The sequence below is a fragment of the Janthinobacterium sp. GW821-FHT03C08 genome (genome assembly GCF_059420905.1).
In genome coordinates this window covers 1-56614 of record NZ_JBWKUP010000008.1, presented here as the reverse complement: position 1 = coordinate 56614, position 56614 = coordinate 1, and the positions used below count along the sequence as shown (strand labels likewise).

The window sequence follows — 56614 nt, the reverse complement described above, 5'->3', positions numbered from 1 at the left end:
CCGCCGATTAACGATAATGATCCTGTCGCATTAATCAGGAGATACATCGCATGGGACATCACCCCAACGTCAGGCGCCGGCTGGTTTGTCGCCGCCCCTCGCGCAGCCCGTGCGATATCACTGCTTTCTGGAATGACAAAACCGATCGGCCATCGGAGCCAGACTCCAAGAGGACAGACATGCTGAATGAACGAGAAATCGAGAGTTGTTACCTGGGGCAATTTATCCCCGTCCATTACCACCACAATATGCTGATGGACCAGAACCGCATGCACGGGTTCAAGTCGGCGATCGATTACGCGGTGAAACCCGGCATGAAAGTGCTGGAGCTGGGCGGCGGCACGGGCGTGCTGTCGTGGTTTGCGGCCGCGCGCGCCGACAAGGTGTGGTGCGTGGAATTCAACCCGGACATGGTGAAGGAAGCGCGCAAGATGCTGGCGCTCAACCCGAACGGCGAGAAGGTCGAAGTGGTCCACGCGGACGCCTTCGAATACCTGCCGCCCGAGCCCGTGGACGTGGTCATCTGCGAAATGATCCATGTGGGCATGCTGCGCGAAAAACAGGTGGAAGTGATCGAATCGTTCAAGCGCCGCTACCTGGCCCGTTTCGGCGGTCCGCTGCCCATCTTCCTGCCCGAGGCCGTCATCATGGCCGTGCAGCCCATGCAGCAGGAATACGATTTCGAAGGCTTTTACGCGCCCATCGTGCAATTCCAGGAAACCACGGCCATCCATCCGGGCGTGCTGGAACTGGCGCCGCCGTCCGTCTACAGCATCATCGACTTCAGCCAGCCGACGGACAGCGTGTTCGGCTTCGACGGCAAGTTCGTCGTCGAGCGCAGCGGCACGCTGAACGCCTTGCGTTTCGTCACCAAGAACATCCTGGCCGTCGTGCCCGAGCGCTCGACCACCATCGACTGGCTGAACCACTACATGTGTTTGCCGCTGGCCGCGCCGGTGGCCGTGAAGGCGGGCGACGTGCTGCAGGTGAGCTTCCAGTACCGCGCCGGCGGCTCGATTCCTTCGCTGGAAGCGTCCATGCGCGCGCAGGTGATCTATGACGTCAGCCTGCAGCCCGTGACGCAGAACGCGGTGTATGCATAAGCATCATTGATGTCAAGGCAACGCCGCAGCGATTTCATCCTGCGGCGTTGGTCCATTCAGGGTATATTTCGTCTTTTACCCACCGGACAGCTTTACTATCATGGAACAGATCGATCAGCGTTACCTCGTGCAACAAAACAAGATCAGCGACGGCGAGACGCGGCCGCCCGTGTTTGCCAAGGTCATGCGCAGCAAGGAAGGCGTGTTTGAAGGCGTGTCCTTCATCAAGTCGAAGGACAAGGCCACCATCATGACCATCGAGGATGCCAACCAGGCCATCAAATGGGCCACCAGCAAGAAGCCGAACGCACACGAGTACGTCACCAAGATCATCTGCGTCGGCCAGTAAGCCGCCGCCAGCCGCCGCTCATTCCCCTTTTCGTACCGTCCATCCCCGCACGCTGCAGTCCGTCGCATGGCCGTTGCCGCCGTGGCGGCCCTTTTATATAGTGTCTTCACGGTAGCGGGGCAAGCACGGCTTGCTCCGCACATTTCATTCAAGGGGGAAGGCGATGCTGGGATTCGTGCTGTGGCTGCTGTTGCTGATGTTGTGCTGGCCGCTGGCCTTGCTGGCCCTCGTGCTGTATCCGCTGGCCTGGCTGCTGTTGCTGCCATTTCGCCTGATCGGCATCGGCGTGGAAGGCGTGTTCGAGTTGCTGCGCGCCATCGTCATGCTGCCGGCCCGCGTGCTGGGCGGCGGCCGGCGCTGACACGGTGCTCGCAGGAAAAAAAATGGCGCCATCGGCGCCATTTCTGTTTGCGTGGGCCGCTTACAGGTCGACCATGAAACCGGCGCCGATCGACTTTTGCGAATAGTTGTAGTCGATCAGGCTCTGGCCATAGCCGGAGAACAGCTGCACGTAGCCTTTCAGGTTGGCCTTCAGGGGGAAAGCCCAGCTGGCCTGCATGGAACCGTGCTTCTTGCTGAAGTTGCGGCGCGCCGTCACGGCATATTCATGGCCCTGGTTGCGGTAGCTCACGCGCAAATCGCCATGGCCCATGTAATCGATGATGTCGATATTGTCATTGTCGACGACGCTGTTGTCGAGGCGGTGCCACACGCGGGCCGCGATGGCCAGGTTGTCCTTTTCCATGCCCAGCTCGGCATACAGGCGGTTCCAGCTGCGCGACAGGGTCGACGTCTGGCCGTTCGACTGGTGCACGAGGCCGAAGTTCAGGTAATTGAATTCCAGGCCGGCGAAATTCTTGTTGATCGGCATGACCAGCATCAGTTCCGGCTGGTAATTGGTCTCGCGGAAGGGGCTCGACGCCTTGCGGTTATACGCCTGCCAGAAACTTTGCTGCGTGTAGCCGAACCACATGTCGATGGGCGTGCCCGCGATGTCTTCCAGCATTTTCATCTTGAAGCTCAGCTGGAAGGTCAGTTCCACGTGCTGGCTCTTGATGCCGGCCGGCGTGAAGTCCTGGAACGGCTCGTCGTTGGACGCGTCGCTGTAATTGGCCAGCAGCAGATAGGTGTCGCGGTGGGGGCGGAAGTTGAACAGGCCCCGTTTCGAGGCGTCATTCAGCTCCCACGACTGCTGGGTGCGCGAAATGGGCGCTTCCGGCGGTGCCGCGCCCGACTGGGCGACGGCGGGAATGGCGGCGTTCACCGCTTCCGGCGTGGCCACGCCAGGCGGGCTGACGGGCGTGATGGGGGCCACTTCCGCGGCTGCGGCCAGGGTGACGGCCGCCGTCGCCGGATCGCCGCCGGCAGCGATGGTGGCTTTTTCCGCTGCCTTGGCCAGGGTGTCGAAGCAGCCGAGGCGGGCGCTGGCATCGCCAAGCACGGCGCAACGCTGCATTTGCTGTTCCAGTTCGCCGGCCATGGCCAGCGCAGGCGAAGCCAGCAGGGAAGAGAGAATTATTTTTTTTAGTCGGATAGTCATAGGCTGTGTGGGCATGTCATTCGGTGCGCACCTGGGCTGCATGCCGGCGGCGTCGCCTTGCACGATAAATCACCGTGCGTCTTGATTTTGATTAATCTTTGTTGAATTAATACATATGAAAGTATAGCGGAATACCAAAATTGTCCCGTTCGTCTGGCGTGCGCGAGACTGTCGGTGTTGCGCGCATGGTAAAAAATGGTTACGCACTGCCGCCCAAATCGATGTCTGCTACACTGGAAAACCGGTGCGGACACTGGCGCGCCGGGCTAGCCATGGAGATTGTGATGACCCGCAAAACACCTATCGAGCGCTACCGCAACATCGGCATCAGCGCCCATATCGACGCCGGCAAGACCACCACCACCGAGCGCATCCTGTTTTATACGGGGGTCAATCACAAGATCGGCGAAGTGCACAACGGCGCCGCCACCATGGACTGGATGGAGCAGGAGCAGGAACGGGGCATCACCATCACCTCGGCCGCCACCACGGCGTTCTGGAAAGGCATGGCCGGCAACTTCCCCGAACACCGCATCAACATCATCGACACGCCAGGCCACGTGGATTTCACGATCGAGGTGGAGCGCTCGATGCGCGTGCTCGACGGCGCCGTGATGGTCTACGATGCCGTCGGCGGCGTGCAGCCGCAATCGGAAACCGTCTGGCGCCAGGCCAACAAATACCATGTGCCGCGCATCGCCTTCATCAACAAGATGGACCGGGTGGGGGCGGATTTCTTGCGCGTGCGCAAGCAGATCGCCGAACGCCTGAAGGGCGTGGCCGTGCCCATCCAGCTGCCCATCGGCGCCGAAGAGCATTTCACGGGCGTCATCGACCTGCTGAAGATGCGCGCCATCACGTGGGACGACGCCAGCCAGGGCGTGCAGTTCAGCTATGGCGAGATTCCCGCCAGCTTGCTGCCGCAGGCGCAGGAATGGCATGAGCACCTGGTCGAGCACGCGGCCGAGGCCACCACCGAGATGACGGAGCGCTACCTGAACGGCGACACGTTCACGGAGGCGGAACTCAAGCAGGCCTTGCGCGCGCGCACCATCCGCAATGAAATCGTGCCCATGCTGTGCGGCAGCGCCTTCAAGAACAAGGGCGTGCAGGCCATGCTCGACGCCGTCATCGAATACCTGCCGTCGCCCATGGAAGTGCCGCCCATCATGGGCCACGACGAACACGACAACGAAGTGGAGCGCCATCCGACGGACGACGAGCACTTTTCCGCGCTGGCCTTCAAGATCATGACGGACCCCTTCGTGGGGCAGCTGACCTTCTTCCGCGTGTACTCGGGCGTGGTGAACTCGGGCGACATGGTCTACAACCCCACCAAGAGCGCGCGCGAGCGGCTGGGGCGCATCCTGCAGATGCATGCGAACGAGCGCAAGGAAATCAAGGAAGTGTATGCGGGCGATATCGCCGCCGCCGTGGGCCTGAAAGCCGTCACCACGGGCGACACCCTGTGCGCGCTCGACCACATCATCGTGCTGGAAAAGATGGTCTTCCCGGAACCCGTGATTTCCCAGGCCGTCGAGCCGAAGACCAAGCCGGACCAGGAAAAGATGGGCATCGCCCTGAACCGCCTGGCACAGGAAGACCCGTCGTTCAGGGTGCATACGGACGAGGAATCGGGCCAGACCATCATGTCGGGCATGGGGGAATTGCACCTGGAAATCCTGGTCGACCGCATGCGCCGCGAATTCGGCGTGGAAGCGAACGTGGGCAAGCCGCAGGTGGCCTACCGCGAAACCATCACGCGCACGGTGGAAGATATCGAGGGCAAGTTCGTCAAGCAGTCGGGCGGACGGGGCCAGTACGGCCACGTGGTGCTGAAACTCGAACCGCTGGAACCGGGCACGGGCTACCAGTTCGTCGACGCCATCAAGGGCGGCGTCGTGCCCCGCGAATTCATCCCGGCCGTCGACAAGGGCATCGTCGAGACGCTCAAATCGGGCGTGCTGGCCGGCTACCCGGTCGTCGACGTGAAGGCGACCCTGACCTTCGGTTCCTACCACGACGTTGATTCCAACGAAAACGCCTTCCGCATGGCCGGCTCCATCGCCTTCAAGGATGGCATGCGCAAAGCGTCGCCCGTGCTGCTGGAGCCGATGATGCAGGTGGAGGCGGAAACGCCGGAAGAATTCATGGGCAACGTCATGGGCGACCTGACGGCCAGGCGCGGCATGGTGCAGGGCGTGGACGATATCCCCGGCGGTTCGGGGCGCATCGTCAAGGCCCTCGTGCCGCTGGCGGAAATGTTCGGTTACTCCACCACCTTGCGCTCATTGACCCAGGGCAGGGCCACCTACACGATGGAGTTCAAGCACTATGCGGCCGTGCCCAAGCATATCCTGGACCAGGTGGCGGCGGCAGGCAAGGCGAAGTAGATCCAATCAAACCCGAATGGCAATTGCCGGGGGCCTACCCTGCAGGGTACGGCCCCAGTCGTCGCAGCTGGGTTTAATGCGCGAGATTCTGCGCAATGATGGCATCGGCCATCTTCTCCGCCTCGTCCACGGGCTGGCTCAGCGCCTTGGTCGTGTAGACGGTGGACGCCACCATCGGCTGGTCCAGCGTTGCCCCTTCGCCATGGCGCGTGTCGACCGTCACCGTCGTCGACAGGCCGATGCGCAGCGGGTGGGTGGCCAGTTCCTTCGGGTCCAGGGTGATGCGCACGGGCACGCGCTGCACCACCTTGATCCAGTTGCCCGTGGCATTTTGCGCCGGCAGCAGCGAAAACGCGCTGCCCGTGCCGGCCGACATGCCCAGCACCTTGCCGTGGTACACGACCTTGCTGCCGTACAAATCCGTCTCGATCGTGGCCGCCTGGCCGACACGGATATTGCGCAATTCGGACTCCTTGAAGTTCGCATCGACCCATAACTGGTCCAGCGGCACGATGGACATCAGGGGCGTGCCTGGGGTCACGTGGGTGCCCAGCTGCACGCTGCGCTTGGCCACGTAGCCGGAGACGGGCGCGACGACGGCATTGCGGCGCACGGCCAGCCACGCCTGCACCACGTCGCCCCGGGCTGCGAGCACGGCCGGGTGGCTGGCGAGGTTCACCCCGGCCACGCCGGCCTTGGCGGACTCGGCCTGGCGCTGCGCCACGGCCAGCGCCGCTTTCGCGTCGTCGACGGCCTGTTTTGCATGGACCAGGTCTTCGCCCGAGATCGTGTGATCGATCGCCAGCGGCGCGCGGCGGGCCAGGTTGCCCTGCGCCGTGGCCAGGGCCAGGCGGCGCTGTTCGATGACGGCGTCGTACTGCGCCACGCCGGCATAGCGTTCGCGCTCCTGGCGCACGACGTTGCCCAGCCGCGCCTGCGCCTGGCGCAGGGCCAGGTCCGCATCGATGCCGTCCAGGGTGATCAGGGGCGCGCCCGCCTTGACCATCTGCGTCTCGTCGGCGCGGATGGCATCGACGTTGCCCGTCACTTGCGCGGACAGGGTGACCAGGTTGCCGCCCACGTAGGCGTTGTCCGTGACTTCTTCCTTGGCCAGCACTAATTGATAATAGGCTGCCCAGGCGGCGCCCGCCACGAGGAAGGCGGCCGTGATGGCGATGAGGACCGTCTTGCGCTTGCCCGGCTGTTCGGCGGAGGAGGTGGTGGCTGTGGTTTCGCTGCTCATGATGTGTTCCGTAATCGATTGTTATTGTTTGGTGGTGTTGGTGCTGGCTGTGGCGGCAAAATCGCTGCTGCCCCGGTAGCCGCCGCCCAGCGCCACGTTCAGGTTGATTTCCGCGTTCTGGCGCTGGTTTTGCAGCTGCATGCCCAGGTCGACCTGGCCGCGCATGGTCATTTCCGCGTTGAGCTGGGTGGCGCGGTCGGCCAGTCCCTGTTTCAGGCGGGCATTCGCGTTGCGCAGCTGCGCTTCGCTGGCGCGCAGGTTGTCCTCCTGCAGGCGCAGCTGGTTTTCCACGCCCTGCACCCTGGCGCCCGCCTGCGCGACGTCGCGCACGACATTGAAGACGTTCTGGTTGTAGTCGGCGATCAGCGCGTTGCGCTCGCTGCGCGCGCCGGCCAGCTGCGCCTGCAGGCGGCCGCTGTCGAACAGGGGGAGCGAGAGCGCCGGGCCGATGAACAGGGTGCGGCTGCCGGACTCGAGCAGCTTGCCCAGCTTTATCGCATCGAGGCCGAACGACGCGCCCAGGTCGATATCGGGGTAGAACGCCGCCTGCGCCGCCTCGATCCTGCTCATGGACGCCTGCACCCGCCAGCGGGCCGCCTGCAAGTCGGGCCGGCGCGCCAGCAATTCCATGCCCAGCTTGCCGGGCAGGGCGTGCGGCAGCGCTTGCGCCTGCTTGGGCTGCAGGTTGGCCAGGGCCGAGGCATCCGCACCGAGCAGGGCGCGCAGGGCTTCGCGCTCCGTGACGATCTGCGTTTCCAGCAGGGCGATCTGCTGCTGCAGCAGGCTCAAACGCGTTTGCGCGGACAAATGGTCGTCGCTCACGCCCAGGCCGTTGGCGATGCGCTTTTCCTTGTCCAGCACCAGTTGCTGCTGCAGGGCGACCAGCGCACGCAGGTTGTCCATGCGGGCCCAGCCGCTTTGCATGCTGAAGTAGTGCCGGGCGACCTCGGCGGCCAGCATCTGCTCCGCCATCGCGTATTCGGCGCGGCGGGCGTTGACTTCACCCAGGCTGGCCGCGATCTGCGCCTTGTGCCGGCCCCACCAGTCCAGGTCGTAATGGGCTTGCACGCCCACGGTGACTTCATTGTAGTAATTGCCGCCGATGGGGGCGGGCAGCAGGCCATTGCCCGAATAGCGCTGGCGGTTGGCATTCGCGCCCAGGTCCACCCGGGGACCGCGCTCCGCATGCTGGGCGTCGAACGCGGACAGGGCCGAGCCGATGCGGGCGTTGGCCACGTCCAGGTTCGGGCTGCCCGACAGGGCCTTGTCGATCAGCTGGTCCAGCTGGCTGTCCTGGAACTGGCGCCACCACTGGGCGGCGGGCCAGCCTTCGCTGGCCAGGTGGATGTCGGCCGCCAGCTGGACGGTGGCCAGGTCTTGCTGCGGCAACTGTTGCGTGTCGGGCGGGATGCTGGCGCAGCCGGCCAGCGCCAGGCTCAGGACCAGGGTGGTAAGCGAGGTTTTCATGTTGTTTTCTTTTAGCATCACGGTTATTCCATGGCCGCGTGGTCGACCACGACGGGCGCATTCTTTTGCGGGGGTTTGATCAGGAGCAAGAGCGGCAGCACGAGGATGGTCAGCCACATCATCAGCCAGAAGTCGTCGAGGTAGGCGATCATCGACGCCTGCCGCGTGATTTCGCCATTCAGCGCCGCCATGCCCGTGCCCGTCCCCAGGTTGTAGACGCTGGCAATGGCGGGGTCGTGCAGGGCCGGGTTGGCGATGGTGATGTGTTCCGTCAGGGACGCATGGGCGATCTGCGTATTGCGCACCAGCAAGGTCTGCACGAGGGCGATGCCGATGCTGCTGCCGATATTGCGCACCAGGCTGTAGATGGCCGTGCCTTCCGCCCGCATCTGCGGCGACAGGGTGGCGAACGTGGCCGCGCTCAGGGGCACGAAGACGAGGCCCAGGCCGATGCCCTGGATGATGCCGTTCCACACGACCGTCTTCGGCACCAGGTCCAGGGTGAAATTGGCCATTTGCCACAGCGAGAACGCGGTAATCGAAAAGCCCGTGCCCAGCAGGATGCGCGTATCGATCTTGCCCGTGAGCCTGCCGACGATCAGCATGGCCAGCATCGTGCCCAGGCCGCTGGGCGCCGTCACCAGGCCGGCGATGGCCGCCGGGTAATTCATCAAGCCTTGCAGCATCGACGGCGTCAGCGCGCGCGTGGCGAACAGCACCATGCCGACGATGAAGATGAACAGCAGGCCGCTCACATAGTTTGAGTTCTTCAGCAGGCGGTAGTCGAGGAAGGACTTGCCGGCCGGGCGCAGGGCCGTGTGGGCGATGAAGTAGCACAAGCTCATGGCCAGCACGATGGCTTCGATCCACGTTTCCGTGGAAGAAAACCAGTCGTTCTGCTCGCCCCGGTCCAGCAGCATCTGCAGCGCGCCGATGGACAGGCTCAGGGTGGCGAAGCCGAACATGTCAAAGCTCATGCGGCGGTTCGGCGGGTCCTTGCGGATGTAGCGCCAGATGCCGTAGAAGGCCATGGCGCCGATGGGGATGTTGATGAAGAAGACCCAGCGCCAGCTGTAGCTGTCCGTCAGCCAGCCGCCCAGGGTCGGCCCCAGGATGGGACCGATCATCACGCCCATGCCCCAGATGGCCATGGCCGAGCCGTGTTTCTCGCGCGGGTTGATGTCGAGCAAGACCGCCTGCGACAGGGGCACGAGGGCCGCGCCGAACACGCCCTGCAGCAGACGGGCGGCGACGATCTCGGACAGGGTGCCCGACAGGCCGCACAGCACGGAAGCGATGGTGAAGCCGGCCACGGAGACGAGGAAGGTGTTTTTCTGACCGTAGCGGTCGCACAGCCAGCCCGTCAGCGGCGTGGCGATGGCGGCGGCGACGATGAAGGAGGTCAGGACCCAGGTGATCTGGTCCTGCGAGGCGGACAGGCTGCCCTGCATGTGGGGCAGGGCGACGTTGGCGATGGTGCCGTCGAGCGCCTGGATGATGGTGGCGAGCATGATGGAAATCGTGATCATGCGCCGGTTCAGGGTCGGGTCCTGTGAAGCGGGCAGCGCCGGTGCGGCGCTGGCTGTGGCCGAACTCATGCGGATTTCTCCGTCGCCGCCTGCAAGGCTTCCAGCAGTTCCGTGGCGGCCCGCAGTTGATCGGGATCTATGCCCTGCAATAGCTCCTTGCGGAAACCGTCCGCTTCCTTGCGCACCGTGTCATACACCTGCAGGCCAGCTTCCGTCAGCACGACGAGTTTCACGCGGCGGTCCGTTTCCGACGGCTGGCGCAGCACGAAGCCCGATTTCACGAGCCGGTCCAGCATCGACACCATGGTGGGGTTTTCCACGCCCAGCTGGTGCGCCAGTTCGCTTTGCGACGGCGGCTGCGGCGACTTGGCGATCATGGCGATGGCCATCCAGCTGGCCTGGCCCAGGTCCAGCTCCTTCAGGCGCCGGTCGATGGCATGGCGCCAGCCGCGCGCCGTCTTGTGGAGCGCGGCGGAAAAGCGCTCTTCGATAGAAATCATAAGGTGAGTCGTCTAATGGTTAGGTGTCGAACTATTATTTTAGCATGCTGTTTTGAAACTCGTACAGGCCTTCCTGTTTGCCGGCCGCACTGGTACATTAGGCGGGTCCACCCACAACAGGAGAACGTATGAGCACAGCGGAACAGAAGCAGGCAGGACAGCACCGGGACGGCAGCGACTTCGTCATCACGCACACCTTCGACGCGCCGCGCGAACTGGTGTTCCAGTCCTGGGTCGAACCGGAGCGCCTGGCCCAGTGGTGGGGTCCCGTGGGCTTCGAATTGAGCGTGCTGGCGCTGGACTTGCGCCCGGGCGGCGTCTTCCACTACGGCATGCGCGCCGACAATGGCTACGAGATGTGGGGCAAGTTCACCTACCAGCAGATCGAGGCGCCGGAAAAGATCGTCTCCATCCTGTCGTTTGCCGACAAGCAGGGCAACCCCGTGCAGCACCCCGTCAGCGCCACCTGGCCTTTGGAATCGTTCAATACCATGACCTTGACGGAGGAAAACGGCAAGACGACGATGACCCTGCGTTCCACGCCGCACAAGGCCAGCGATGAGCAGCATGAGACGTTCAAGCAGGGGTTTGAGTCGATGAAGGAGGGGTTCAAGGCCACGTTCGGCCAGCTGGCGCAGTACTTGGCCCGCGTGCAATAGTTTTTTGGCGGAGCTGCTTGTTTAACAACGGCGGGCCGGAGTCGCGGGCCTGAGAAAATGTCCAGGGCTGCGTTGCTTGGGCTCGCCGTACATGCGTACTGTCTTCGCCCGCGCGCCTTGCCTTGGGCATTTTTCAGGCCCGCTGGGCCCGGGGAGCCTGGGTTGAGGGCCTGGGCCTACTCGTCTCGGCCTTCTTATCTGTGTCTATGTGTGCGAGAGAATATTAATGAGCTTGCCGAAAGGGTCGCGCACGTAGAAGCGCCTGACGCCCCAGGGTTCATCGGCAGGGCCATATTCGATGGCAAAGCCTGCAGCAGACATGCGTGTCCATGCGCCATCCACGTCATCGACTTCGATCGACAGGTCAGGCACGGCCGTGTTCGAGCCGCCTTGCGTCGCGAAGCTCAGCTGAACGTCCATCGTGGCGTGCAAACCATACGTTCTGATCCAGCCATGGTCCATCAGCAGGTCCAGGCCTAATATGTCTTGATAGAAAGACCGGGCCAGTTCCAGATCCGGCGCGGAAAAATTGGCGACTATTCGCTTGACCTGCATATCGTTCCTCCATGCCTTGCCCGGCTTGTCATCTACCGTTTAAAGATCGCGCGCAAGGACGTTATCAAGGGGCCGAACGAAGGCCATACCTGCGTTCCCTTCGCTGGCTGCCAGAATCCTCCTGCCGTGGGATCGGCTGGTGAGCTTTCCGGTGGATCAATTATCAGGTAGAAAATAGGACCGGCGATAGGTATGAGGGTAAACATCAGACATGCAGCACTGACCAGCCAATGATAGCGTTGCGAAAAAATCCGCTTCCAGGCAAAACCTGTCGTCAGCAATGAAATGAGGACCAGAAAAAAAGCGCTGAGATTCATACTTTTCCTTATCGGAAGGCGTGCCTTGCGTAGCACCTCCATGCAGAATATACAACAAGCCGTCAGCGGCCGACCTTTCCCGCTTTCGCGCGGCTATTGTCCGGCAACTAGCTGGTTTCCCGCTCCGCATCGCGTTCGCGGCAGCTCAAGGACGCATAGTGCGCCTTGGGAAGCCTGTTCTTGATCGCCACCTCGCGCAGTTCATGCGCCAGATCAACGTTGTCGGTCAGGGTGCAGTGATTGGCCTGGGCAAACTTTTCCAGGTTTTGCGTGCTGCCTTGCACCTTCACCGTCACACCCAAGCCAGGGCTGACGCAGCAGCCTATGTATCGGGTGATGTACTCCTCTTCGATCAGCACCAGCTCGTGGCCCAGGAAGGGGGCCGGTTTCTGCAGCAGATAGTAGTCGGTGTAGTCGAAGCGCTGGTCGGGCCTTGTGCGCAGCAGGCCCGCCTGCATGTAGGCCTGGATGGCTTTGCCGGACGTGCCCGTGCGTTCGCTCGTGCCGTGCTTGAGCCGCATCGCATGCCTCAAGCCGCTTTCGAGTGAGGCCATATCGGTGGCGAAGGCGAGGGCGGAAGAGGCGGCAAGCAGGGTGAAGACGGCCGCATGTCTCATTGCGACTCCATGCCCAGCATCTGCCGGATCACGGGCAAGATCACCCGCCACGCGTTCGAGCTTGCCGCGATCTCGTCGTAGTGGCTGGCGCCGGGCAGGATCAGCACTTCCGCCTGGTCGCCGGCCAGCTTCGCCCTGGCCGCGTAGTCATGCGCGACGCGGGGCGGGGAGATGGTGTCGAACTCTCCCGTGGCCAGCACGGTGCGGCTGCCGTTGGGCATCAGGTCGGCCGCGTTGGTATCGCTGTAGATGTCGGGACGCTGCGGGCTGGCGCTGCCTGCCAGTTGCGCGATGTCGCGCTCGCAGCTGCTCTTGATCAAGGCTTGCTCGTGGCGCAGGTCGGCCAGGCCGCCCAGGCTCAGGATATTCTTCACCGGCAGGAAGGTGTCGCGGTACAGGGGGCTGGTCTTCGGCAGCTTGTCGCGGCCGGCAATCCATTGCACCAGCTGTCCGCCGGCCGAATGACCCATGGCGACGATGCGGCCCGTGTCGAGCTGGTACTGGCTGGCGTGCTGCTGCAGGCTGCCCAGCGCCGCGTGCATGTCCTCGTAAGTGCCGGGATAGCCGCCGCCTTCCTCGTCCACGCGGCGGTACTCCACATTCCACACGGCAATGCCTTGCGCCACCAGGGCGCCGGCCACGCTGCGCATCTGCCGGATGCCGCCGAACGCCACCGTCCAGCAGCCGCCATGCACCAGCACGACGACGGGGAACGGTCCGCTGCCTTCCGGCCGGAACAGCTGCGCATACTGCGACGGCGCGGCGCCATACGCGATCTGCGCCGTGGGCGCGGGGCCGTCGAGGGCCAGGTAGTCGTCCAGGCTCATGGGAGTGGCGACGGCGCCGTGGGGCAGGGCGAGCAGGGCGGCGGCAATCAGGGAGGACGGCAGGGACATGGTCATGACGGTTTGTGCTTGAGGAAAGAACAATACTCTAGCATAGGCCGGCCCGTCTTTCGGCGCCGGGGTGCCCCGACGTGCCCCTGGCCGTCGCCACCGTCGCGCCGGCGACGTCCGCAGGCAAAACACCGTTCTGTTTTCCGCCATGAAAAGCGTTGCCACATGGTATATTCCGGGCATTAGTTATCCGCTTATCGACACGGTGCACGCAAACAACATCATCACATTGCTGGACGCCGAGCATAGCGCACTGGGAAGTATCGCGGCCGGTGTCGATCTGGCGCATGCCCTGGAACATCTGCTGCTGGCGCTGGAGGCGCAGTCCGATGCGCCCATGCACGCCTGCCTCGTCCTGATCGACGATGCCGACCGCTTTTGCGGCCTGTGCGCGCCGACCCTGCCGCAAGACCTGTGCCTGGCCCTGCGCCATGGCGGCGACCAGTCTTCACCGTTCAGTGCCGCCGCCTTTGCCGGCGCGCCCGTGTATTGCGGCGACATCACGCGCGAGCCGCAATGGAGCGCGGGGCGCAAGGAAGCCGTGCTGCACGGCTACCGCGCCTGCTGGGTCGCTCCCGTGTTCGGTGCCAAAGGCCACATCCTCGGCGTGCTGGGGCTGCTGTTCCAGGCCCCGTGCCATCCCACCCAGCCCGAGATCGACCTGCTGGCGCTGGCCGCGCGCGTGGCCGCCCACGTCATCGAGCGGGCCCAGCTGGAAAAGAGCCTGCACGACAGCCGCGAGCACTTTCACTACGCCGTGGAACTCAACACGCAAGTGCTGTGGACGGCCGACGTCGACGGCAAGCTCGACTACGTGGCGCAGCGCTGGCGCGAATGGACGGGCGGCAGCGGCCTGGGCACGGCCTGGCTGGAAGCCATCCACCCGGACGATATCGCCCATGCGCTTGCCGCCTGGAGCGAATCGGTGGGCAGCGGCCAGCCTTTCGACGCGGAAATGCGCGTGCGGCGCCAGGGCGGGCAGTACCGCTGGGTGCATACACGCGCCTACTGCCGGCAGGACGAATTCGGCAAGCCCCTGAAATGGTATGGCTCGTGCGAGGACATCGACGAGCACTGGCAGGCGCGCAACGCCTTGCTCGACAGCGAGGCGCAGTTCCGCTCGCTGGCCTCGACCATGCCCAACCAGGCCTGGCTGGCGCACGGCAGCGGCGCCACCTACTGGGTCAACGAGCAGGTCTGTGCCTACACGGGCCAGTCCATGAAGTCGCTCGTCTCGAGCGGCTTTCGCCACTGCGTGCATGCGGACGACCTGCTGGCCACGCAGAAAAGCTGGGAACAGGCCGTCGCCACGGCCAGCGCCTACGAATACGAGTTCCGCATGCGCCGCGCCGACGGCCAGTACCGCTGGTTCCTGGCGCGCGCCTTGCCCCTGTTCGACGAGACGGGCAAGGTGCTGCGCTGGGTCGGCACGAATACGGACGTGCAGGAACAGAAGAACGTGCTGGAAAAGATGGCCTACCTGAATTCCTCGCTGGAAGTGGAAATGGCCAACCGCACGGCCGACCGCGACCGCATGTGGCGGCTGTCGACGGACATCATGCTGGTGGCCGATCTGAGCGGCATGATCATCGCCGTCAATCCCGCCTGGACGGGCATCCTGGACCGGCCGGAAATCGAATCGCTGGGCATGGATTTCATCAGCCTCGTGCATCCCGACGACCGCATGGCGGCGCTGAAGGACCTGTCGCGCCTGGCCCATGGCGCGCCCACCCTGCGCATGGAAAACCGCTACCGGCGCCGCGATGGCGGCTACCGCTGGATTTCCTGGACGGCCGTGCCGGCGCAAAAGCTGATCCACGCCATCGGCCGCGATGTCACGGACGAGAAGGAGGCGCGGCTGGCGCTGGTGCGCAGCGAGCAAGCCCTGCTGCAGGCGCAGAAGCTGGAATCGATCGGCAAGCTGACGGGCGGCGTGGCCCACGACTTCAACAACGTGCTGCAAATCATTTCCGGCAACTTGCAGCTGCTGAAACTGACGGTGGCCGACAATCCGCAGGCCGCCAGGCGCCTCGATTCGGCCGCTTCGGCCGTGGAGCGGGGCGCCAAGCTGTCCTCGCAGCTGCTGGCCTTCGCGCGGCGGCAGCCCTTGAAGCCGCTGGTGACGGACCTGGGGCGTTTGCTGCGCCGCATGCACGAGCTGATACGCCGCGCGCTCGGTGAAGATATCTTTGAGGAAACTTTCATCAGCGACGGCCTGTGGCATACGCTCGTCGACCCGAACCAGATGGAAAACGTGCTGCTGAACATGGCCATCAATGCGCGCGACGCGATGGACAAGGGCGGCCGCCTGACGTTCACCTTGAGCAATGTCACGCTCGACGCCGCCTATGCCAGCCTGCATGCCGACGTGCTGGCGGGCCAGTATGTGCTGCTGACCATCACGGACACGGGGCACGGCATGGAGCGCGACGTGATCGACCAGATCTTCGAGCCGTTCTTCACCACCAAGCGCGAGGGCGAGGGCACGGGCCTGGGCCTGTCCATGGCGTACGGCTTCATCCGCCAGAGCGCAGGCCACATCAAGGTGCACAGCGCGCCGGGCGCCGGCACGACCTTCAAGATCTACCTGCCACGTTCGCTGGAAAAGCTGGCGGAACCGCCGCCGGGCCTGTCCGGGCCCGTGCTGGGCGGCGGCGAGACCATTCTCGTGGTGGAAGACGATGCCCCCGTGCAGCACACGGTGGTCGACATGCTGCGCGGCCTGGGCTACGACGTGCTGCATGCGGACGACGGCGCCTCGGCCCTGGCCCTGCTGCGCACGGGCGTGGCCGTCGACCTGCTATTTACGGACGTCGTCATGCCCGGCCCCGTCAGCAGCAAGGAGCTGGCGCAGCAGGCCCGGCTGCTGCTGCCGGAGCTGGCCGTGCTGTACACCTCGGGCTACACGCACAACGCCATCATGCAGGGCGGGCGGCTGGACCCGGGTGTCGAACTGCTGAGCAAGCCCTACCAGCGCGAAGACCTGGCGCGGCGCCTGCGCCACCTGCTGGCCGACCGCCGCCTGGTGGGCGCGCCCGACCCGTCGGGGCGGCGCATCCTGCTGGTGGAAGACAACGACGACGCGCGTGAAATGACCACCGAGATGCTCAACATGCTGGGCCATACCGTGCATGGCGTGGCCAGCGCGGAAGCGGCCATGCCGTTGCTGGCCATGCCGGGCCTGGACGTGCTGGTGACGGACATCAGCCTGCCCACCATGTCCGGCCTGGAACTGGCGCGCCATGCGCGCGAGCACTGGCCGCAGCTGGACGTGGTGTTTGCCTCCGGGCACGACTGGGGCGCCAGCCTGATGCAGGATGCCAGCGCGCGCTTCCTGCGCAAGCCGTTTGGCCTGGAAGAGCTGGCCAAGGCCCTGAAGGCGCGCCAGCCCGACTAGCCGGCGGCGGGACCCGGCGCCAGCAGCGCCTGCTGCAACTGCTCCAGGGTAAATGGTTTCACGAGGAAACGCGCCCGCGGGTCGCTGACGCCGGAATTGGCGGGCGCGTGGCCCGTGGAAAACACCACTTCCAGCTGCGGATGGTCGCGCGCGGCGATGCCGGCCAGTTCCGCGCCCGACATGTGCGGCAGGCTGATATCGGTCAGCAGCAGCTGCAGCCCCGGCGTGCCCAGCAGGGGCAGCGCTTCCTCGGCCGTGCCCACGGCCTGCACCGCGTGCCCCAGCATGGCCAGCAGTTCCGCCGTCATGGCGCGCGCATCGTCATTGTCTTCCACCAGCAGGATGTGGCGCGCGTCCCGGCGCGGGGCCGGCTGCGGCGCCAGCTGTGCGCGGTAGCGGTGCAGCGACGTCACGTGCCGGCCGTTGGCCAGCAGGTGGCGGATGCGCCGCGCCAGGTCTTCGCGCCGGTACGGCTTGCTGAGCAGCTCGACGCCCGGCTCCAGGCGGCCGCCCTGCATCATGGCGTCCTGCGTGTAGCCCGAGGTAAACAGCACGGCCAGCTGCGGCAGCAGCAGCCGGGCCTGGCGCGCCAGTTCCGTGCTGGCGACCTTGCCAGGCATCACCACGTCCGTAAACAGCAGGTCGATGGGCACGCCGCTGCTGACGATGTTGAGCGCGCTTTCACCATCGCTGGCGCGCAGCACGAAATAGCCGAGGCCACGCAGCATGTCGACCACCGTCGTCTGCACCTGCACGTCGTCTTCCACGACGAGGATGGTTTCCTTGCCGCCCAGCACAGGGCCGTCCAGTTGCAGGGGCAGCTCCGTTTCCGCTTCAAGCGAGCGCGGCAGGTAGATGCGGAAGGTGCTGCCGTGGCCGGGCACGCTGTCCACCTTCAGGTGGCCGCCGCTCTGGCGCAGGAAGCCGTAGGCCATGCTCAAGCCCAGGCCCGTGCCTTCGCCTTCCTTCTTCGTCGTGAAGAATGGCTCGAAAATCTTGTCCAGCAGCTCGGCCGGAATGCCCGTGCCCGTGTCCGAGATGGCCAGCTGCACGTAGTCGCCGGGCACCACGTCCGCATGGCGGGCGGCATAGGCGGCATCGAGCACGATATTGCCCAGTTCGATGGTCAGCTGGCCCTGGCCGGCCATGGCGTCGCGCGCATTGATGGCCAGGTTGAGGATGACGTTTTCCAGTTGGTGCGGGTCGACCAGGGCGCGCCAGCTGTCATCGGCCAGCAGCAGCCGCGTCTCGATGGTTTCGCCCGTGGCGCGCCGCAGCAGGTCTTCCGTGGCGCGCAGCAGGTGGGCCAGGTCCGTCACCAGCGGTTTCAGCGGTTGACGCCGCGCAAAGGCCAGCAGCTGGGCCGACAGTTTCGCGCCCCGCTCGACGGCGGCCGTGGAGCTGGCGATGCGCTTGGCGGCCACGGGATCGTCGCCCAGCGTCATCTGCAGCAGCTGCAGGTTGCCTGAGATAATCTGCAATACATTGTTGAAGTCATGCGCCACGCCGCCCGTCAGCTTGCCCAGCGCTTCGAGCTTTTGCGACTGCAGCAGGGCCATCTCGCTGTGGCGCAGGGATTCCTGCATGCGGCGCAAGCTGCTTTCCGCCTCCTTTTCCAGGGTGACGTGGCGGCCCGTGGCGAAGATCAGGTCGCCTTCGGCCGCCGCCACCCAGGACAGCCAGCGATGGCCGCCATCGCGGTGGCGGTAGCGGTTTTCAAAGCTGGGCATGGCTTCCTGGCCCAGCTGGGCCATCTGGGCCAGCGCCTGGCGCGTGGCGGGGGCATCCTCGGGCAGGACGAAGTCATACACGCTGCGGCCCAGCATTTCCTCGGGCAGCCAGCCGAGTACGCTCGTCGCGGCGGGGTTGACGGCGGCAAAGCAGTGGTCGCGGTCGATGGCCAGCATCAGGTCCTGCGCGCTGCGCCACAGCCGTTCGCGTTCGCTGTTGCGCGCCGCCAGGTCCGCTTCCAGCTTCTTTTCCACGGTGATGTCGCGCGCGCTGCAATACACCTTGTCGCCTTCGGGCACGGCCACCCACGACAGCCAGTGCCAGCCGCCCTGCTTGTGGCGGTAGCGGTTCTCGAAGCGCAGCGCGGGCTGGCCCTGCTGGGCCGCGTCCCAGGCCGCATAGGTGCGCGGCAAGTCGTCGGGGTGGATCAGTTCCAGGAAGCGCGTCGTGCGGATTTCCTCTTCCGACCAGCCCAGCGTGGCTTGCCAGGCGGGATTCGAGTGCTCGAAATAGCCGTCCAGGCTGAGCACGCCCAGCAGGTCGGGGCTGACGCTCCAGGTGCGGCCGAATTCGCGCGTGCGTTCGGCCACCTGCCGCTCCATGCTGGCACTGAGCAGGCGCAGCCGCTCTTCCGCCTGGGCCCGCAGGATGGTCGACCAGACCCGCTCCGACACTTGCACGGCCAGTTCGATCTCGTCCGCATGCCACAGGCGCGCGGCGCGGCTGTGCACGACGAACAGGGCCGCCAGCTGGCCGTCCTTGGCGATGGGAATGTTCAGGAAGGCGCGGATGCCCAGCCGCGCAAACGTGGCCAGCGCGGCCGGCATGGCCGTGCGCGGGTCGCTGGCGACGTCGCTGACGGCCAGCGCGTGGCCGCCGGCAAGCGTATCGGCCAGGCCGGCCGCATAGTCGCCGAGGAAATACTCGCCCGCCGCGCCCGGCGCCATGCCATCGCTCCACGCGTGCTGCAGGGTGGGGCAGTGCAGGGTCTGGGCAATGTCGAAACAGGCCACCTGCTGCGCCCCCAGGCGCTGGCCCAGCAGCTGTGCCGACAGGGCGAGGATGTCGCCCGTCTCGTGCAGCCGGCGCAGGCGCCGCTCCAGCTGCAGCAAAAAGGCCACGCCGCTGGTGCCCGTGTTTTTGCCGTGCTCGCTTGCCATGGCGCTCAGCTCCCGGCCAGCGGCAGGGTGACGCTGAACAGGGCGCCGTTGCCGGGCTGGCTTTGCAGGGTGATGGCGCCGCCGTGCGCGTCCACCAGCTGCTTGGTGATGAACAGGCCCAGGCCCAGGCCGCCCGTGCGGTCCTGGTGCATGACGCGCTCGAAGGCGTCGAAGATGCGCTCCTGGTCGCGCGCATTGATGCCGATGCCGTGGTCGCGCACTTCGATGACGGCGCTGTTCTGCGTATGGCCCAGGCTGATTTCCACGGGCTGGCCCTGGCCATAGCGCACGGCATTGCTGATCAGGTTGACGACGATCTGCTCGACGCGGAAGGCGTCCCAGTAGCCATTGATCGGTTCGAAGGCCAGCACTTCGAGCACGCTGCCCGTGGTGGCCGCATATGGCGCCAGGTCGTCGGCCACCCTGCGCACCAGGCTCGTCAGGTCGACGGCTTCGCGGCGGATGGACAGCTTGCCGCTGCTGATGCGCGACACGTCGAGCATGTCGTCGATCAGGCGCACCATGCTGCGGATCTGCCGGCCGTCGCGCGCCACCATCTTGTTCAGCTTGTCCGGCTCGAAGGCGGCCAGGTTGCCCCGCTCGAGGTTGACGGTGCGCATCTGCGTCTCCAGGAACAGGGTATTCAACGGCGTGCGCAGCTCGTGCGCCACCATGGACATGAATTCATCGCGCAGGCGCAGCGAACGCTGCAGCTCGGCCTGGGTGGCGCGCAGCTCCTTGAGCAGCGCTTCCTGCTGCTGGCGGCTGTATTCCAGCGCCTGCACCTGGCGCCGCGTCTCGCTGCGCTGCTGGTGCAGGGCGACGAAGACGTTGACCTTGCTTTGCACGGCATTGATGTCGAGCGGCTTGTGCAGGAAATCGACGGCGCCGCTTTCATAGCCCTGGAAGGCGAAATTCATTTCCTTGCCGGCCGCCGTGACGAAGACGATGGGGATGTGGCGCGTCTTTTCCGTGCCGCGCATCAATTGCGCCAGCTCAAAGCCATCCATTTCCGGCATTTGCACGTCGAGGATGGCCAGCGCGAAATCGTGCTCCAGCAGCAAGGCCAGCGCTTCCTCGCCGGACGAGGCCTGGTAGACGCTGCGGTCGCTCTCGCGGATCAGCGCATTGAGCGCGCGCAAGTTTTCCGGCAAGTCGTCGACGATGAGGAGTTTGGTACTGGTTTCATTGATCATGTTTCATTCCTGGCAAAACCTTGCCGTCCAGCGTAATGGGAAGCGGCGGGCGATGGCGCACGCTTGCGGTAGAGTTTTTCCGGTCCCGGCAACGCTTCGAAGTCGCCGGCCAGGCGCGTAAACTGCACGCTTTCCTTGCTGCCCAACCCCAGGAAACCCCGGTGGCACAGCGAGTCGTGGAACAGCGCCAGGGCCCGTTCCTGCAAGGTTTTATTGAAGTAAATCAGCACGTTACGGCAGCAAATCAATTGGGTTTCGACAAAGACGCTGTCCGTGGCCAGGCTGTGGTCGGCAAAATTGATCCTGGCCAGCAGGCGCGCGTCGAAGCGCGCGGTGGCATGCTCGACCGTGTAGTACGCGTCCAGCCGCTCCAGTCCCCCCGCGGCCCGGTAATTGGCCCCGTATTCGTCCAGCCGGTGCAGCGGATACACGCCGGCCGCCGCCGTGGCCAGCGCCTGCGGATTGATGTCCGTGGCATAGATGCGGCAGCGCTCCAGCAAGCCTTCCTCGTGCAGCATGATGGCCAGCGACAGCGCCTCTTCGCCCGTGCAGCAGCCGGCCACCCAGATGGTGGGCGACGGGTAGGTCTTCAGCACGGGCACGACGTGCTCGCGCAGGGCGAGGAAAAAGGCCGGGTCGCGGAACATTTGCGTGACGGGCACGGTCAAAATCTGCAGCAGTTCGCCAAAGGCGGCCGGGTCGTCCAGCACCATCTGCTGCAGGGCGGCCAGGCTGGCGCAGTGGAAGCGCTCGATGGCGTGGTTCAGGCGGCGCCGCTGCGAGGGCAGGGTGTAGTCGCGGAAATCGTAGCTGTAGCGCTGATAGATGGCTTCCATCAGCGCCTGCAGCTGCGCGTCCGTGTAGCGCGTGGGCATCAGCGACACGCCCCGGCGGTGCGCACCATCACCATCAGATGCGTTCCATCTTCGGCATCCACACGCGCAGCAGCGAATACAGGCGGTCCAGGTCGATCGGCTTGGCCAGGTAATCGGACGCGCCCGCCTGCAGGCATTCTTCCTGGTCATTCTTCATGGCCTTGGCGGTAATCGCAATGATGGGCAGCTTGTTGTAGCGGCCATCGGCGCGGATCAAGCGCGTCGCTTCCAGGCCATCCATGCCCGGCATCATGACATCCATCAACACCAGGTCGATATCGTCCACGCTGTTGAGCTTGCTGATGGCTTCGAAGCCGTTGCGGCCGATTTCCACCACCACGCCTTTCTGTTCCAGCGCATTGGTCAGGGCAAAGATGTTGCGCACGTCATCGTCCACCAGCAGGATCTTGCGCCCTTCGAACACGCGCTCGCGGCTGCGCACCTGCTGCAGCATGCCCTGGCGCTCGCTCGACAGTTCCGATTCCACCTTGTGCAGGAACAGGGTCACTTCGTCGAGCAGGCGCTCGGGCGAGCGGGCGCCCTTGATGATGATGGAGCGCGAATACTTCATCAGGTCCGTCTCTTCCTCGCGGCTCAGGTTGCGCCCCGTGTAGACGATGACGGGCGGGAAGGAGCACAGTTCCTCGTGTTCCATGCGTTCGAGCAACTCGTTGCCCTGGATGTCGGGCAGCTTCAGGTCGATGATCATGCAGTCGAAAATCTGCGTCTTCAGCAATTCCAGCGCCTGTTCGCCCAGCGCCACGGCCGTGATTTCCACGTCGTCGTCGCTGATCAGGTGCACCACGCTTTCGCGCTGGCGTTCGTCGTCCTCGACGAGCAGGATGCGCTTCATCTGCTGCGTGAACTTCGATTCGAGCTTGCGGAACACTTCCTTCAGCTGCTCGCGCGTGCGCGGCTTGGTGGCGTAGCCGATGGCGCCCAGCTGCATGGCTTCCTGCATCTGGTCGTTGCCGGAGACGATGTGCACGGGAATGTGGCGCGTCAGCGGGTTTTCCTTCAATTGCTGCAAGACCAGCAAGCCCGGGCGGTCCGGCAAGCCCATGTCGAGCAGGATGGCGTCGGGCAGGAATTCTTCGGCCAGGCGCAAGCCTTCGTCGGCGCCGTGCGCCACCAGGCAGCGGTACTGCATCTCATGCGCCAGGTCGAACAGGATGCCGGCAAACGACGGCTCGTCCTCGATCACCAGCACGGAGCGCTGGCCGCTCTTGCCCGGCGGCGTGCTGTCGCGGTCATCCTGGAATGTGGGCAGGGGCACGGGCTTGGCGGCGGGCGCCGCCTTCGGTGCGGCGGCCGCGGTTTTGGCGGGCGCTTGCGGCGCGGCGGCGGGCACTGCCGCCGCTTCCACCGCCCGTTCCGGCATGACGGCCGGCAGCACCAGGGTAAACGTGCTGCCCTGGCCGGGCGTGCTGGCCAGCTCGATGCTGCCGCCCAGCAAGGCGGCCAGGTCGCGCGAAATCGACAGGCCCAGGCCCGTGCCGCCGTAGCGGCGGCTGGTCGTGCCATCGGCCTGGTGGAAGGCGTCGAAGACTTTCTGCTGCTGGTCGTCGGCGATGCCGATGCCGGAATCCTGCACCTGGAAGCGCACGTTGCCGGCTACATCCGTATCGACGTGCAGGGCCACCGTGCCCGCATCGGTGAACTTGATGGCGTTCGACAGCAGGTTCTTCAGGATTTGCTCGAGGCGCTGGCGGTCGCTGACGAGCGACGCGGGCGCGTCCGGCGCCACGCTGACGTGGAAGGCCAGTTTCTTTTGCTGCGCCTGCGGGCCGAACAGCATCTTCATGCTGCTCAGCAGTTCATCGAAGGGCACGGCTTCCGGGTTCAGTTCCAGCTTGCCGGCCTCGACCTTGGAAATGTCGAGGATGTCGTTGATGAGGGTCAGTAAATCGTTGCCGGCCGAATAAATGGTTTGCGCAAACGTCACTTGCTCCGGCGTCAGGTTGCCGCTGGTGTTGTCCGATAGCAGCTTGGACAGGATCAGCGAGCTGTTCAGCGGCGTGCGCAGCTCGTGCGACATGTTCGCCAGGAATTCGGACTTGTAGCGGCTGGCCCGCTGCAGTTCTTCCGCGCGCGCTTCCAGCTGCGCGTGCGCCTGGACGATGGCCATGTTCTTCTGGTCCAGCGACAGGGCCTGCACGGCCAGTTGCTCGTTCGACTGTTCCAGCGCCGCCTTCTGCTCTTCCAGGTGGGCTTGCGACTGCTCCAGCACGCGCGACTGCTCGCCCAGTTCTTCATTGGCGGTGCGCAATTCTTCCTGCTGCACTTCCAGTTCTTCATTCAATTGCTGGGTTTCTTCCAGCACGTTTTGCAGGCGCTGGCGGTACAGGGCCGCTTCCAGCGAGGTGCCGATATTGGCCGCAATCAGGTTCAGCCATTCCTTGGCGCGGGCGCTGACGGGATGCGTGAAGCCCAGTTCGATGACGCCGTTGACGAGACCTTCATTATTGACGGGCGCCAAGACCAGTTCCAGCGGCGCGCCGCGGCCCAGGCTCGACGTCACGGTCAGGTAATTCTCGGGCACTTGCTGCACATGCTTGAGGCGCTTTTCGCGCGCCGTCTCGCCCACCAGGCCTTCGCCCAGCTTGAATACCTGTTTTTCCTTCACGCCCTGCTCGTTGAAACCGTACACGGCCGTACGGCGCAGGCTGCCATCCTCGTCGACCACGTACAGGGTGGCGACGGCCACGTCCAGCCGGTGGGCGAGGAAATCGAGCACCTGCCGTCCCAGCTGCGGCAAACCCAGCTGGCCGCTCGTGTGGGCCGCCAGCTCCGTCTGGCCCGTGCGCAGCCACGCCTGCTCCTGCAGAATGTCGTTGTCCTTGCCGCGCTGTTCCAGCGCCTCATTGTAGATGTCGGACAGGCGCAGCAGTTCGCGCCGTCCCAGGTAGGCGAGCAAGCCGGACATGCCCAGGCTGAGGATCAGGAACACCACCACGGCCAGCATGGTACGGCCTTCTGCCGAGTCGGCCCGCTCCTGGCGCAGGCGCTGTTCCATGGACAGGAAGGTGAGGAATTCGCGGCGGATTTCATCGAATTCCAGCTTGCCTTCGCCCTGGCGCACGCGGGCGAGGAATTCCTGGTTGTTGCGGCGCTGGGCGATCACGGCTTCCGCGTATTCCATCCACTGGCCTTGCAGCGCGCGGATGCGGCGCAGGCGGTCCACCTGGATGGGACTGTCGGACACGAGCTCGAGCAGGGTGCTCATTTCCACGGCGATCTTTGCCTTGCCCGATTTATACGGCGCCAAAAACGTTTCATCGCCCGTCAGCAGGTAGCCGCGCATGCCCGTTTCCAGGTCCACCGACAGCTTCATGACTTCATTCGCATTGCCGATGACGCGCTCCGAGTGCTCGACCGAGCGCAGGGCCGAGAGCAGGTAGGCGATCAGGCCGACGAAGACGAGGGCGGTGACGACCCCGATGACCAGCGGCAAGGTGACGTTGCGGGCCAGGATGCGGCGGAAGCTGAAGGAGTCGATCGGGGTCTTGGTATTCATCATGTCCGTGGAGATATGAGCGGGTGAAATAGTTTAACTGAAATGCAATATTTTTGATGCGTCCGCGTGCGGCAGGCGCTAGCATAGCAGGCGGTGAAGGGCGCGCGCCCCTGCGCGCCCTTATCGTTATCAAATGATGGGAGATTTATGCGAAGAACAGTCATCGCCTGCGCGATATGGGCCTGTGTGCTGCCGATGGGCAGCCAGGCTGTCGTGCTGGGCAACCAGCAAAGCCAGGAACTGGTGCAGCGGGGCCTGGCCCTCGTGACCAGCGGGCAACTCCCGCAGGCGCGCGAGCAATTCGAGCTGGCGGCCAAGGCCGACCCGCGCGCCTCGCATCCCGTGGGCGCGTTGGCCTTGCTGTATTACATCGTGTCCGATGCCGGCAGCCTGGACGACAAGCAGCGCCAGGCGGCACGCCAGGCGGCCGCCGAGACGGCGCGCCAGGCGCTGGCCCTCGATGCGCAGGACCCGCTGGCACAGGAGGTGGCGCGCCGGCTCGCTGGCGGCGGCGTGCGCCCCAAATACACGCCGGCGGGCAACGCCATGGAGCTGGTGGTCGCGGGAGAACATTTGTTCAGCAAGAAGGAATACGCCGCCGCCCTGCAAAAGTACGAGCAAGCCATCGCCGCCGATCCCGGCTATGCCGATGCCTGGCTGTTTGCGGGCGATTGCTATTTTGTCCAGCGTCAATGGGAGCCCGCGGCCGAGCACTTCCGCAAGGCGACGCAGATCGATCCGCTGCACGAGCAGGCATGGCGCTACCTGGCCGATGCCCTGCAGGAGCAGGAGAAGTGGCCGGAACTGGAACTGGCCCTGGGCAGCGCCATCGGCGCCCACCCCGACCAGCTGTCGGCCTGGCAGCGCATGGAGCATTTCCAGGCCAGCCACGGGGTGCCCCTCGTGGCCCTGAAATTGCAGCCCAAGGCGGCCGGCAGCATCGATGCGGCGACGGGCCAGGTGCGCGTGAATATCCAGCCCAAGCCGGCGGGGGGCGAGGCCGAGGCCAGCACCATCGACGATGCCTTCTGGATGGCGCTGGCCCTGGGCCAGGCGAGCGCGGCTGTGGCCGTGCAGCGCGGCGACAAGACGGCGTTCCAGGCAGACCTCGACGCGTGGAACGGCGCCTTCCTGGCCCTGGACAAGATGGAAGCGGCCAAGCCGGACCGGCTGCGCGATACAGCCGTGACCACCCTGCGCTCCCTGGCCGCCAAGGGCGCACTGGAGCCGGCGCTGTTGCTGCTGCAGTACAAGGAGGCTTACCGACCCTCCTTGGAAGCGTGGAAGACGGCGCATCCGGGCGGCGTCCGGAAATTCATCAACACCTGGCACCTGATGCCATGATTTGATCTGCATCAAGCGCCCATTCCGGGCGTCGCCTAGCATGTATGCACCGGCATGGCCGGCCAGGGGCAGGGCGCCAGCGTCCGCCGCTGCCGGCCATGTGCTTGTCAGTGTAAATGCCTGCCAGGAGGACAACATGGCCAATCAATTGATACACCGCGACGCGCGCCATCCGCTGGAGCGCTTCGACCCTTTCAGCGACATGGAAGAGTTCATGCATGACTTTTTCGCGCCCGCCCTGCACGCGCGGGACATGGGGCATGGACGCATGCGTGTCGACATTTCCGAAACCGAGCAAGCCTACCAGGTCCAGGCCGAAATTCCTGGCGTCAGCAAGGACGACATCAAGGTGTCCATCGACGGCAACCGGTTCTCCATCAGCGCGGAACGCAAGAACGAGCGAGAGACGCGCGATGCGGGCGGCAAGCTCGTGCGCAGCGAACGCGAATACGGCCAGCAGTACCGCAGCTTCGTGCTACCGCAGGAAGTGGACGATGCTGGCGCCCAGGCGCGTTATGAAAACGGCGTCTTGCTGCTGGACCTGCCGAAAAAAGCAGGCACGGGCGGCAGGCAGCTGGAAATCCGTTGACGGGCCGACCCGGTATTCCGCCGCAGCGATGCCGTCGACGCGCGGGCTGGCGCGATGACACCGGCCGGCTGAAAGCGGTGGCAGGGCGGTGGAACAACGGTGGAATAGCGCTGGCATAAAAAACGCCGGATGAATCCGGCGCTCTTGCGTGCCGCCTTGCGCGGCACGGTCGTGATCAAAGACTGTCACTATATATATGAGTCCTGTCTCTTATATAGACGTTCTGTCTCTATATATTATATGAGTCATCAGTCGCGGATTTCCAGCGCCCGGTTCAGGCTCAGGGCGGCCAGCGAGGCGACGGCCCCCGACAGCAGGTAGAAGCTGACGTAGGCGAGGCCGAAGTTGGCCGACAGGCCCAGCGCCACCAGCGGGGCGAAGCCGGCACCCACCAGCCAGGCCAGGTCGGAGGTCAGGGCCGCGCCCGTGTAGCGGAAGCGGGCCGGGAAGTTGGCCGTCACGGCGCCCGCTGCCTGGCCGTAGGACAGACCCAGCAGGCTGAAGCCCACGAGGATGAACACGTCCTGGCCCGTATTGCCGCCGCCCATCAGGGTCGGCACGAAGGCGCTGAAGATGGCGATCAGCACGGCCAGCACGCCCAGGGTGGTGCGGCGGCCCACCTTGTCGGCCAGCAAGCCGGAAATCACCACGCCGATGGCGGCCAGCACGGCGCCCAGCATCTGGATCTGCAGGAAGTCCGGGGCCGAACGCGTCTGGTAGACGGAAATCCACGACAGGGGGAACACGGTGACGAGGTGGAACAGGGCGTAGCTGGCCAGCGCGGCCAGGGCGCCGATCAGCACGTTGCGGCCCTGGCCGCGGCTCATTTCAAACACGCTCACGGGTTGCAGTTCGCGTTCGTCGAGCAGGCGCGCATATTCATTCGTCGATACCAGGCGCAAGCGGGCAAACAGGGCCACCACGTTGATGGCGAAGGCCACGTAGAACGGATAGCGCCAGCCCCAGTCGAGGAAGTCCTCGTCCGTCAGGGTGGTCAGCATGAACCAGAACAGGCCGGCGGCGATGATGAAGCCGGTGGGCGCGCCCAGCTGGCCCAGCATGGCGTACCAGCCCCGCTTGTTTGCCGGCGCGTTCAGGGCCAGCAGCGACGGCAGGCCATCCCAGGAGCCGCCCAGCGCCACGCCCTGGCCGATGCGCAGCACGGACAGCCAGATGATGGCGGCAAAGCCCAGGTGGGAATAGGTCGGCAGGAAGGCAATGCCGGCCGTCGACACGCCCAGCAGGAAGAGGGCGAACGTCAGCTTGGCGCTGCGGCCCATGCGGCGCTGGATCTCCATGAAGAGCACGGTGCCGAAGGGGCGGGCGATGAAGGCGAACGAGAAGATCAGGAATGCATATAATGTGCCCTCCAGGCGCTCTTCGAAGGGGAAGAAGACGCGCGGAAACACCAGCACCGAGGCGATGGCGTACACAAAGAAGTCAAAATACTCGGAAGCGCGGCCGATGATCACGCCGACGGCGATCTCACCGGGGTCGATATGCGATTCGACCGTGCCGGCCCCGCGTGCGTCGCGCAGGGAATGGGGGGAAAAGTCGGCGGGTACGTCCCCGCTGTGTATGCGCGTGCTGGACATGATGATCGTCTCCAATATAGTTTCGAGTTCGGCCAACGCGTAACATACCCCGGGTGTCTCACGCCCGGAGTAGGACTATTCATGAGGTAGTCGTAGGAATACTCCTCAACTACCGGGTGAAAATCCGAGCAAGGGGTAGGACAAAACGTCCAATTGCCAACGCGCTCCAGTGAGAATACAGTACCATATCTTCATCCCCTGTACTGGACTTTCCTGTATGTTTTCATTAAAAGTTCGTCGCGGACTGCTTCTTTTACCTCTCGCATTGTTGGCTGGTTGCAATACGGTGGTACTGAATCCGTCCGGAGACATCGCAGTTCAGCAAGGCAATCTGATTGTCATCTCGACATTGCTGATGCTGTTGATTATCGTTCCGGTAATCGCCCTGACCCTGCTTTTCGCATGGCGCTATAGAAAAAACAACACCGCGGCCAAATACGAGCCGGACTGGGACCACTCGACTCGCCTCGAGCTGATCATCTGGGGCGCGCCCCTGCTGATCATCATCGTGCTGGGCCTGCTGACCTGGATCAGCACCCACACCCTCGATCCTTATCGTCCGCTGAGCCGTATCGACGCCAACCGCCCGATTCCCGCCAGCCACAAGCCGATGGTCGTCGAAGTCGTGGCGCTGGACTGGAAATGGCTGTTTATTTACCCAGAGCAAGGTATCGCTTCGGTGAATGAACTGTATGCGCCCGTCGATCGTCCGATCCGCTTCAAGATCACCGCGTCGTCCGTCATGAACTCGTTCTTCATCCCCGCACTGGCAGGTCAGATCTACGCCATGCCGGGCATGGAAACGCAGTTGAATGCCGTCATCAACAAGCCGGGCGAATACAAGGGCTTCTCCGCCAACTACAGCGGTGCCGGTTTCTCGGGCATGCGCTTCAAGTTCCATGGCGTCAATGATGCGGACTTCGACAAGTGGGTAGCCACGGCCCGTGCCGGCGGCGGCGCGCTGAACCGCGACGACTACCTGTCGCTGGCGCAGCCGAGCGAACGCGACCCGGTGCGCCACTACAGCGCCGTTCCTAGCGATCTGTACAAGGCAATCCTGAACCGCACCATCGTTTCCGACGCCCTGTGCGTGACGCCGGTCGAGCCATACAAACCGACGGTGGCAAGTAGCCCGGTAGCGGCCGTAACGGCAGTAGTCGCTAGCGATGCAGTAGTTGAAAAGGGCGTTCAAGCCAAGTAACAACTGCATGAATCCCGCAGCGCAGCAAGACGCGCTGCAGATACTGGCGCCGCTTGCCTGGCGCCTCCCTTTTTTCTCTGAGAGTAACAATGCTAGACCATATTGATCTGACGAAGCTTATATTCGGCCGTCTGACTTGGGATGCAATTCCATTTCACGAACCTATCCTGCTGGCGACCTTTGCGATGGTCGCCCTGGGCGGCATCGCACTCGTTGCGGCGCTGACGTATTTCCGCGTCTGGGGTACCCTGTGGCGCGACTGGATCACCAGTATCGACCATAAAAAAATCGGTATCATGTACATGATCCTGGGCCTGATCATGCTGCTGCGCGGCTTTGCCGACGCGCTCATGATGCGTACCCAGCAGGCTATCGCCTTCGGCGACAATGCCGGCTTCCTGCCACCGCATCACTACGACCAGATCTTCACCGCCCACGGCGTGATCATGATCTTCTTCGTCGCGATGCCTTTCGTGACGGGTCTGATGAACTACGTGGTGCCGCTGCAGATCGGCGCGCGCGACGTGGCTTTCCCTTTCCTCAACAACTTCAGCTTTTGGATGACCACCATGGGCGCCGTCCTGGTGATGGCCTCGCTGTTCGTCGGCGAATTCGCCCGCACGGGCTGGCTGGCCTATCCGCCGCTGTCGGGCATCGTCGGCAGTCCGGACGTGGGGGTAGACTATTACATATGGTCCCTGCAGATTGCCGGGGTCGGGACGCTATTGTCCGGTGTCAACCTGATCGCCACCATCGTCAAGATGCGCGCGCCAGGCATGACCTGGATGAAAATGCCAGTCTTCACCTGGACCGCACTGTGCACCAACATCCTGATCGTCGCCGCCTTCCCGGTGCTGACGGCTGTATTGGCCATGCTGTCGCTGGACCGCGTTGCCGGCTTTAACTTCTTCACGACGGAACTGGGCGGCAACGCCATGATGTACGTCAACCTGATCTGGATCTGGGGTCACCCTGAGGTCTACATCCTGATCCTGCCGCTGTTCGGCGTGTTCTCGGAAGTCGTTGCCACCTTCAGCAGCAAGCGCCTGTTCGGCTATGCCTCGATGGTGTACGCCACCTGCGTCATCATGATCCTGTCGTACCTGGTATGGCTGCATCACTTCTTCACCATGGGTTCGGGCGCCAGCGTCAACTCCTTCTTCGGCATCACGACGATGATCATCTCGATCCCGACGGGCGCGAAGATCTTCAACTGGCTGTTTACCATGTACCGCGGCCGTATCCGTTTTGAGCTGCCCATGCTGTGGACGATCGGCTTCATGGTCACCTTCACCATCGGCGGCATGACCGGCGTCTTGCTGGCCGTACCACCGGCGGACTTCGTGCTGCACAACAGCCTGTTCCTGATCGCCCACTTCCATAACGTGATTATCGGCGGCGTGGTCTTCGGTGTGTTTGCTGCAATCAACTACTGGTTCCCGAAAGCCTTCGGCTACAAGCTCGACACGTTCTGGGGCAAATGCTCGTTCTGGTTCTGGTTCGTCGGCTTCTACCTGGCCTTCATGCCGCTGTACGTGCTGGGCCTGATGGGCGTGACCCGTCGTGTCAACCACTTTGAAGATCCATCCCTGCAAATCTGGACCATCATTGCCTGGTTTGGCGCCGTCTCGATCGCGCTGGGCATCGGTTCCCTGCTGATGCAGTTCTACGTGAGTTTCCGCAACCGTCACGCCCTGCGCGACGTCACCGGCGACCCATGGGGCGGCCGTACGCTGGAGTGGGCGACGTCGTCGCCACCGCCAGACTATAATTTCGCCTTCACGCCACAAGTGCATGAACTCGATGCATGGACTGACATGAAGAAACACGGTTACCAGCGTCCGACGTCCGGTTTCACGAAGATCCACATGCCGAAGAACACCTGGGCCGGTTTCGTGATCGCCGCACTGTCCGCAGTGGTCGGCTTTGGCCTGATCTGGCAAATGTGGCTCGTCGCCAGCGTCGGCTTCGTGGTCATGATGGCCGCCATCATCGTCCATACCTTTAACTACAAGCGCGATTACTACATTCCTGCGGAAGAAGTCATCCGTACCGAAGACGCTTATACTAAATTGCTGAGCAGCCATGTCTGATACCCTCGCCCATAACACCGGCGCCGCTGGCGCCGCACCAAGCTCGCGCAGCTACTTCGTGCGCGAGCACCACCCGGAAAACGGCAGCCTGCTGGGTTTCTGGCTCTACCTGATGAGCGATTGCCTGATCTTCGCCTGTCTGTTCGCCACCTATGCGGTGCTGGGCCGCAGCTACGCGGACGGCCCGACGGGCGCCGCGCTGTTCGACCTGCCGCTGGTCGCCGTCAACACGGCCATGCTGCTGCTGTCGTCGATCACGTATGGCTTCGCCATGCTGGCCATGCAGCGCAAGCAATTGCGCAGCACCCTGGTCTGGCTGGCCATCACGGGCCTGTTCGGCCTGGCCTTCCTGTCGCTGGAAATGTATGAATTCATTCATCTGATCCACGAAGGCGCCGGTCCGCAGCGCAGCGCGTTCCTGTCGTCGTTCTTCGCCCTGGTCGGCACCCACGGCTTGCACGTGACGTTCGGCGTGATCTGGCTCGTGACCCTGATGTTCCAGTTGAACAAGCATGGCCTGACCCCGGAAAACGGTCGTCGCATGATGTGCCTGTCGCTGTTCTGGCACTTCCTGGACGTCATCTGGATCGGCGTCTTCACCTTTGTTTACCTGATGGGAGTGCTGCCATGAGCGACCACCACACACACGGCGACAGCCACCACCATGACCAGCACGACCATGGCAGCCTGAAAAGCTATGCCATCGGCTTCATCCTGTCGGTCATCCTGACGGCCATTCCTTTCTGGCTGGTGATGACGAAAGCCATCACCAACTCGGGCACCATGGGCCTCGTCCTGCTGGCGTTCGCGGCGGTGCAAGTGGTGGTACACATGGTGTACTTCCTGCACATGAACACCAAGTCGGAAGGCGGCTGGAACATGATGGCGCTGATCTTCACGATCATGATCGTGGGCATTGCCATGGCCGGTTCCCTGTGGGTCATGTACCACATGAACCACAACATGATGCCGGATCTGATGCCTGAGTACATGCATACGAAAACGGCTCCATGATGAGTAATACGCGCCCAAGCAACACCGGGCGCGCCCCTGGTGCCGCATCGCAAGATGCCGCGCCAGGCCCACGCGGCATGGCCGTGCAGTATTCAAAAATTGCACTGGCCTTGCTGGCGGGGATCTTGTTTGCCGGTTTCTGTGCCCTGGGCACCTGGCAAGTCAAGCGCCTGTTCTGGAAGCTTGACCTGATCGAGCGCGTCGAACAACGCGTACATGCGCCCGCAACGGACGCCCCTGGACCCGCAGCCTGGGCCAGCATTACGCCTCAAACGGATGAATACCGCCACGTGCGACTCTCCGGTACCTATCTCCCCCTATTCAATACCCTGGTGCAGGCAACGACGGCACTGGGCAGCGGCTACTGGCTGGTGACGCCCATGCGCCTGGCCGATGGCAACACCGTGCTCGTCAACCGCGGCTTCGTGCCGAAACGCGCCAGCATCGGCGCCAGCACGCCGCCCGGCATCGTCGAGGTCGACGGCTTGCTGCGCATCAGCGAGACGGGCGGCGGTTTCTTGCGCGAAAACAGTCCTGCCACGCAGCACTGGTATTCGCGCGACGTGGCCGCCATCGGCGCCTCGCACATGCTCACCAACGTGGCGCCATATTTCGTCGACGCGAAAGAAAAATCGGAAACGGCCAGTGACGCCCCCGTCGGCGGCCTGACCGTCGTGTCCTTCCACAACAACCACCTCGTGTATGCCTTGACGTGGTTTGCCCTGGCCCTGATGGTCGCCGGTATCACGTGGTGGATCGTACGCGAGGACAAGCGCCGCCGCGCGCGCAAGGCAGGCTTGCCCCAACAGAACCTTGATCCTTCGCAAGAAAGCGACCATGCCGGGCAGGATTGAGATACTGCCCAACCGCGAGGTACTGGAACGCGGCGCGGTGGCGGCCGAGATGGAACATCCGGCCGGCCACCAGAACATGAAGCTGCTGATCCAGCTGCGCTGGCTGGCCGTCATCGGCCAGATCAGCACCATCTTCGGCGTGGGCGTGGGACTGGGCATCGCCTTGCCCGTGCCCTACATGCTGGAAGTGCTGTCCTGCCTCATCGCCTTCAACCTGGCCAGCCTCTTGCGCTGGCACGAGCGCCAGCCCGTCTCCAACACGGCACTCTTCCTGGCCCTGCTGGTCGACGTCACCGTGCTGACGGCCCAGCTCTATCTGAGCGGCGGCATCACCAATCCGTTTGCCTTCCTGTATTTGTTGCAAGTCATCCTCAGTGCCGTCCTGCTGGAAGTGTGGTCGACGTGGATCATGGTGGCCATTACCAGCCTGTGCCTGGCGGGGCTGGCCCTGCTGCCCGGCCCCTTGATCCTGCCGATCGACCCGGAGCGGGGCTTTTCCAGCCTGTACGTGCAGGGCTTGCTGATCTGTTTTATTTTGAACGCCGCCCTGCTGGTGGTGTTCATCACGCGCATCAACCGCAACCAGCGGGCCGGCGACGCCAAGGTGGCGGATTTGCGCCAGCGCGCGGCGGAAGAGGAGCACATCATCCGCATGGGCCTGCTGGCCTCAGGCGCCGCGCACGAACTGGGCACGCCGCTGGCGACCCTGTCCGTCATCCTCGGCGACTGGCGCCGCATGCCGGAGCTGAGCAAGAATGACGAACTGCTGGAAGAGATCACGGAAATGCAGGCGCAGTTGCAGCGATGCAAGAGCATCGTCAGCGGCATCCTGTTGTCGGCGGGCGAGGCGCGCGGCGAATCGTCCGTGAAAACGACGATCAATACCTTCCTCAACGACCTGGTGGACGAGTGGCGCAGCAGCCGCCCCATCCACGATTTCGAGTACGATAACCGCATCGAGCACGACGTCCCCGTCGTCTTCGATTCGACCCTGAAACAAACCATTTGCAACGTGCTCGACAATGCGCTGGAAGCGTCGCCGGAGTGGCTGCGTTTCGAAGCGACGCGTGAAGCGGATGCCCTGCACCTGGTCATTACCGATGCGGGCCCCGGCTTCGAGCCGTCGATGCTGACGCACCTGGGCAAGCCTTATCAAAGCAGCAAGGGCAAGCCCGGCGGCGGCCTGGGCCTGTTCCTGGTGGTGAATGTCGCGCGTACCTTAGGCGGTACGGTGACGGCGCGCAACCGGGTGCAGGGCGGGGCGGTGGTGCACCTGGCCTTGCCGCTGGCGGCCATCAAACTGGAAAGAGAAAGCGACCCCCATGCAGGATGACCGTCTGTTACTGATCGTGGAAGACGATGCCGCGTTTGCCCGCACCCTGGGCCGCTCGTTCGAGCGGCGCGGCTATCAGGTCATCCTGGCAACGAATTTCGACGAGGCGAGCGCCTTGCTGGAACAGCATTGCCCCGACTATGCCGTCGTCGATTTAAAACTCAACGGCAACACCTCGGGCCTGGCCTGCGTGCAGATGCTGCACCAGCATGACCCGGAGATGCTGATCGTCGTGCTGACGGGCTACGCCAGCATCGGCACGGCCGTCGAAGCCATCAAGCTGGGCGCCTGCCAGTACCTGGCGAAACCGTCCAACACGGACGACATCGAAGCAGCCTTCGGCCACGTGGCCGGCAACGCCGACATCGAACTGACCAACCGCGCCACCAACATCAAGACCCTGGAATGGGAACGCATCCACGAAATGCTGGCCGAGACGGATTTCAATATCTCGGAAACGGCAAGAAGGCTGGGCATGCACCGGCGCACCCTGGCGCGCAAGCTGGAGAAGCAGCGGGTGAAATAGACGCCGCGCCGGCTAGTCGTCGGCGAACGTCAGGTCGAGCACGCTGTCGTCGCTCCAGTCCTGCTCCCGCAGCGGCGGCGTAAACGACGTGCCGCTGAAGGGCACGGGTGCGATTCTGCCGTTGTAGCTGATCGTCGCGGCCGTGATGCGCCGCCCTTCGGAAAAGCTGTAGGTGCCCTTTTGCGAAACGAAATTGCACGGCCCGCCCAATGCGCTCATCGTGGTGCGCATCGCAAACGGCAAGGTTTCCTTGTCGATGGCCCAATGGACCTCGCATGCCAGCCGCAGGTCGCCCAGGCGGCGGATGGTGTCGCTGGTGGCCGCGCTCCTGACGTAGGGTATCCACCTGACCGACCCCGCCTTGCGGTTCAAGGTCAGCTCGGCCTTGTCATACAAGGGACCCTGCTCGACGGGCAAGGTGAAGATATTGCGTTCCCCCAGCGGTATCGCCATGCCTACGTCGTTGCCTTCCAGCCGCAGCGCAATGGCGTGCATGTCGACATCGGCACGGCGCGGCTCCAGGATGAATTTCAACTCGGCGCCAGGCGCCAGCGCGTGCTTTTCCTCGAAGCGTTTGACGCCCTTGAGCATGGCACTGTAGGGTTTCCAGTCCGGATCCCGGATGCCTTTGACATTGACGGACGCGGCCGCATCCTGGCCGGGTTGTTCCGTGGTTTGATCCGGATTGGCGGAAGCTTGCACCACGGCGCCATATAAACACAGCAGAAGACCAGCTTTTTTGATTGCGCGCATATTCATCCTGTTCATTTGAATCTCAAGTCATTGCTTGTCAAGTTAACCTTGGCATGAGTGTAGAAAGAAATGAAGGCGAATGGCTTTTTTTAAGACAGAGTGTCAATTGGGATGAATGGAATGCCGGAAACCGCTGTTTTCCGGATTCGCCATCGGTGAGATGGCTGTCACGGTATTTCCCGAAATGACCAATACCTCGCGCTCATAGACGCCCAGATGGCCATAATGACCTTTGGGACTGAGATAACCGACAATATGCACGCGCGGTTGTTCATACATTGACTTGGGCGGCACCAGGCCCACGTCCCGCCACGCAACGCCGCCGAAGGAGTCAAGCCACCATGCGCCGGCGTCAATGCCAAGGTCAACAGGGGCAGGTTGGAAAGCGCTCTTTTCAAAGCCCCGCGACCAGACGCCATCGCGCTCGACGGCAAGGTAGCCATAGCCTGCCATGATATTGGCGCGTTCGGACGAATGATCGCGCCAATAGCGCTGGCCATTCGTGTAGGCGTCACGCATGGGGGCCGATTGCGTCACGATTCCGCCCGATGGGTGAATCAAACCTTGAAAGAACCATTGCGCGTATTCGGCTGGCGGCGTGGAGGATTGTTTATCTTCCACCTGTGTTTGAGCGAAAGCGCTGGCGTATTCAAGAACGATGGCTGGAATATTGCAGGCGTTCGCCTCGCCGGCAAGGGCAGTTATTAATAGCAGGAGTGTTGCAATAGATCGTCGCATCGCGTTTTATCTTTCCACTGTTAATGCCTATGCAGGTTCCCGCCACTCCATCTTCTGCACCTGGATATGGGGATGGCTTTCCAGCGGCTCCCATTCCGGCAAGAAGACAAAGCCCTGTTTCCGGTAAAACGCGGCCGCGCGGGTGTTTTCCGGCGCCACGTCGAGCACCAGCCGGAGATGGCCGTTATCCACGGCGCACCGCTTGACGGCATCGACCAGCTTGCGCGCCACGGCCAGGCCCCGATATTCGGGATGCACCCACATGGCGATCAGGTGGCACTCGCCATTGGCGCCCACCACTTGCGCGGCCAGGCCGATGGCTTGCTCTCCGTCAAAGGCGAGGAAGAAGGTGCGCTGCGGCGTGCTGATGGCGCGCTCTTGCCAGTCCGCATCGGAAAAGCTTGCCGCGCTGGCATGGCTGGCGCCGAAGGCTGTCGGAGCGTCGAGCAGGGCGGCCAGGCGCGTAGATTTCAGCGCCGGCCAGTCGCCGGCGGTGGTGGGGCGGATGAGTATGGGTTTCAACGCTGCGGCATTCCTTAACTGGTGGGCGCGGCCGTGGACGAGGATATCTTCTTGTACGCTTGTGCAAGCATCGTGACGGTCGCCACGTCGTTCACGCTGCGCGCCTCGATGACTGTTTCGCCCGCAGCAATGGTGACGTCGCCGTTGGCATAGCTGGCGGGAAAGCGCCGCTCGGTGATCTTGTTGGTCAGCACATTGCGTGAGTAGCGCAGCGCCACGAGCCGCTCGCCCTCCTGCTTGATGACGACATAATTGGGCACGGTAGTGCGTTCCAGTTTCCACGTGCCGATGAAGTCTTCGATGGGGGCGGCGCCGGCATGCAGCGCGCAGCAGGCGGCGAGGGCGCCCAGAAGCAGTTTTTTCATGGTGTTGACAGCCTATGCAAGAGTGGCCTGCAGCGCAGGAAAATACGTCCGTCATGCTTGAACGGCATGGCGCTTGTCCATGGGGTAGCGCCAGTCATTTAAGTATTTGGCAATATTAACAGGATCGCCGACGTGTTTGCCGCCGTTCCCGCAAATTTGCTCGGGCCGTGTTGTATGTGCGTCCTGACAGTTCCAGCATTGCCCTGGCCTGGGCGACCACCAGCAAGCCCGCGCGGTAAAAGGCATCGGGCGAGGAGTTGACGTCGTCCACCAGCACGGCCGTGATCCACATGCCGCGGTTTGCCGGATAGTGGGGGAAAGCGTCGTTCATGCCCTCGTGCAAGCCTTGCAGGATGGCCGCCTGGTATTCTGCGGGACATGCCGCCTTCCAATGGATGCCAGCTTGCCGGTTCCCAGGTGGCGAGAAAGGCGGCCTTGTTGACTTGGGTCATGTCGGCCAGTTGTTCCGGCGTGTCTGTCGAGATAATGATCCACCAGCCTGACATGGGCATCCTTTATCTATAGAAAAATGAATCAGCGCGTCATGGCGCGCCGCAGCACGTAACTGAGGCCATCGACGGCCGCCACCATCAGCAGCATGGCGACGATGACGGTGGCGGCGCTGGGCATCTGGAACAGCGACAGATGGTATTTCAGCATCTGCCCCAGGCCGCCCGCGCCGACGACGCCGAGGATGGCGGCGGCGCGGATATTGTTTTCCCAGCGGTACAGGGTGTAGGACATCATTTGCGGGCTGCACTGCGGCAAGGTGGCGTACAAGAAGGCCATGGCGGGGCGGGCGCCATTGATGCGCAAGGTGGCGGCCGGCAAGGGCGGGCAATTTTCGAAGGCGTCGGCAAACAAGCGTCCCAGCACGCCCACCGTGTGCAGGGCCAGCGCCAGGGTGCCGGCGAACGGGCCCAGGCCGGCGGCGATCAGCAGGATCGAGGCCCACACCAGTTCGGGAATTGAGCGCAGCACATTGAGCACGCCCCGCGTGGCGTTGCGCGCCACGTTGCCGAAGCGCCCGCTGGCGGGCAAGGCCAGCAACGCGCCCAGCACGGCGGCAATCACCGTGCCGATGGCGGACATGGCCAGCGTTTCAAACGTGGCCACGCCCACCTTCATGAGGAAGGCTGGCGCCAGCTCGGGCGGGGCGAAGCCGTGCAGGAAGTCGCGCGTGGTGCGCAGCGCGTCCGCACTGAAGAACTCGTCCCATTTCAGGGGCAGGGTGGCGAAGCTGGCGATGACGAGCAGCAATAAACCGGCCAGCAAGGCCCAGGTCGACCAGCGCACTGGCGCAGGGACGGGCAACATCGGTTCCGTCTTCATGCCAGCCTCCGGCGCAGCATGGCGGACACGGCATCGGCGCCCGCCACCAGCAGCACGAAGACCATCAGCATGGTGGCCAGTTCATTGCCTGCCATCATCTTCATGGATTCATCCATGCGCTGCCCCAGGCCGCCCGCGCCGACAAAGCCCATGACGACGGAGCCGCGGATTGCGCATTCCCAGCGGTAGATCGTGTAGGACACGAGTTCGGCGGCCGATTCGGGCAAGGCGCCGTACAGCAGGGCCTTGAGGCGGCCGCTGCCGTTGTGCAGCAGGGCGTTGCAGGCGGCCGCGTCCGACGATTCGAGAATTTCCGCGTAGACCTTGCCCAGCATGCCGCAATACGTGAGGGCGATGGCGATCACGCCTGCCGTCGGGCCCAGTCCCACGATGCGCACGAGCAGCAATGCCCACACCAGTTCCGGCACGCTGCGCAGCAGCACCAGCAGCGCACGGACGGCGTGGCGCACGGCGGCGGCCAGCGGCGATACCTGGCCGGAACCGATGCGCGAAATCGACAATCGTTCCGTCACCAGCAAGGTCAATGGGATGGCGCCCAGCATGGCCAGCGCCATGCCGGCCGTGGCCATGGCGATGGTTTCCCAGGCTGACGTGGCCACCAGTTGCAGGAATTGCGCCGAGTGGGCGGGCGGCACGAAGCTGGCGATAAATTGCCAGGTGGCGGCCAGGCTTTGCGCATCCCAGAGTATCCACGGCTTGAATTCGGCCTGCACCAGCATGGGCCACAGCACGAGCAGCACGACGGCAGTGGCGGTCAGGCGGCCGCGCCAGGCGGGGTCGCGCGGCAGGGCGGTGCTCTTCAGCACAGGGGCCTCGCGGCGTCCAGGTTCGCCTCCACCGCTTCGAACCGGGGCGCGGGATCGGCCTTGTTGCGGTACAGCTGCTCTATCATGGCGTCGCTGACCTCGGCGCCGGGCAAGTCGAAGACGATCTTGCCATCGCGCAAGGCAACGATGCGGGGAAAACAGGCGCGGGCGATCTCCACCTGGTGCAGGCTGCACACCAGGGTGGCGTGGCGCTGCGTCGCCTCGGCCTGCAATACGGCGATGGTCTGCAGGGCCAGGGTGGGGTCGAGCGCGGACAGCGGTTCGTCGACGAGGAAGATTTCCGCATCCGATACGAGGGCGCGCGCCATGCCGCAGCGCTGGCGTTCGCCGCCGGACAGGCGGTCGACCCGCGCATACAGCTTGTCCTGCAGGTTGAATTTGCCCAGGGCTTCCCACGCGGCGCGCGGGTCGACGGGCGCGACCAGCGAACGGATGGCCGTCCACAAGCTCCACTGCGGCAGGCGACCCGCCAGCACGGCGTTGACGACGCGCTGGCGCGGCGGCAGGGGCGGGGTCTGCGGCGCCAGGAACAGGCGCGCGCGCAAGGCGTGGCGTTCACGGCTGGCCAGTTGCCAGGGGGAAGTGCCGAGGATGGCCAAGGTGCCGGACGCGGGGCGCAGCGCGCACGCCAGGGTATGCAGCAGGCTGGTCTTGCCGGCCCCCGAGGGGCCGATCAGGGCGATCTGTTCGCCCTGGACCACGTCCAGGTCCAGCTCGCGCAGGGCCAGCGCATGGCCGGCGGCGCCCGCGTGGTGGACGCTGACCTTGTGAAGTTGGAATGTCATGCGATGTGTCGATGTAAAACTATTGTTAACCCCGGAGCAAGAGCGGGGATGGGCCCTGAGGGTCCGCCCCCGGCTCTTCGCCCTTGGGTTGGGAAAACCACTGGCGAGGAAGCGTTGATTCTTACTTCAGCAAACCCGCATTGCGCGCGGCCGCCTCGATATCCTTGTAGTTCTCCGCCTTGGTGGGGATGAACTTCGTGGCGCGCTGCAGTTCGAGGATTTCCTTGCCTTCCGGCGTGGACGGGTCCAGGGCCAGGAAGGCGTCCGTCAGCTTCTGGCGCACGGCCGGGTTCATGTCGGCGCGCACGCTCCAGTTATAGTCGTAGTAGCCGGGCGTCGTGTAGAACACGCGCACCTTGGCCGGGTCGACCTTTTTCGCTTCCACGAGCTTTTCCCACACGGAAATGTTCAGGGTGCCCGCATCGACCTTGCCGCCGGCCACGGCCGCCACGGTGGCGTCATGCGCGCCGGAAAACGCGATGCGTTTCATGTCCGTATCCGGGTTGATCTTGGCGGCCAGCAAGTAGTAACGCGGCATCAAGTGGCCGGACGTCGACGATTCCGAACCGAACGTGAAGTTCTTGCCTTTCAGGTCCGACAACTGCTTGATGTCCTTGCTGGTGGTCACGAAAACCGAGCGGAACTTCGTGTCTTCCTCGCGCTGTACCAGGGGCACGATCTTGCCGCCGCTGCGCACGTTCGCTTGCACGAAGGTAAAACCGCCGAACCAGACCATGTCCAGCTTGTGATTGATCAAGCCTTCCACGGACGCCGCGTAATCGGTGACGGGCGTAAATTCCACCTTCATGCCCAGCTTCTTCTCCAGATAGCTGCCCAGCGGCTTGAACTTGCGCTGCAATTCCGTCGGCGCTTCGTCGGGGATGGCGGACACGCGCAGCACTTGCTGCGCCTGCGCCAGGCCGCTGTGGATGGCGAGGGTGGCGGCGACGGTGGCCAGGATGGCGGGGAATTTGTTGGAAAACGTGGTCATGGGACTGCCTTTGCAAAAAAATGGTTCATTAAATGACGGAAACCCCGGTACTGCCTTCCAGCACGTCGCCGATGACGGTGGCGTCGGTAAAGCCTTCGGCGCGGAAAATCGCCAGCACTTGCTCGACGGCTTCCGGCGCGCACGCCACCAGCAGGGGGCCGGCCGTCTGCGGGTCCGTGAGGATCGCCCTGTCGATGGCGCCGAGGCTGTCGGCCAGCGCCACTTGCGCGCCGTAGCCCTGCCAGTTGCGGTTGGATGCGCCCGTGATGTTGCCGTTCTGCGCCAGTTGCTGCACCTGCGGCAGCAGGGGCACGGCATCCATGGCGATGCGCGCCTGCACCTTGGCGCCGCGCGCCAGTTCCAGCGCGTGACCCAGCAGGCCGAAGCCCGTCACGTCCGTCAGCGCATGCACGCCGTCCAGCAGGGCCAGTTTCTTGCCCGGGGTATTCAATTTGGTCGTGTTGGCGATCAGCGAAGCGTAGCCGTCCTTGTCCAGCGCATTCTTCTTCAGCGCGGCCGACAGGATGCCCACGCCGATCGGCTTGCCCAGCACCAGCTTGTCGCCGGGACGCGCGCCCGCGTTGCGCTTCACCTGCGACGGGTGGACGAGGCCCAGCACGACGAGGCCATAGATCGGTTCGACGGAATCGATGGTGTGGCCGCCCGCGATGGGAATGCCCGCCTCGGCGCAGATGCTTTCGCCGCCTTTCAAGATGAGGCCGATGGTTTCCACGGGCAGCTTGTTGATCGGCATGCCGACCAGGGCCAGGGCCATGATGGGCGTGCCGCCCATGGCGTACACGTCGGAAATGGCGTTGGTGGCGGCGATGCGGCCGAAGTCGAACGGGTCGTCGACGATGGGCATGAAGAAATCCGTCGTGGCGATCAGCGCCTGCTCGTCGTTGAGCTGGTACACGGCCGCGTCATCGGAGGTTTCTATGCCGACCAGTAACTCCTTCGGCAGGGGAAAACCGCCGCTGCCCTTTAATATCTCGGCCAGCACGCCGGGCGCGATCTTGCAGCCGCAGCCGCCGCCATGGGCAAATTCGGTCAATCGGATGGGGGTTGGAATGCTATCGGACATGGTCGTCATCCTGCTCAAAAAGGTCACTAAAAGCTGCGCCGGCGCTTACGCGGCGCTGGCGGCACGGGGTTCGCCGACGATAGCACATAATGCGCGCGCGGCTTGCTCAAAGGTATGTTCTGAAATATCGGGCAAGGCCAGCGGCGTCGCCTGGGCGTAGCGGCTGAAGTTGCGGGCGATCGATTGCCGGTAGACGGGGTCGTAATGCTGCACCAGCAGCGCTTCCACCAGTTCGGCCATGCGGCCCGCCGTCGCGAGATTTTGCCAATGGGTAATTTTCTCCTTGCCATGCAGCTGCGTCAACAAAGCCAGCTGCACGTTCAGGCGTTCGGCGTCGCCGACGAAATGTTCGTAATCCTGCATCAGCAGCTGCACGCGCTGGGCTGTATCGAGCTGGACGTCCGTGCAGGCGGCCGCGCGCATCTGTTCCATCAGCGCGTCGGGCACGCGCAAGCGGCCCACTTTCTTGCTTTCCGATTCGATGAAGACGGGAGATGCGGGGTCGAAATGGCGCAGCTGCTGCCACAGGGCGCTCTCGAAGGCCTTTTGCGACGGCTGCTCTGCTTCCGGCAAGCCGCCCAGCACGGAGCCGCGGTGGGCCGCCAGGCGTTCCAGGTCAATCACCTGGGCGCCCTGGCGGTCCAGCACTTGCAGCAAACGGCTCTTGCCGCTGCCCGTGGGACCGCATAGCACGTTGATGAAATCGAAACGGGCGGGCAGGGTGGCCAGCTCGGCATTGACGTGGCGCCGGTATTCCTTGTAGCCGCCATCGAGCTGCGTGACGGGCCAGCCGATGCGCGCGAGGATGTGCGCCATGGCGCCGCTGCGGTTGCCGCCGCGCCAGCAGTAGACGAGCGGTTTCCAGTGCTGCGGGTGGCCGAGGAAACCTTCCTCGATATGTTGCGCGATATTTTTCGCGATCAGCGCAGCGCCCAGCTTCTTCGCCTCGAAGGCGCTGGTCTGCTTGTACAGCGTGCCGACGCGCACGCGCTCTGCATCGTTCAGCACGGGCAGGTTGATGGCACCCGGCACGTGGTCTTCCGCGAATTCGGACGGGCTGCGCACGTCGATGATGGCATCGAATTCATGCAGGCGTGGCAGGATGTCGCTGAAGGGAAGGACTGCTGGGTATTTCATCGTGGCACGGACGCTGGGAATGGGGAAAGCCGTATTATCCCCGATAAACGCGGCTGGCGTGGGGGTTTGCGCTGCCAGCCGCGAGGATTGCCCTGGCTGGCTTATTGCTGTTCGGCAAAGAAATTGAGCAGGCTGTGCGGCGCATCGTCGCCTAAGCACAGGCGCAACACCCGCTCCGACTCGGCCGCCGCCGCGCTGCTGCGCGCAAACAGCGCCGTTTCATACGCCAGCAGGGCCGCTTCCACGTCGTGCGGATGCGCCGCCAGCGCCTGCGCCAGTTCCGCGCCGTCGAGCATGGCCAGATTCGCCCCCTCGCCGGCGGGCGCCATCAGGTGGGCCGCGTCGCCCAGCAGGGTCACGCCCGCCACGCGGGGCCAGCAGTGATCGACCGGCAAGGCATGCACGGGACGGGGCACGGGCGGCGTGTCGGCATCCGTGATGAGGGCCGTGAGGGCTGGCGCCCAGCCGGCAAACTCCGCGGCGATGCGGGCACGGGCCGCGGCGGCATCGCTAAAATCGATGGCGGCCAGCCATTCCTCTGGCTTGCTCAGGGCCACATAGGCATGCAGCACGCCATCCGGTTCGCGGTGGGCCTGGATACCCTTGCCGGGCGCCAGCGCGAACAGGGCGCCGCTACCCACGGCGTGCGCGCTGGCCGGGTGGCGGCGGTCGCTGTCGTGCAGACAGGTTTCGATGAAGGACACGCCCGAGTACGCGGGCTGCGCGCTCGACAGCAAGGGCCGCACCCGCGACCAGGCGCCATCCGCGCCCACCAGCAGGTCGCTGGCCGCCGTGGCGCCATGGGCAAACTGCAGCAGGTGGCGGCCGCCGTCCAGCACGGTGACGCCGGCCAGCTTGTGGCCCCAGCGCACGGTGCCGGCCGGCAGAGCGTCGAGCAGCAGATGGCGCAGGGCGCCACGGGGCACTTCCGGCCGCCCGCCCGTGCCGTCGTCGCCTTCGTCGAGCAGGAGCGTGCCATGCCGGTCGAGCACGCGGCTGGCCTGGCCGCCGGCATGGATGAGGGCGCGAAACGCGTCATGCAGGCCGGCCGCCTGCAGCGCCCGCTGGCCGCTCTCCCCGTGGATGTCGAGCATGCCGCCCTGGCTGCGCGCCTGCGGCGAGGCGTCCGCTTCATAGATGGTGGCGGCGATGCCGTGGACGTGCAGCACGCGGGCGAGCATCAGCCCGCCTAGGCCCGCGCCGATGATGGTGATATGCATGATGCTCCTTGCCGCTGGCAATGACTGGTTGAAATTATAATGGAACGTCGTTCCATAAGAATTTTGCGGCACGCCGCCATCTGTGTCAAGATAAGCGATGCTGAACAATGTAGCGACCCCATCAAGACGCGCCGCCTCGCTGACGCGCGACGCCATCATCGACGCCGCCATTGCCCTGCTCGACACCGACGGCGAGGGCGGCCTGACCTTCCGCGCCCTGGCCGCGCGCCTGGCCACGGGGGCGGGCGCCATCTACTGGCACGTGGCCGACAAGGACGATTTGTTTACGGCCGCCAGCGACGCCATCGTCGCCCGCGCCATGGATGCCGTTCCGCCCGGCGATACGCCGCAGGCGGGCATCCGCGCCGTGGCGCTGGCCGTGTTCGAGGCCATGGATGCGCATCCATGGCTGGGTTCGGCCCTGTCGCGCGCGCCGGGCCAGTTGCCCACCGTGCGCATCCTGGAACGCCTGGGCGGGCAGGTCGATGCGCTGGGCGTGCCGCAGGAGCGGCAGTGGATGGCGGCATGCGCCTTGCTCAATTATCTGCTGGGCGTGAGCGGGCAGAATGCGGCCAATGCCGTCATCGCCCGGGAGCAGGGCCTGGAGCGCGCGCATTTTCTCGACACCCTGGCCGGGGCCTGGTCGCGCCTCGACGCGCAGGCGTTTCCATTCGCCCGCAAGGTGGCGGGGCAGTTGCGCGCCCACGACGACCGCGAAGATTTTTTGGCGGGCATCGACCTGATCGTGCAGGGCATGCAGGCGCTGCCGGCGGGGCGCTAGCCCAGCAGATGCCCCAGCAGCGGCGCCAGCAGCACCGTCACGACACCTGAGAAAATCATCGTCAGGCTGGCCACGGCGCCTTCTTCCGTGCCCACCTTGCGCGCCACGGAGAGTCCAAAACCGTGCGCGGCTGCGCCGTACGGGGCGCCGCGGGCGATGCGCATGCGCAAGGGCAGCAGTTTTAACAAGGGTTTACCCAGCATCAGGCCGAACAATCCCGTCATCACCACGAAGATGCCCGTCAGCTGCGCCGAGCCGCCCATGTGGCGCGACGCTTCCAGCGCGAACGGCGTGGAGACGGAACGGGCCAGCAGGCTGCGCGCCATGTCGCCATGCACGCCCAGCAGCCGGTCCAGCAGCAGCGTGGCGGCGAGCGATGCCGCGATGCCGGCGCAGCTGCCCAGGCTCAGGGCCAGCCAGTGCTTGCGGATCAGTTTGCGTTCCTGGAAGATGGGCAGGGCAAACGCCACCGTGGCCGGGCCAAGCAGCCATGGCAGCCAGCGCGTCTCGCCGAAATACGTGGCGAATGGCGTCGACGTGGCTTGCACGATGACGATCAGGATGGCCGAGGTGCAGATGGCGGGCGTGAGCAAGAAATGCGGGTGGCGGCGGTGCAGGGCCTGGTTGGCATAGAACAGCACCAGGGTCAGCAGCAGGAACAGCAGCGACAGGAGCAGGGTGCTCATGTTGCCTCCCGGGCTGCGCGCTGGCGCAGCAATTTTTGCAGCCGCAACTTGCGTTCATAGCGGCACACCCCTTCCACCGTCAGCGCCGTGGCCAGCATCACGCTGGCAAAGCCCAGGCCGATATTTACGAACAGCATCAAGCCCTGCGCCTTCAGCAGTTGCGTAAATTGCACCACGGACACCACCAGCGGAATGAAGAACAGCAGCATGTTGGCCAGCAGCCAGTTCGCGCCCAGTTCGATGGCGCTGGGGCGCACCCAGCCCGCCAGCAGCAGGGCCACCAGCACGAACAGGCCCACGACGCCGCCGGAAAACGGCAAGTGCAGGGCCGAGGCAGCCGAGTCGGCCAGCCACCAGGCGGCGATCAGGATGCCGACCTGCCACGCGGTCTGGGCAGGCTGACGCCAGGCGGGGATGGAGAGTGGGGCGGCGGTGGAACAAGGGACGGCTTTCACGGCAGGCTTTCAAACGGCAGGGGGAAGGCTTCATTGTAGGGACCCAACATCAAAAGATAAAATGACTTAAACTCATGATTATCATTCGAGTTTGGAATGCATCATGGATATCCGCTCCCTGCGCTACTTCGTCGAAGTGGTCGAGCAGAACAGTTTTACGCGGGCCGCGAGCAAGCTGCACGTGACCCAGCCCACCGTCAGCAAGATGATTGCCCAGCTGGAACAGTCGCTGGACCTGGCCCTGCTGGACCGCGCCGGTAAACGCTTTACCCTGACGGACGCGGGCAAGGTGGTGCTGTCGCGCGCCCATGAACTGCTGGCCCTGCACGCGGAACTGAAGGTGGAATTGCGCGACCTGCAACACCTCGAGCGGGGAGAATTGCGGGTCGGCGTGTCGCCGCAGACGCATTCGACCATGGCGCCATGGCTGGCCGAGTACCACCAGCGCTATCCGGGCATCGAGCTGAAAATGTATGAAAGCGGCACGCAAGCCATCGAGCGCGACTTGCGCACTGGCACGGTGGAACTGGGCACCATGCTCGACTACCCGGGCAATGCGGCTACCTGGCAGGATTTCGACGCCTTGCCCCTCGTGCGCTCGCCCCTGTGCCTGCTGGCCGCGCCCGGCTCGCCGTGGCAGGGCCGCTCGTCCGTGGCCCTGGCCGAGCTGGCCGACAGCCCCTTCATCTTCTACGGCGCGGCCTTCGCCCTCAACGACATCGTGCTGGATGCCTGCCAGCGGGCCGGTTTCGCGCCGCGCATCACGGGCCGCAGCGGCCAGTGGGACTTTATCGCCTCGCTGGTGCGGCTGGGCGTGGGCATCTGCCTGCTGCCGAAGATGTATTGCGACACCTTGGAACCGGCGCAATTTGACGTGATTCCCCTGGCCGGCCCGCCCGTGGAGTGGAATTTGATGCTGGCCTGGCGCCGCGGCGGGCGGCTGTCGTTCGCGGCGCGCGCCTGGCTGGAGCTCGTCAGGGCGCACATGGCGGACGCGGCACGTTTACAATAGGCGAATCCCAACTTCCGCCCGAACCGATGAATATCCACGCCAAGGTTACAGCCAAAATCAAACGCACCGCCGGCTCATTGCTGCTGGGATTGTTATGCACCGTAGGCCTGATGAGCGAAATGGGTCATGCCCAGGCCGCCATCCCCGTGTATGGCTATTTCGTCAAGAATACCTATCCGCACGACCCCCAGGCCTTCACCCAGGGCTTGCTGTTCAAGGATGGCCACCTGTATGAAAGCACGGGGCAGAACGGTCAGTCCTCCCTGCGCAAGGTGGAGCTGACGACGGGCAAGGTCTTGCAGAAAAGCATGCTCGACAAGAATGTATTTGGCGAAGGCATCACCGACGTGGGCGATGAGCTCCTCGGCCTGACGTGGATTTCGCAGACGGGCTACGTGTTTGACCTGAAGACCTTCAAATTGAAACGCAAATTCAGCTACCAGGGCGAAGGCTGGGGCCTGGCCAGCGACGGCAAGTTCGTCTACATGAGCGACGGCACGGCCGCCATCCGCGTGCTGAACCCGAAAACCCTGGCCGAAGTGCGCCGTTTCGAAGTGAAGGCCGAGGGACGCCCCATCGACCGGCTGAACGAGCTGGAAATGGTCGATGGCCAGCTGTTTGCCAACGTCTGGGGCGCCGACGTGATCGCCCGTATCGACCCGGCCAGCGGCAAGGTGGTCGGCTGGATCGACCTGACGGGCTTGCTGCCGCCCGAACAGCGGGGCACGGCCAATCCCGACGCCGTGCTGAACGGCATCGCCTGGGATGCGCACGGCAAGCGCCTGTTCGTGACGGGGAAACTGTGGCCCAAGCTGTTCGAGATCGAGCTGATCGAAATCCAGCGCCATTGATGTTGGCAACTGGACAGTGCTACTGGCGATGAATCGTCTATGATGGCCGTCTTTCGCCCGGTGCGACCCTTGCAGGATGCGATGCTGTTCTTTCCTTTACGCCGACTGGCCGCCGCCGCGCTGGCGGCCGCCATCGTCCCGGCCGCGCAGGCGCAGGCACCGTATGTGCCGGCAAGCCAGCAATACGGCGATTTCATCGTCACCAGCGACCGCCACGACGCGCTCGTTACCTTGTCTTTCCGGCAGCACGGCTACTGGCCCGGCGGCGCGCGCGAAGTGGTGGAAGTGCGGCCCCTGGCGGCCACGCGCGAGGGCCAGCCCATGCTGCTGGCATTCACCAAGGGCTACACGGGACAGGGCACCATCCTCATCGGCGTGCAGAACGGCGAGCCGCTGATGCGCCCCGTCAGCCCCCTGCAGCGCGACAACATGGTGCGCACGGAGCGCGACCCTGAATGGGGCGTGCCGCAGCCGGGCCGTCCCGAGGTGCTGCTGTTCGCCCGCGATGGCCGCGCGCTCGATACGCGCACGGGCGAGCTGCTGTGGTTTGACGTGCCGGGCGGCGTCACCGGCGATTACGCGCCCGCCATGCTGGTTTCCGTCTCGCCCGACGGGCGGCGCGGCGCGTATCTGACGAATGCGCTGACGAATGCGCCGACGAAGGTGGGGATCATCGTCGCCACGCGCGACGACGGCGTGGCCGGCGTGCTGGCCTTGCCGCCAGACACGTATCAACGGTGGCTGAAACCGATCTCGGATGCCGCTTCCGCGCAGGCGGGCGCCGCCATCCAGGCGCGCCAGGGCCGCACGGATAGCAACCGCATCCGGCGCGAGCTGGAACTGGCCTGGTTCGGCCAGCAATTTCAATGGAAACAAGGCAAGGGCGGCTGGCAAGTGACGGGCCTGGGCCTTGCTTCCGTGCCGCCGGAAGGAAAACAGCCATGAGCAAGCCTCAACTGATCGCCGGCTGCCTCGCCGCAGTCTTGCTGGCCGGCTGCGTGCACAGCGAGATCGCCCCCAGGGATTATCTGGCGCAGGACATCGACAAGAGCGAGGCCCTGGTGGAAGTGGACGTCGTCTTCGGGCAAGCGCCCGACGACAAGCTGACCTCGCGCACCACGTCCCGCAACAGCGTGGAATACGGGGGCGCGCCGCATATCGTCGTGCCGTTCTACCAGAAGGGCCTCGGCTTCGACCAGGGTTTTGCCGGCACCTACATGTTTGCCGTCGTGTATCCGGTCGCCAAGGTCGAGACGGCCACGGCCAGCAGCCGCGTCTTCGGCCAGCGGGTTGATGGCCAACACGTCGACGGCCAGCAGCCGGGCAGCCCCCGCTACCGCTTCCGCGTGCCGGGCAAGGCGCAGTGGAACAGCAATGAAACCTTCATGCTGAGCTTTGCGCGCAAGGGCCGCCGCGAAGAAATCACTTTCCGCTTCAGCAACGCGCAAAGCTGCCCGTCCGCCTTCCTGGCCACCACGCCACGCTATGGCTTTCCCATCAAGGTCGTCGCCACGTTCAAGGACAATCGGGGCTGCCTGAAAGTGTGCGACAGCCGCGAGCAGTGGCCCGGCTTTTGCGCCTCCCAGCCGCCGCCGGCCGCCTGACTATCGATATGCAAGCGACGCGCCGGCCTTGGACGGTGCGGCGCTTATACACGCGCGCGTTTTGCCGATTCTATTCAATTGTCATCGAATGGCCGCTTAAAGCGTCTATTTTTACGCTGGACATCCAGCTGAATTGATGCAGATCAAATCCCTGTCAGGCATGTAAATCTTGCCGCAAAAATATCTTTCTCAGGCGTATTATGTGTCAGCCATGTCCAGCGCCACGCAGCCGGGCGCGGGCCTGGCCTACCTCTGAAACGCATCCATCCTGTGGAGAGACAAGAATGAAAATGCCCGTCTTAGGAAGTCCACTGGCGCCCATCACCGGGCGCCCGCTTGACATGCTGGCCACGGACACGGCGGCCGTGCGCGCCATCGCCCAGGCGGCCGTCAGCGTTGAACTGTTTACCATTCCCCTGTACATGGCCACCATGTATTCGATCCAGGGCACGCACCAGATCAATTCGCAGGGCATCACCTACTACGAGGGCCGCCAGTGGCCGGGCATGAGCACCACGGCGAAGCCGGAAACGCCGGAACAGAAAGCCTTCAACGTCATCTTCAGCGTCTTCATCCAGGAAATGCTGCACCTGCAGATGGCGGCCAACCTGTCGACGGCCATCGGCGCGGCGCCGTGCTTCACGGGCTCGGAACTGCAGTCGCTGGAACACGGCTGGACGTGCTACGGCAAGGATTGCACGGTGATCCCGCACATCGTCGATCTGCAGGACACGTCCGGCTACCGCCACGTGCGCGTCGCCCTGGAAGAGCTCAACAGCAACCAGTGCGACCTGTTCCTGGCCATCGAGCAGCCGGAAGAGCAGGCGCGCGGGCAGCTGGCCGAGTTCGACAAGCACAACCACACCAAATATTTCCCCGACGTACCGTTCGATGGCTGGACGCCGGGCAAGCATGTGCATGACCTGCCCCTGTTCGGCACCATCGGCTACATGTACGAATGCTATGCGCGCTATATCAGCATCGAGTACGAGGATGGCGCGACCCTGTGGCAAAAGCTGTTCGTCAACGGCTCGGTGCAGCAGGATATGTTCAACAGCAAGGGCGAGGGCCACGAGCAGGCGGAATTTCCCAAGTTCGATACCTGTTTCGGCCCGGACGACCAGGATGGCGGCCAGATCCGCTCCTTCAACAAGGCCATCGACATGATGGCGGCCATCACGGACCAGGGCGAGGGCAGCGACACGGCCATCACGCGCTACCGCCGCCGGCTGCAGGCCCAACTGATGGCCGTGAAGCCCGATTACCGCGAAGACCTGGAAGCGCTGAAGGCCGACTATCCCTCGTACGCCAATGATGGCAAGGAGGCCGAGTCGCGCGACGCGCACGCCCGCCACGACAGCGCCGCCTACGACCATTACGAGCGTTTCGGCCAGGTGAAGGACATGTTGCCCGTCAAGACGTGGCCCCAATGGCACCGGGAAGGCCATCGCTGGACGGAGAAGATGCTGACCAACGAACGCTACAACCCGCTGACGGCGCCCACGAATATCCCCGCGCCGGAACAGGTGGCGGGCGCGCTGAACCGCCTGAAGGACCGCAGCGACACCTTGACGATGCTGAGCACGGTGGCCACGGGCGCCATCTACGGCATCACCTCCGTGCTCGATACCTACTGGCAGAAGCAGAAAACCGCCTTCCCGTATCCGTCGATGGTGGGCGCGGGCGACCGCATGGCCATCTGCTGGGCCGTGCTGGGCCAGGCGCCGAACCTGGCGACGGGCGTGCCGAAGGTCGAGAAGGATGTGCTGTACCATGCCTGCCAGGGCATGCACCTGGCAGGCGAGGCATCGGACACGTGCGCGGCGCTGGCCGTCTACCATACGTGCAAGGGCTCCAACGGCTGCCACGCGCAGGGCGGCTGCGGCTTTGCGCAGCTAGATTCGGGCGGCTCGAACTGCGGGCACGGCGTCAAGGTGGCGGCAGCGGCAGACAATCTGTGCGGTGTGCCCACGGGGCCGTACAGCGCGCCGAGCGACAACAAATGCGGCGGCTTCGGCGGCTGTGCCGTGCCGATCTCGGCCTCGCAGCTGTATCCGAACACCACCAAGAAGACGCCGCCCCAGGCCGCCACCATGGTGCTGTACGACTTCGGCCCGGCGCCCGAGCACCACAACCTGCCGCTGGACGAGACCATGTCGTTCTCGCTGGGCGACAGCGTCTATGACAAGGCCTGGGAAGCGTACGGCAAGGTGATGGCCGCGCGCGGCACGCCCGTGGGCGCGCCGCCGCCGCCGACCGACCTGCGCCTGGCCTTGCCGCCGTCGACCTGATGAAGGCGGCCGCCAAGCCAGCGGCGTCCCCGCGCCTGGGCCTGCCACACCTGGGCCTGGGCGTGGGGCTGCGCCCGCTCCATTACGCGCACATCCTCGAACACGGGCCGCAGGTGGACTGGTTCGAGATCATCAGCGAAAACTTCATCGGCAACCACGGCTATGCGCGCCATGTGCTGGACGTGGTGGCGGCCCAGGTGCCCATCGTCATGCATGGCGTGTCGCTGTCCATCGGCAGCAGCGACCCGCTCAACCTGGGCTATTTGCGCCAGCTGCGCCAGCTGGCCGACGAGATCCATCCCGCCTGGATTTCCGACCACCTGTGCTGGACGGGCGCCGCCTCGCTCAACAGCCACGACTTGCTGCCGCTGCCCCTTACCGAGGCCAGCCTGCGCCACGTGGCGGGCAGGGTGCGCCAGGTGCAGGAGTTTCTCGGCCGTCCCCTGGTGCTGGAAAACCCCAGCAGCTACGTGGAATTTGCCCAGTCCAGCATGCCGGAATGGGAATTCCTCGGGCGCCTGGCGCAGGACACGGGCTGCGGCCTGCTGCTGGACGTGAACAACGTCCATGTGTCCGCGCATAACCACGGCTATGACGCGGCCGCCTACATCCGCCAGCTGCCCCATGCCCACATCGTGCAGCTGCACCTGGCGGGGCCGACGGTCAGCGGCGCCATGCTGATCGACACGCACGATGCGCCCGTGCCGGCCGCCGTCTGGCGCCTGTATGCGCTGGCGCAGCAGCTGACGGGCGGCGTGTCCGCGCTGCTGGAGTGGGATGCGAACATTCCGCCGTATCCGCAGCTGCTGCTGGAACTGGACAAGGCGCGCGCGGCCGAGCGGGGCCAGTTCGCGGAGGCCGCGGCGGCCACGGCCGCGGGCGGTGCCGTATCCACGCCGCTGGGTTTCCACCTGGAGACTGCCCATGCATGACACGGACGGCAAGGCCGCGCCGCTGGCGCAGCTGCAGGCGTGGTTCCTGACGGCCATGACGGCGCCGGGCGGCACGGCGCGCGGCGTGGCGCTGGCGCGGCAGCGCCACGGCTGGACGCAGGAACAGGTACTGAAGGCCGCGCGGGGCAGCCCGGCGCCCCTGCATGTGTATGCGGACGGCTACGTGCAGCGCCTGCTCGAATGCCTGCAGGCCGACTATCCCGTCCTGCGCCGGGTCATGGGCGAAGAACTGTTCACCTTCTTTGCGCGCGCCTACGTCTGGCGCCACCCATCCACGTCCACCACCTTGTACGACCTGGGTGGCGGCTTTGCCGATTTCCTGGCTGCCAGCCAGCCCGGCGCGGGGGACAAGGCCGCCGCCTTGCGCTTCCCCGTCGAACTGGCCCGGCTGGAACGGGCGCGCAGCGAGGCGGGCCGGGCGCCGGGCCTGGAAAAGCGGGCGCGCCAGGCCATGCCCGACGGCCTGGCCTGGCTGCTGGGCGAGGGCACGCAGGTGGCCGTGGCGCCCTGTCTGCGGTTGCTGGCCCTGAGCTTCCCCGTGGCCGCCTTCTGGCAGCAGGCGCAGGCGGCACCAAGCGAGGCCATGCCGGCCCCGCCGGAACCGGCAGCCTGCCACGTGGCCATTAGCCGCCTGCATTACCGGATCACCATGCATGACTTGCAGCCCTGGCAATTCTTTTGGCTGCAGGCGCTGGCCGGCGGCGCGCCCCTGCCTGCCTGCGCGCAGGCGGCGGCCCAGGCCAGCGGCAGGGCGCAGGACGAGGTGCTGGCCGATGCCCTGCTGTGGCTACCCATGGCGGCGGCAGCGGGGCTGGTCGCGGGCGGGATCGAAGGGTGAAAAAAACGGCGATGTCACCGTCAAGTGTGGGAACGCTCCCAACGTTGCCTTCAATAAGGTTCCCCTACTTGCCGAGGACAGAGCCAAAAAAAACCCGCCGCTGCGCAGCAGGGCGGGAAAGAGGGGGTAACAGGGAACAACAGGGGAGGACGTGGACGGCTCAGGGCGCCGTGATCACCGTACCGAGCGGTATCTTCATGAAGCGGATGCCGTTGCTGCCGTTTTCATACAGGATGCCGATATTGCCGGCATCTACTTGCGTCAGGTCGCTGTAGGCGGAGGCGCCCGCCGTGATCAGCAGGGAAAACGGCCAGCTCTGGCCGTCGTCCTTGCTGGCGCGCACGGTGAGGTTGTTGCGGCTGGTGGTGGAGGCGGGATTGGCGTGGAACAGGTATTGCTTGCCATTCCAGCCCAGGTTCAGCAGGCTGCCTTCGCACACGGGATCGATCAGGGTGGCGTTGGCGAAGCCGGCGCTGAAATTGGCGCCGCCGTCGGAACTGACGGAGACGATGCGCTTTTTCGTCAGCCCGCTCTGGTCGCGGCTGTTGATCATCAGCTGGCTCGTGCTCAGTTCGGCCGCCGTCGACTCGTTGGCCGACGGGTAGCCCGTGTCATTGCTAATCTGATAAGTGGCGCCATGGTCATCCGAATAGAACACATAGGCGCGGCCATCCGCATAGCCCGTCTGCGGCGGCCCCGCCGTGAAATTGCCCGGCACGACGAGGCGCCCGGAGCGCATCTGCACGCCGTGTCCCGGACCCATGGCCAGGGTGCGCCAGCCGGCCGCGTGGTTGTACGGCGCCGCGCCGATCTTCGCCGTCTGCGCCGTGATGTTCGACGGACTGCCCCACGTCGCGCCGCCATCCGTCGACGTCACCACCCACTGCTCGCGCACGCCCGCGCCGCCGTTGCGGATCGTGCTTTCGCTGGCATTGCCCGTGTTATAGAACAGGAACAGGCGCCCGCCCGGATACGCGGGGTCCATGGTGTCGAGCACGGGCACCGGATTGCCGGCCTGCAGGGTGCCATTCGACGCCACGACGGACAGGGCCGACCACGTCGCGCCCCCATCGAGGCTTTTCTTCATGACCACCTGGATATTGCCAAAGTCGGCGCAGCCCGAAGGCCGGCCTTCCGCGAAGGCGAGGATGGTGCCATTCTGCAAGGTCACGACGGCGGGGATGCGATAGCAGCCATAGCTGGCATCGGACGCGGGAAACGGCGTGCTGGCGGAAATGGCTGCCTGGGCCACGGGCGCGGCGCCCAGGCCAAGACCGAGGCCAAGGACGCAGGCGGCGGCCAGGCGTTGCAGTGATTGAATCGGCAAGACAGTTGACATTGCGGTGATTCCTTTCCCGGGACCGGGCGTGTCGCGCGGTCCCAAACCATCCCGTACTGGGGAAGTCCCGCGCGCCTGACGGGTGGCAGGCGCGCGTCCCGTGTCCTTGCCTGCCTAGTCGGCCAGCGGCAGCGCGCGCGGCGCGCTGGCCTCGTGGCCGTCGGCGATGGCGCGCCAGCTGGCGCCGCGGATGGCCCAGGCGGCGGGGATGGTCGCGCTCCAGTGGCGGCTGCCGTAATGCGCGCCCGTCGCCACGGGCCGCGCCAGGGCCACGCGCCCCAGGGTGCGCCCCGCCGCCTGCACTTCCAGCGCGGGATTTTTCACGTCCGCCTGCTCCAGTTCCAGCACGACGGGCACGGCCGCGTAGGCATGCAAGCCGTCGGCGGCCGGGTATTCCACGTAGCCGATGTTCAAGGGGCCGCGCGCCGCCCTGGCC

The 56614-nt window shown here is 64.6% G+C and carries 52 protein-coding genes and 1 pseudogene; 23 read left to right on the top strand and 30 right to left on the bottom strand.

Annotated elements, in window-relative coordinates:
- Positions 1-179: 179 nt before the first annotated feature.
- The 3 genes from AC07VL_RS12710 (at position 180) to AC07VL_RS12700 (ending at position 1813) form a co-directional block, all read left to right on the top strand.
- Complete coding sequence (locus AC07VL_RS12710) at positions 180-1103, top strand: class I SAM-dependent methyltransferase (protein ID WP_494806177.1); 924 nt, start codon at positions 180-182, stop codon at positions 1101-1103.
- 100 nt (positions 1104-1203) lie between these two features.
- Positions 1204-1452 carry a hypothetical protein gene (locus tag AC07VL_RS12705; protein ID WP_494806176.1) on the top strand — a complete coding sequence of 83 codons (249 nt, stop codon included), beginning with the start codon at positions 1204-1206 and terminating at the stop codon, positions 1450-1452.
- A gap of 163 nt (positions 1453-1615) precedes the next feature.
- Complete coding sequence (locus tag AC07VL_RS12700) at positions 1616-1813, top strand: hypothetical protein (RefSeq protein WP_071323562.1); 198 nt, start codon at positions 1616-1618, stop codon at positions 1811-1813.
- Between the two features lie 60 nt (positions 1814-1873).
- Here the strand turns inward: AC07VL_RS12700 and AC07VL_RS12695 are convergent, their stop codons facing one another.
- On the bottom strand, positions 1874-2992 hold the full coding sequence (locus tag AC07VL_RS12695; RefSeq protein WP_494806175.1) for a phospholipase A: 1119 nt from the start codon (positions 2990-2992) through the stop codon (positions 1874-1876).
- Positions 2993-3276: 284 nt separating this feature from the next.
- Here AC07VL_RS12695 and fusA point away from each other — a divergent pair, with 284 nt between their 5' ends.
- Positions 3277-5385: an elongation factor G gene (fusA, locus tag AC07VL_RS12690; RefSeq protein WP_494806174.1), complete on the top strand. Its 2109-nt coding sequence runs from the start codon at positions 3277-3279 to the stop codon at positions 5383-5385.
- A 73-nt stretch (positions 5386-5458) separates the two neighbouring features.
- Here fusA and AC07VL_RS12685 read toward each other — a convergent pair whose 3' ends face one another.
- Genes AC07VL_RS12685 through AC07VL_RS12670 form a run of 4 tightly spaced genes read right to left on the bottom strand, consistent with a single transcriptional unit; the run spans position 5459 to position 10124 of the window.
- Entirely contained in the window at positions 5459-6628 is a 1170-nt protein-coding gene (locus AC07VL_RS12685; protein ID WP_494806173.1) for an HlyD family secretion protein, read from the bottom strand.
- Between the two features lie 21 nt (positions 6629-6649).
- Complete coding sequence (locus AC07VL_RS12680; RefSeq protein ID WP_494806172.1) at positions 6650-8095, bottom strand: efflux transporter outer membrane subunit; 1446 nt, start codon at positions 8093-8095, stop codon at positions 6650-6652.
- A 23-nt stretch (positions 8096-8118) separates the two neighbouring features.
- Complete coding sequence (locus AC07VL_RS12675; RefSeq protein WP_494806171.1) at positions 8119-9693, bottom strand: DHA2 family efflux MFS transporter permease subunit; 1575 nt, start codon at positions 9691-9693, stop codon at positions 8119-8121.
- Positions 9690-10124, bottom strand: coding sequence for a MarR family winged helix-turn-helix transcriptional regulator (locus tag AC07VL_RS12670; protein ID WP_494806170.1), 435 nt, complete (start codon positions 10122-10124; stop codon positions 9690-9692). The genes AC07VL_RS12675 and AC07VL_RS12670 overlap by 4 nt, the downstream gene beginning before the upstream one ends.
- Before the next feature lie 128 nt (positions 10125-10252).
- Here AC07VL_RS12670 and AC07VL_RS12665 point away from each other — a divergent pair, with 128 nt between their 5' ends.
- Complete coding sequence (locus tag AC07VL_RS12665) at positions 10253-10783, top strand: SRPBCC family protein (RefSeq protein ID WP_494806169.1); 531 nt, start codon at positions 10253-10255, stop codon at positions 10781-10783.
- Positions 10784-10987: 204 nt separating this feature from the next.
- On the opposite strand, the gene AC07VL_RS12660 is transcribed toward AC07VL_RS12665, so the two are convergent.
- The 4 genes from AC07VL_RS12660 to AC07VL_RS12645 form a co-directional block, all read right to left on the bottom strand.
- Complete coding sequence (locus tag AC07VL_RS12660; protein ID WP_494806168.1) at positions 10988-11338, bottom strand: VOC family protein; 351 nt, start codon at positions 11336-11338, stop codon at positions 10988-10990.
- A 32-nt stretch (positions 11339-11370) separates the two neighbouring features.
- Entirely contained in the window at positions 11371-11655 is a 285-nt protein-coding gene (locus AC07VL_RS12655) for a hypothetical protein (RefSeq protein ID WP_494806167.1), read from the bottom strand.
- Between the two features lie 107 nt (positions 11656-11762).
- Positions 11763-12272: a hypothetical protein gene (locus tag AC07VL_RS12650; protein WP_494806166.1), complete on the bottom strand. Its 510-nt coding sequence runs from the start codon at positions 12270-12272 to the stop codon at positions 11763-11765.
- Positions 12269-13174 (bottom strand): alpha/beta hydrolase, encoded by a 906-nt coding sequence (locus AC07VL_RS12645; RefSeq protein ID WP_494806165.1) that lies wholly within the window; start codon positions 13172-13174, stop codon positions 12269-12271. Before AC07VL_RS12645 ends, AC07VL_RS12650 begins: the two co-directional genes overlap by 4 nt.
- A gap of 199 nt (positions 13175-13373) precedes the next feature.
- Between AC07VL_RS12645 and AC07VL_RS12640 the strand changes: the two genes are divergently transcribed.
- A complete protein-coding gene (locus AC07VL_RS12640; protein WP_494806164.1) occupies positions 13374-16565 on the top strand; it encodes a PAS domain-containing protein in 3192 nt (1063 codons plus the stop codon).
- On the opposite strand, the gene AC07VL_RS12635 is transcribed toward AC07VL_RS12640, so the two are convergent.
- Genes AC07VL_RS12635 through AC07VL_RS12620 form a run of 4 tightly spaced genes read right to left on the bottom strand, consistent with a single transcriptional unit; the run spans position 16562 to position 25044 of the window.
- On the bottom strand, positions 16562-19456 hold the full coding sequence (locus AC07VL_RS12635) for a hybrid sensor histidine kinase/response regulator (protein ID WP_494806163.1): 2895 nt from the start codon (positions 19454-19456) through the stop codon (positions 16562-16564). The genes AC07VL_RS12640 and AC07VL_RS12635 overlap by 4 nt on opposite strands.
- 5 nt (positions 19457-19461) lie before the next feature.
- Complete coding sequence (locus AC07VL_RS12630; RefSeq protein WP_494806162.1) at positions 19462-20652, bottom strand: hybrid sensor histidine kinase/response regulator; 1191 nt, start codon at positions 20650-20652, stop codon at positions 19462-19464.
- Positions 20649-21527, bottom strand: coding sequence for a CheR family methyltransferase (locus tag AC07VL_RS12625; RefSeq protein WP_494806161.1), 879 nt, complete (start codon positions 21525-21527; stop codon positions 20649-20651). The genes AC07VL_RS12630 and AC07VL_RS12625 overlap by 4 nt, the downstream gene beginning before the upstream one ends.
- A gap of 34 nt (positions 21528-21561) precedes the next feature.
- Positions 21562-25044 (bottom strand): response regulator, encoded by a 3483-nt coding sequence (locus tag AC07VL_RS12620; protein ID WP_494806160.1) that lies wholly within the window; start codon positions 25042-25044, stop codon positions 21562-21564.
- A gap of 147 nt (positions 25045-25191) precedes the next feature.
- Here AC07VL_RS12620 and AC07VL_RS12615 point away from each other — a divergent pair, with 147 nt between their 5' ends.
- Together AC07VL_RS12615 and AC07VL_RS12610 are read left to right on the top strand one after the other, a co-directional pair.
- Positions 25192-26388, top strand: coding sequence for a tetratricopeptide repeat protein (locus AC07VL_RS12615; protein WP_494806159.1), 1197 nt, complete (start codon positions 25192-25194; stop codon positions 26386-26388).
- 136 nt (positions 26389-26524) lie between these two features.
- Positions 26525-26977, top strand: coding sequence for an Hsp20/alpha crystallin family protein (locus tag AC07VL_RS12610; protein WP_494806158.1), 453 nt, complete (start codon positions 26525-26527; stop codon positions 26975-26977).
- A 248-nt stretch (positions 26978-27225) separates the two neighbouring features.
- Here AC07VL_RS12610 and AC07VL_RS12605 read toward each other — a convergent pair whose 3' ends face one another.
- On the bottom strand, positions 27226-28572 hold the full coding sequence (locus AC07VL_RS12605) for an MFS transporter (RefSeq protein WP_494806157.1): 1347 nt from the start codon (positions 28570-28572) through the stop codon (positions 27226-27228).
- Between the two features lie 217 nt (positions 28573-28789).
- On the opposite strand from AC07VL_RS12605, the gene cyoA reads away from it, so the two are divergent.
- From cyoA to AC07VL_RS12570, 7 genes are all read left to right on the top strand, one after another.
- Entirely contained in the window at positions 28790-29773 is a 984-nt protein-coding gene (gene cyoA, locus AC07VL_RS12600; RefSeq protein WP_290606925.1) for a ubiquinol oxidase subunit II, read from the top strand.
- An 89-nt stretch (positions 29774-29862) separates the two neighbouring features.
- A complete protein-coding gene (cyoB, locus tag AC07VL_RS12595) occupies positions 29863-31866 on the top strand; it encodes a cytochrome o ubiquinol oxidase subunit I (protein ID WP_494806156.1) in 2004 nt (667 codons plus the stop codon).
- Positions 31859-32497: a cytochrome o ubiquinol oxidase subunit III gene (gene cyoC / locus AC07VL_RS12590; RefSeq protein WP_494806155.1), complete on the top strand. Its 639-nt coding sequence runs from the start codon at positions 31859-31861 to the stop codon at positions 32495-32497. Before cyoB ends, cyoC begins: the two co-directional genes overlap by 8 nt.
- The gene (gene cyoD / locus AC07VL_RS12585) at positions 32494-32880 is read left to right on the top strand and encodes a cytochrome o ubiquinol oxidase subunit IV (RefSeq protein WP_092797724.1); all 387 of its coding nucleotides are present in this window, start codon (positions 32494-32496) and stop codon (positions 32878-32880) included. The genes cyoC and cyoD overlap by 4 nt, the downstream gene beginning before the upstream one ends.
- Positions 32877-33734, top strand: coding sequence for an SURF1 family protein (locus AC07VL_RS12580; RefSeq protein WP_494806154.1), 858 nt, complete (start codon positions 32877-32879; stop codon positions 33732-33734). Before cyoD ends, AC07VL_RS12580 begins: the two co-directional genes overlap by 4 nt.
- Positions 33718-35067: an ATP-binding protein gene (locus tag AC07VL_RS12575; protein ID WP_494806153.1), complete on the top strand. Its 1350-nt coding sequence runs from the start codon at positions 33718-33720 to the stop codon at positions 35065-35067. The genes AC07VL_RS12580 and AC07VL_RS12575 overlap by 17 nt, the downstream gene beginning before the upstream one ends.
- Entirely contained in the window at positions 35057-35593 is a 537-nt protein-coding gene (locus AC07VL_RS12570) for a response regulator transcription factor (protein ID WP_034788474.1), read from the top strand. Before AC07VL_RS12575 ends, AC07VL_RS12570 begins: the two co-directional genes overlap by 11 nt.
- Before the next feature lie 12 nt (positions 35594-35605).
- On the opposite strand, the gene AC07VL_RS12565 is transcribed toward AC07VL_RS12570, so the two are convergent.
- From AC07VL_RS12565 to AC07VL_RS12510, 12 genes are all read right to left on the bottom strand, one after another.
- Positions 35606-36346 carry a hypothetical protein gene (locus AC07VL_RS12565; protein ID WP_494806152.1) on the bottom strand — a complete coding sequence of 247 codons (741 nt, stop codon included), beginning with the start codon at positions 36344-36346 and terminating at the stop codon, positions 35606-35608.
- A gap of 102 nt (positions 36347-36448) precedes the next feature.
- Entirely contained in the window at positions 36449-37084 is a 636-nt protein-coding gene (locus tag AC07VL_RS12560; RefSeq protein WP_494806151.1) for a hypothetical protein, read from the bottom strand.
- Between the two features lie 27 nt (positions 37085-37111).
- Positions 37112-37606: a GNAT family N-acetyltransferase gene (locus tag AC07VL_RS12555; RefSeq protein ID WP_494806150.1), complete on the bottom strand. Its 495-nt coding sequence runs from the start codon at positions 37604-37606 to the stop codon at positions 37112-37114.
- Between the two features lie 14 nt (positions 37607-37620).
- Entirely contained in the window at positions 37621-37971 is a 351-nt protein-coding gene (locus AC07VL_RS12550; protein ID WP_494806149.1) for a hypothetical protein, read from the bottom strand.
- Positions 37972-38086: 115 nt separating this feature from the next.
- Positions 38087-38302: a hypothetical protein gene (locus tag AC07VL_RS12545; protein WP_494806148.1), complete on the bottom strand. Its 216-nt coding sequence runs from the start codon at positions 38300-38302 to the stop codon at positions 38087-38089.
- Between the two features lie 203 nt (positions 38303-38505).
- A complete protein-coding gene (gene phnE / locus AC07VL_RS12540) occupies positions 38506-39303 on the bottom strand; it encodes a phosphonate ABC transporter, permease protein PhnE (protein ID WP_494806147.1) in 798 nt (265 codons plus the stop codon).
- Complete coding sequence (locus AC07VL_RS12535; protein ID WP_494806146.1) at positions 39300-40130, bottom strand: PhnE/PtxC family ABC transporter permease; 831 nt, start codon at positions 40128-40130, stop codon at positions 39300-39302. Before AC07VL_RS12535 ends, phnE begins: the two co-directional genes overlap by 4 nt.
- The gene (locus AC07VL_RS12530; protein WP_494806145.1) at positions 40124-40936 is read right to left on the bottom strand and encodes a phosphonate ABC transporter ATP-binding protein; all 813 of its coding nucleotides are present in this window, start codon (positions 40934-40936) and stop codon (positions 40124-40126) included. Before AC07VL_RS12530 ends, AC07VL_RS12535 begins: the two co-directional genes overlap by 7 nt.
- 121 nt (positions 40937-41057) lie before the next feature.
- On the bottom strand, positions 41058-41927 hold the full coding sequence (locus AC07VL_RS12525; protein ID WP_494806144.1) for a putative selenate ABC transporter substrate-binding protein: 870 nt from the start codon (positions 41925-41927) through the stop codon (positions 41058-41060).
- A gap of 28 nt (positions 41928-41955) precedes the next feature.
- Complete coding sequence (selD, locus tag AC07VL_RS12520; protein ID WP_494806143.1) at positions 41956-43011, bottom strand: selenide, water dikinase SelD; 1056 nt, start codon at positions 43009-43011, stop codon at positions 41956-41958.
- Between the two features lie 45 nt (positions 43012-43056).
- A complete protein-coding gene (gene mnmH / locus AC07VL_RS12515; RefSeq protein ID WP_494806142.1) occupies positions 43057-44148 on the bottom strand; it encodes a tRNA 2-selenouridine(34) synthase MnmH in 1092 nt (363 codons plus the stop codon).
- Between the two features lie 101 nt (positions 44149-44249).
- Entirely contained in the window at positions 44250-45368 is a 1119-nt protein-coding gene (locus tag AC07VL_RS12510) for an FAD-dependent oxidoreductase (protein ID WP_494806141.1), read from the bottom strand.
- Between the two features lie 97 nt (positions 45369-45465).
- Here AC07VL_RS12510 and AC07VL_RS12505 point away from each other — a divergent pair, with 97 nt between their 5' ends.
- Positions 45466-46149, top strand: a complete 684-nt coding sequence (locus tag AC07VL_RS12505; protein ID WP_494806140.1) for a TetR/AcrR family transcriptional regulator — start codon at positions 45466-45468, stop codon at positions 46147-46149.
- On the opposite strand, the gene AC07VL_RS12500 is transcribed toward AC07VL_RS12505, so the two are convergent.
- Both AC07VL_RS12500 and AC07VL_RS12495 read right to left on the bottom strand, forming a co-directional pair.
- Entirely contained in the window at positions 46146-46835 is a 690-nt protein-coding gene (locus tag AC07VL_RS12500) for an LrgB family protein (protein WP_494806139.1), read from the bottom strand. The genes AC07VL_RS12505 and AC07VL_RS12500 overlap by 4 nt on opposite strands.
- On the bottom strand, positions 46832-47290 hold the full coding sequence (locus tag AC07VL_RS12495; protein WP_494806138.1) for a CidA/LrgA family protein: 459 nt from the start codon (positions 47288-47290) through the stop codon (positions 46832-46834). Before AC07VL_RS12495 ends, AC07VL_RS12500 begins: the two co-directional genes overlap by 4 nt.
- Before the next feature lie 103 nt (positions 47291-47393).
- Here AC07VL_RS12495 and AC07VL_RS12490 point away from each other — a divergent pair, with 103 nt between their 5' ends.
- The 7 genes from AC07VL_RS12490 to AC07VL_RS12460 all read left to right on the top strand — a co-directional run bounded on the left by AC07VL_RS12490 (position 47394) and on the right by AC07VL_RS12460 (position 54839).
- Positions 47394-48302, top strand: coding sequence for a LysR family transcriptional regulator (locus AC07VL_RS12490; protein ID WP_494806137.1), 909 nt, complete (start codon positions 47394-47396; stop codon positions 48300-48302).
- 110 nt (positions 48303-48412) lie between these two features.
- The gene (locus AC07VL_RS12485; RefSeq protein ID WP_494806136.1) at positions 48413-49153 is read left to right on the top strand and encodes a glutaminyl-peptide cyclotransferase; all 741 of its coding nucleotides are present in this window, start codon (positions 48413-48415) and stop codon (positions 49151-49153) included.
- A 39-nt stretch (positions 49154-49192) separates the two neighbouring features.
- On the top strand, positions 49193-50098 hold the full coding sequence (locus tag AC07VL_RS12480) for a hypothetical protein (RefSeq protein ID WP_494806135.1): 906 nt from the start codon (positions 49193-49195) through the stop codon (positions 50096-50098).
- The gene (locus tag AC07VL_RS12475; RefSeq protein WP_494806134.1) at positions 50095-50757 is read left to right on the top strand and encodes a hypothetical protein; all 663 of its coding nucleotides are present in this window, start codon (positions 50095-50097) and stop codon (positions 50755-50757) included. Before AC07VL_RS12480 ends, AC07VL_RS12475 begins: the two co-directional genes overlap by 4 nt.
- A 284-nt stretch (positions 50758-51041) precedes the next feature.
- Positions 51042-53048 (top strand): ferritin-like domain-containing protein, encoded by a 2007-nt coding sequence (locus AC07VL_RS12470; RefSeq protein ID WP_494806133.1) that lies wholly within the window; start codon positions 51042-51044, stop codon positions 53046-53048.
- A complete protein-coding gene (gene bufB, locus AC07VL_RS12465; RefSeq protein ID WP_494806132.1) occupies positions 53048-53980 on the top strand; it encodes an MNIO family bufferin maturase in 933 nt (310 codons plus the stop codon). The genes AC07VL_RS12470 and bufB overlap by 1 nt, the downstream gene beginning before the upstream one ends.
- Positions 53973-54839: an HvfC/BufC family peptide modification chaperone gene (locus AC07VL_RS12460; RefSeq protein ID WP_494806131.1), complete on the top strand. Its 867-nt coding sequence runs from the start codon at positions 53973-53975 to the stop codon at positions 54837-54839. The genes bufB and AC07VL_RS12460 overlap by 8 nt, the downstream gene beginning before the upstream one ends.
- A 160-nt stretch (positions 54840-54999) precedes the next feature.
- Here the strand turns inward: AC07VL_RS12460 and AC07VL_RS12455 are convergent, their stop codons facing one another.
- Entirely contained in the window at positions 55000-56178 is a 1179-nt protein-coding gene (locus AC07VL_RS12455) for a sialidase family protein (protein ID WP_494806130.1), read from the bottom strand.
- Positions 56179-56292: 114 nt separating this feature from the next.
- Positions 56293-56614: pseudogene (locus tag AC07VL_RS12450) on the bottom strand (hypothetical protein); the annotation flags it as partial.

Coding starts and splice junctions, on each gene's coding strand:
- AC07VL_RS12650 (WP_494806166.1), bottom strand. CDS start 12,272: ATGAGACATGCGGCCGTCTTCACCCTGCTTGCCGCCTCTTCCGCCCTC.
- AC07VL_RS12575 (WP_494806153.1), top strand. CDS start 33,718: ATGCCGGGCAGGATTGAGATACTGCCCAACCGCGAGGTACTGGAACGC.
- AC07VL_RS12700 (WP_071323562.1), top strand. CDS start 1,616: ATGCTGGGATTCGTGCTGTGGCTGCTGTTGCTGATGTTGTGCTGGCCG.
- cyoA (WP_290606925.1), top strand. CDS start 28,790: ATGTTTTCATTAAAAGTTCGTCGCGGACTGCTTCTTTTACCTCTCGCA.
- phnE (WP_494806147.1), bottom strand. CDS start 39,303: ATGAAGACGGAACCGATGTTGCCCGTCCCTGCGCCAGTGCGCTGGTCG.
- AC07VL_RS12460 (WP_494806131.1), top strand. CDS start 53,973: ATGCATGACACGGACGGCAAGGCCGCGCCGCTGGCGCAGCTGCAGGCG.
- AC07VL_RS12685 (WP_494806173.1), bottom strand. CDS start 6,628: ATGAGCAGCGAAACCACAGCCACCACCTCCTCCGCCGAACAGCCGGGC.
- AC07VL_RS12670 (WP_494806170.1), bottom strand. CDS start 10,124: ATGATTTCTATCGAAGAGCGCTTTTCCGCCGCGCTCCACAAGACGGCG.
- AC07VL_RS12675 (WP_494806171.1), bottom strand. CDS start 9,693: ATGAGTTCGGCCACAGCCAGCGCCGCACCGGCGCTGCCCGCTTCACAG.
- AC07VL_RS12485 (WP_494806136.1), top strand. CDS start 48,413: ATGAGCGAAATGGGTCATGCCCAGGCCGCCATCCCCGTGTATGGCTAT.
- AC07VL_RS12680 (WP_494806172.1), bottom strand. CDS start 8,095: ATGAAAACCTCGCTTACCACCCTGGTCCTGAGCCTGGCGCTGGCCGGC.
- AC07VL_RS12565 (WP_494806152.1), bottom strand. CDS start 36,346: ATGCGCGCAATCAAAAAAGCTGGTCTTCTGCTGTGTTTATATGGCGCC.
- AC07VL_RS12505 (WP_494806140.1), top strand. CDS start 45,466: ATGCTGAACAATGTAGCGACCCCATCAAGACGCGCCGCCTCGCTGACG.
- AC07VL_RS12510 (WP_494806141.1), bottom strand. CDS start 45,368: ATGCATATCACCATCATCGGCGCGGGCCTAGGCGGGCTGATGCTCGCC.
- AC07VL_RS12570 (WP_034788474.1), top strand. CDS start 35,057: ATGCAGGATGACCGTCTGTTACTGATCGTGGAAGACGATGCCGCGTTT.
- cyoD (WP_092797724.1), top strand. CDS start 32,494: ATGAGCGACCACCACACACACGGCGACAGCCACCACCATGACCAGCAC.
- mnmH (WP_494806142.1), bottom strand. CDS start 44,148: ATGAAATACCCAGCAGTCCTTCCCTTCAGCGACATCCTGCCACGCCTG.
- selD (WP_494806143.1), bottom strand. CDS start 43,011: ATGTCCGATAGCATTCCAACCCCCATCCGATTGACCGAATTTGCCCAT.
- AC07VL_RS12545 (WP_494806148.1), bottom strand. CDS start 38,302: ATGAACGACGCTTTCCCCCACTATCCGGCAAACCGCGGCATGTGGATC.
- AC07VL_RS12695 (WP_494806175.1), bottom strand. CDS start 2,992: ATGACTATCCGACTAAAAAAAATAATTCTCTCTTCCCTGCTGGCTTCG.
- AC07VL_RS12530 (WP_494806145.1), bottom strand. CDS start 40,936: ATGACATTCCAACTTCACAAGGTCAGCGTCCACCACGCGGGCGCCGCC.
- AC07VL_RS12470 (WP_494806133.1), top strand. CDS start 51,042: ATGAAAATGCCCGTCTTAGGAAGTCCACTGGCGCCCATCACCGGGCGC.
- AC07VL_RS12625 (WP_494806161.1), bottom strand. CDS start 21,527: ATGCCCACGCGCTACACGGACGCGCAGCTGCAGGCGCTGATGGAAGCC.
- AC07VL_RS12655 (WP_494806167.1), bottom strand. CDS start 11,655: ATGAATCTCAGCGCTTTTTTTCTGGTCCTCATTTCATTGCTGACGACA.
- AC07VL_RS12710 (WP_494806177.1), top strand. CDS start 180: ATGCTGAATGAACGAGAAATCGAGAGTTGTTACCTGGGGCAATTTATC.
- AC07VL_RS12620 (WP_494806160.1), bottom strand. CDS start 25,044: ATGAATACCAAGACCCCGATCGACTCCTTCAGCTTCCGCCGCATCCTG.
- AC07VL_RS12605 (WP_494806157.1), bottom strand. CDS start 28,572: ATGTCCAGCACGCGCATACACAGCGGGGACGTACCCGCCGACTTTTCC.
- AC07VL_RS12665 (WP_494806169.1), top strand. CDS start 10,253: ATGAGCACAGCGGAACAGAAGCAGGCAGGACAGCACCGGGACGGCAGC.
- cyoB (WP_494806156.1), top strand. CDS start 29,863: ATGCTAGACCATATTGATCTGACGAAGCTTATATTCGGCCGTCTGACT.
- AC07VL_RS12645 (WP_494806165.1), bottom strand. CDS start 13,174: ATGACCATGTCCCTGCCGTCCTCCCTGATTGCCGCCGCCCTGCTCGCC.
- AC07VL_RS12490 (WP_494806137.1), top strand. CDS start 47,394: ATGGATATCCGCTCCCTGCGCTACTTCGTCGAAGTGGTCGAGCAGAAC.
- AC07VL_RS12630 (WP_494806162.1), bottom strand. CDS start 20,652: ATGATCAATGAAACCAGTACCAAACTCCTCATCGTCGACGACTTGCCG.
- AC07VL_RS12610 (WP_494806158.1), top strand. CDS start 26,525: ATGGCCAATCAATTGATACACCGCGACGCGCGCCATCCGCTGGAGCGC.
- bufB (WP_494806132.1), top strand. CDS start 53,048: ATGAAGGCGGCCGCCAAGCCAGCGGCGTCCCCGCGCCTGGGCCTGCCA.
- cyoC (WP_494806155.1), top strand. CDS start 31,859: ATGTCTGATACCCTCGCCCATAACACCGGCGCCGCTGGCGCCGCACCA.
- AC07VL_RS12475 (WP_494806134.1), top strand. CDS start 50,095: ATGAGCAAGCCTCAACTGATCGCCGGCTGCCTCGCCGCAGTCTTGCTG.
- AC07VL_RS12550 (WP_494806149.1), bottom strand. CDS start 37,971: ATGAAAAAACTGCTTCTGGGCGCCCTCGCCGCCTGCTGCGCGCTGCAT.
- AC07VL_RS12500 (WP_494806139.1), bottom strand. CDS start 46,835: ATGAGCACCCTGCTCCTGTCGCTGCTGTTCCTGCTGCTGACCCTGGTG.
- AC07VL_RS12615 (WP_494806159.1), top strand. CDS start 25,192: ATGCGAAGAACAGTCATCGCCTGCGCGATATGGGCCTGTGTGCTGCCG.
- AC07VL_RS12455 (WP_494806130.1), bottom strand. CDS start 56,178: ATGTCAACTGTCTTGCCGATTCAATCACTGCAACGCCTGGCCGCCGCC.
- AC07VL_RS12705 (WP_494806176.1), top strand. CDS start 1,204: ATGGAACAGATCGATCAGCGTTACCTCGTGCAACAAAACAAGATCAGC.
- AC07VL_RS12525 (WP_494806144.1), bottom strand. CDS start 41,927: ATGACCACGTTTTCCAACAAATTCCCCGCCATCCTGGCCACCGTCGCC.
- AC07VL_RS12635 (WP_494806163.1), bottom strand. CDS start 19,456: ATGGCAAGCGAGCACGGCAAAAACACGGGCACCAGCGGCGTGGCCTTT.
- fusA (WP_494806174.1), top strand. CDS start 3,277: ATGACCCGCAAAACACCTATCGAGCGCTACCGCAACATCGGCATCAGC.
- AC07VL_RS12660 (WP_494806168.1), bottom strand. CDS start 11,338: ATGCAGGTCAAGCGAATAGTCGCCAATTTTTCCGCGCCGGATCTGGAA.
- AC07VL_RS12480 (WP_494806135.1), top strand. CDS start 49,193: ATGATGGCCGTCTTTCGCCCGGTGCGACCCTTGCAGGATGCGATGCTG.
- AC07VL_RS12580 (WP_494806154.1), top strand. CDS start 32,877: ATGATGAGTAATACGCGCCCAAGCAACACCGGGCGCGCCCCTGGTGCC.
- AC07VL_RS12560 (WP_494806151.1), bottom strand. CDS start 37,084: ATGCGACGATCTATTGCAACACTCCTGCTATTAATAACTGCCCTTGCC.